The sequence below is a fragment of the Nesterenkonia aerolata genome (assembly GCF_031470965.1).
Classification (GTDB): domain Bacteria; phylum Actinomycetota; class Actinomycetes; order Actinomycetales; family Micrococcaceae; genus Nesterenkonia; species Nesterenkonia aerolata.
Map to the genome: position 1 here is coordinate 1 of NZ_JAVKGR010000016.1, position 57,444 is coordinate 57,444.

At 66.0% G+C, this 57,444-nt stretch carries 50 protein-coding genes, 1 tRNA gene and 1 pseudogene (1 of these 52 only partly in view); 24 read left to right on the plus strand and 28 right to left on the minus strand.

Annotated elements, in window-relative coordinates:
- The 6 genes and pseudogenes from RIL96_RS10960 to RIL96_RS10985 all read right to left on the minus strand — a co-directional run.
- Positions 1-1,560: pseudogene (locus RIL96_RS10960) on the minus strand (hypothetical protein); the annotation flags it as partial.
- A 1-nt stretch (position 1,561) separates the two neighbouring features.
- Entirely contained in the window at positions 1,562-3,121 is a 1,560-nt protein-coding gene (gene hpaE / locus RIL96_RS10965; protein WP_310549063.1) for a 5-carboxymethyl-2-hydroxymuconate semialdehyde dehydrogenase, read from the minus strand.
- A gap of 109 nt (positions 3,122-3,230) precedes the next feature.
- Entirely contained in the window at positions 3,231-3,899 is a 669-nt protein-coding gene (locus RIL96_RS10970) for a GntR family transcriptional regulator (RefSeq protein ID WP_310549064.1), read from the minus strand.
- Complete coding sequence (locus RIL96_RS10975; protein WP_310549065.1) at positions 3,896-5,503, minus strand: fumarylacetoacetate hydrolase family protein; 1,608 nt, start codon at positions 5,501-5,503, stop codon at positions 3,896-3,898. The genes RIL96_RS10970 and RIL96_RS10975 overlap by 4 nt, the downstream gene beginning before the upstream one ends.
- Before the next feature lie 207 nt (positions 5,504-5,710).
- On the minus strand, positions 5,711-6,445 hold the full coding sequence (locus RIL96_RS10980; RefSeq protein WP_310549066.1) for a rhomboid family intramembrane serine protease: 735 nt from the start codon (positions 6,443-6,445) through the stop codon (positions 5,711-5,713).
- A gap of 144 nt (positions 6,446-6,589) precedes the next feature.
- Positions 6,590-7,135 carry a peptidylprolyl isomerase gene (locus tag RIL96_RS10985; RefSeq protein WP_310549067.1) on the minus strand — a complete coding sequence of 182 codons (546 nt, stop codon included), beginning with the start codon at positions 7,133-7,135 and terminating at the stop codon, positions 6,590-6,592.
- A 204-nt stretch (positions 7,136-7,339) separates the two neighbouring features.
- Here RIL96_RS10985 and RIL96_RS10990 point away from each other — a divergent pair, with 204 nt between their 5' ends.
- Entirely contained in the window at positions 7,340-8,269 is a 930-nt protein-coding gene (locus RIL96_RS10990) for a hypothetical protein (RefSeq protein ID WP_310549068.1), read from the plus strand.
- 165 nt (positions 8,270-8,434) lie between these two features.
- Here RIL96_RS10990 and RIL96_RS10995 read toward each other — a convergent pair whose 3' ends face one another.
- Positions 8,435-8,743, minus strand: a complete 309-nt coding sequence (locus RIL96_RS10995) for a cell division protein CrgA (RefSeq protein ID WP_310549069.1) — start codon at positions 8,741-8,743, stop codon at positions 8,435-8,437.
- Positions 8,744-8,943: 200 nt separating this feature from the next.
- Here RIL96_RS10995 and RIL96_RS11000 point away from each other — a divergent pair, with 200 nt between their 5' ends.
- From RIL96_RS11000 to RIL96_RS11010, 3 genes are read left to right on the plus strand one after another with little or no spacing between them, the layout of a single operon-like run.
- A complete protein-coding gene (locus RIL96_RS11000; protein ID WP_310549070.1) occupies positions 8,944-9,741 on the plus strand; it encodes a class E sortase in 798 nt (265 codons plus the stop codon).
- A gap of 2 nt (positions 9,742-9,743) precedes the next feature.
- Positions 9,744-9,950: a hypothetical protein gene (locus RIL96_RS11005; protein ID WP_310549071.1), complete on the plus strand. Its 207-nt coding sequence runs from the start codon at positions 9,744-9,746 to the stop codon at positions 9,948-9,950.
- A gap of 2 nt (positions 9,951-9,952) precedes the next feature.
- Positions 9,953-10,594 (plus strand): anthranilate synthase component II, encoded by a 642-nt coding sequence (locus RIL96_RS11010; protein ID WP_310549072.1) that lies wholly within the window; start codon positions 9,953-9,955, stop codon positions 10,592-10,594.
- 132 nt (positions 10,595-10,726) lie between these two features.
- Here the strand turns inward: RIL96_RS11010 and RIL96_RS11015 are convergent, their stop codons facing one another.
- Genes RIL96_RS11015 through RIL96_RS11045 form a run of 7 tightly spaced genes read right to left on the minus strand, consistent with a single transcriptional unit; the run spans position 10,727 to position 21,408 of the window.
- Positions 10,727-13,093 carry a protein kinase domain-containing protein gene (locus RIL96_RS11015; RefSeq protein WP_310549073.1) on the minus strand — a complete coding sequence of 789 codons (2,367 nt, stop codon included), beginning with the start codon at positions 13,091-13,093 and terminating at the stop codon, positions 10,727-10,729.
- Positions 13,090-15,222, minus strand: coding sequence for a serine/threonine protein kinase (locus RIL96_RS11020; protein ID WP_310549074.1), 2,133 nt, complete (start codon positions 15,220-15,222; stop codon positions 13,090-13,092). Before RIL96_RS11020 ends, RIL96_RS11015 begins: the two co-directional genes overlap by 4 nt.
- Positions 15,219-16,664, minus strand: coding sequence for a peptidoglycan D,D-transpeptidase FtsI family protein (locus RIL96_RS11025; protein WP_310549075.1), 1,446 nt, complete (start codon positions 16,662-16,664; stop codon positions 15,219-15,221). Before RIL96_RS11025 ends, RIL96_RS11020 begins: the two co-directional genes overlap by 4 nt.
- Positions 16,661-18,172, minus strand: a complete 1,512-nt coding sequence (locus tag RIL96_RS11030; RefSeq protein WP_310549076.1) for an FtsW/RodA/SpoVE family cell cycle protein — start codon at positions 18,170-18,172, stop codon at positions 16,661-16,663. Before RIL96_RS11030 ends, RIL96_RS11025 begins: the two co-directional genes overlap by 4 nt.
- Positions 18,169-19,986, minus strand: coding sequence for a PP2C family protein-serine/threonine phosphatase (locus RIL96_RS11035; protein WP_310549077.1), 1,818 nt, complete (start codon positions 19,984-19,986; stop codon positions 18,169-18,171). The genes RIL96_RS11030 and RIL96_RS11035 overlap by 4 nt, the downstream gene beginning before the upstream one ends.
- A 4-nt stretch (positions 19,987-19,990) precedes the next feature.
- A complete protein-coding gene (locus RIL96_RS11040) occupies positions 19,991-20,578 on the minus strand; it encodes an FHA domain-containing protein FhaB/FipA (protein WP_310549078.1) in 588 nt (195 codons plus the stop codon).
- Positions 20,579-20,583: 5 nt separating this feature from the next.
- On the minus strand, positions 20,584-21,408 hold the full coding sequence (locus tag RIL96_RS11045; protein WP_310549079.1) for an FHA domain-containing protein: 825 nt from the start codon (positions 21,406-21,408) through the stop codon (positions 20,584-20,586).
- 327 nt (positions 21,409-21,735) lie between these two features.
- On the opposite strand from RIL96_RS11045, the gene RIL96_RS11050 reads away from it, so the two are divergent.
- Positions 21,736-22,275, plus strand: a complete 540-nt coding sequence (locus tag RIL96_RS11050; protein ID WP_310549080.1) for a YceI family protein — start codon at positions 21,736-21,738, stop codon at positions 22,273-22,275.
- A 118-nt stretch (positions 22,276-22,393) separates the two neighbouring features.
- Here RIL96_RS11050 and RIL96_RS11055 read toward each other — a convergent pair whose 3' ends face one another.
- Entirely contained in the window at positions 22,394-23,149 is a 756-nt protein-coding gene (locus RIL96_RS11055; RefSeq protein ID WP_310549081.1) for a TSUP family transporter, read from the minus strand.
- Positions 23,150-23,221: 72 nt separating this feature from the next.
- Entirely contained in the window at positions 23,222-24,751 is a 1,530-nt protein-coding gene (locus tag RIL96_RS11060) for an alanine/glycine:cation symporter family protein (protein ID WP_310549082.1), read from the minus strand.
- 234 nt (positions 24,752-24,985) lie between these two features.
- Between RIL96_RS11060 and RIL96_RS11065 the strand changes: the two genes are divergently transcribed.
- From RIL96_RS11065 to RIL96_RS11090, 6 genes are all read left to right on the plus strand, one after another.
- Entirely contained in the window at positions 24,986-25,672 is a 687-nt protein-coding gene (locus tag RIL96_RS11065) for a GntR family transcriptional regulator (RefSeq protein WP_310549083.1), read from the plus strand.
- A gap of 117 nt (positions 25,673-25,789) precedes the next feature.
- On the plus strand, positions 25,790-26,977 hold the full coding sequence (locus RIL96_RS11070; RefSeq protein ID WP_310549084.1) for an NAD(P)/FAD-dependent oxidoreductase: 1,188 nt from the start codon (positions 25,790-25,792) through the stop codon (positions 26,975-26,977).
- A gap of 28 nt (positions 26,978-27,005) precedes the next feature.
- The gene (gene hglS / locus RIL96_RS11075) at positions 27,006-28,403 is read left to right on the plus strand and encodes a 2-oxoadipate dioxygenase/decarboxylase (protein ID WP_310549085.1); all 1,398 of its coding nucleotides are present in this window, start codon (positions 27,006-27,008) and stop codon (positions 28,401-28,403) included.
- 66 nt (positions 28,404-28,469) lie between these two features.
- Complete coding sequence (gene amaB, locus RIL96_RS11080; RefSeq protein WP_310549086.1) at positions 28,470-29,996, plus strand: L-piperidine-6-carboxylate dehydrogenase; 1,527 nt, start codon at positions 28,470-28,472, stop codon at positions 29,994-29,996.
- Between the two features lie 110 nt (positions 29,997-30,106).
- Positions 30,107-31,237, plus strand: coding sequence for a Glu/Leu/Phe/Val family dehydrogenase (locus RIL96_RS11085; protein ID WP_310549087.1), 1,131 nt, complete (start codon positions 30,107-30,109; stop codon positions 31,235-31,237).
- 206 nt (positions 31,238-31,443) lie between these two features.
- Positions 31,444-32,208 carry a TSUP family transporter gene (locus tag RIL96_RS11090; RefSeq protein WP_310549088.1) on the plus strand — a complete coding sequence of 255 codons (765 nt, stop codon included), beginning with the start codon at positions 31,444-31,446 and terminating at the stop codon, positions 32,206-32,208.
- A 49-nt stretch (positions 32,209-32,257) separates the two neighbouring features.
- Here the strand turns inward: RIL96_RS11090 and RIL96_RS11095 are convergent, their stop codons facing one another.
- The gene (locus RIL96_RS11095; RefSeq protein ID WP_310549089.1) at positions 32,258-33,367 is read right to left on the minus strand and encodes a phosphatase PAP2 family protein; all 1,110 of its coding nucleotides are present in this window, start codon (positions 33,365-33,367) and stop codon (positions 32,258-32,260) included.
- A gap of 358 nt (positions 33,368-33,725) precedes the next feature.
- Between RIL96_RS11095 and RIL96_RS11100 the strand changes: the two genes are divergently transcribed.
- The 3 genes from RIL96_RS11100 to RIL96_RS11110 all read left to right on the plus strand — a co-directional run bounded on the left by RIL96_RS11100 (position 33,726) and on the right by RIL96_RS11110 (position 36,360).
- Complete coding sequence (locus tag RIL96_RS11100) at positions 33,726-34,424, plus strand: dienelactone hydrolase family protein (RefSeq protein ID WP_310549090.1); 699 nt, start codon at positions 33,726-33,728, stop codon at positions 34,422-34,424.
- Position 34,425: 1 nt separating this feature from the next.
- Positions 34,426-35,286, plus strand: coding sequence for a LysR family transcriptional regulator substrate-binding protein (locus RIL96_RS11105; RefSeq protein ID WP_310549091.1), 861 nt, complete (start codon positions 34,426-34,428; stop codon positions 35,284-35,286).
- A gap of 117 nt (positions 35,287-35,403) precedes the next feature.
- On the plus strand, positions 35,404-36,360 hold the full coding sequence (locus RIL96_RS11110) for a bile acid:sodium symporter family protein (protein ID WP_310549092.1): 957 nt from the start codon (positions 35,404-35,406) through the stop codon (positions 36,358-36,360).
- 371 nt (positions 36,361-36,731) lie between these two features.
- Here the strand turns inward: RIL96_RS11110 and thiE are convergent, their stop codons facing one another.
- Both thiE and RIL96_RS11120 read right to left on the minus strand, forming a co-directional pair.
- Complete coding sequence (gene thiE / locus RIL96_RS11115; RefSeq protein ID WP_310549093.1) at positions 36,732-37,451, minus strand: thiamine phosphate synthase; 720 nt, start codon at positions 37,449-37,451, stop codon at positions 36,732-36,734.
- A gap of 91 nt (positions 37,452-37,542) precedes the next feature.
- Complete coding sequence (locus tag RIL96_RS11120; protein WP_310549094.1) at positions 37,543-38,124, minus strand: sugar O-acetyltransferase; 582 nt, start codon at positions 38,122-38,124, stop codon at positions 37,543-37,545.
- A gap of 127 nt (positions 38,125-38,251) precedes the next feature.
- Between RIL96_RS11120 and RIL96_RS11125 the strand changes: the two genes are divergently transcribed.
- The 4 genes from RIL96_RS11125 (at position 38,252) to RIL96_RS11140 (ending at position 42,273) form a co-directional block, all read left to right on the plus strand.
- The gene (locus RIL96_RS11125) at positions 38,252-38,566 is read left to right on the plus strand and encodes a hypothetical protein (protein ID WP_310549095.1); all 315 of its coding nucleotides are present in this window, start codon (positions 38,252-38,254) and stop codon (positions 38,564-38,566) included.
- 156 nt (positions 38,567-38,722) lie between these two features.
- Positions 38,723-39,598, plus strand: coding sequence for a SurA N-terminal domain-containing protein (locus RIL96_RS11130; protein WP_310549096.1), 876 nt, complete (start codon positions 38,723-38,725; stop codon positions 39,596-39,598).
- Positions 39,599-39,770: 172 nt separating this feature from the next.
- Complete coding sequence (gene mmsB, locus RIL96_RS11135; RefSeq protein WP_310549097.1) at positions 39,771-40,715, plus strand: 3-hydroxyisobutyrate dehydrogenase; 945 nt, start codon at positions 39,771-39,773, stop codon at positions 40,713-40,715.
- 4 nt (positions 40,716-40,719) lie between these two features.
- On the plus strand, positions 40,720-42,273 hold the full coding sequence (locus RIL96_RS11140; RefSeq protein ID WP_310549098.1) for a GntP family permease: 1,554 nt from the start codon (positions 40,720-40,722) through the stop codon (positions 42,271-42,273).
- Between the two features lie 9 nt (positions 42,274-42,282).
- Here the strand turns inward: RIL96_RS11140 and RIL96_RS11145 are convergent, their stop codons facing one another.
- Together RIL96_RS11145 and RIL96_RS11150 are read right to left on the minus strand one after the other, a co-directional pair.
- Positions 42,283-43,542: an alpha-hydroxy acid oxidase gene (locus RIL96_RS11145; RefSeq protein WP_310549099.1), complete on the minus strand. Its 1,260-nt coding sequence runs from the start codon at positions 43,540-43,542 to the stop codon at positions 42,283-42,285.
- A gap of 58 nt (positions 43,543-43,600) precedes the next feature.
- A complete protein-coding gene (locus RIL96_RS11150; protein WP_310549100.1) occupies positions 43,601-44,986 on the minus strand; it encodes an MFS transporter in 1,386 nt (461 codons plus the stop codon).
- A gap of 37 nt (positions 44,987-45,023) precedes the next feature.
- Between RIL96_RS11150 and RIL96_RS11155 the strand changes: the two genes are divergently transcribed.
- Positions 45,024-45,704 carry a GntR family transcriptional regulator gene (locus RIL96_RS11155; protein ID WP_310549101.1) on the plus strand — a complete coding sequence of 227 codons (681 nt, stop codon included), beginning with the start codon at positions 45,024-45,026 and terminating at the stop codon, positions 45,702-45,704.
- Between the two features lie 52 nt (positions 45,705-45,756).
- Positions 45,757-45,830, plus strand: a tRNA-Gly gene (locus RIL96_RS11160).
- Positions 45,831-45,897: 67 nt separating this feature from the next.
- Here RIL96_RS11160 and RIL96_RS11165 read toward each other — a convergent pair.
- From RIL96_RS11165 to RIL96_RS11185, 5 genes are all read right to left on the minus strand, one after another.
- Positions 45,898-47,034, minus strand: coding sequence for an IS481 family transposase (locus RIL96_RS11165; protein WP_310549102.1), 1,137 nt, complete (start codon positions 47,032-47,034; stop codon positions 45,898-45,900).
- 78 nt (positions 47,035-47,112) lie between these two features.
- Positions 47,113-47,625: a gluconokinase gene (locus RIL96_RS11170; RefSeq protein WP_310549103.1), complete on the minus strand. Its 513-nt coding sequence runs from the start codon at positions 47,623-47,625 to the stop codon at positions 47,113-47,115.
- A complete protein-coding gene (locus RIL96_RS11175; RefSeq protein ID WP_310549104.1) occupies positions 47,622-49,010 on the minus strand; it encodes a GntP family permease in 1,389 nt (462 codons plus the stop codon). The genes RIL96_RS11170 and RIL96_RS11175 overlap by 4 nt, the downstream gene beginning before the upstream one ends.
- Before the next feature lie 83 nt (positions 49,011-49,093).
- Complete coding sequence (locus RIL96_RS11180; protein WP_310549105.1) at positions 49,094-49,735, minus strand: hypothetical protein; 642 nt, start codon at positions 49,733-49,735, stop codon at positions 49,094-49,096.
- Between the two features lie 222 nt (positions 49,736-49,957).
- On the minus strand, positions 49,958-50,476 hold the full coding sequence (locus tag RIL96_RS11185; RefSeq protein ID WP_310549106.1) for a hypothetical protein: 519 nt from the start codon (positions 50,474-50,476) through the stop codon (positions 49,958-49,960).
- 383 nt (positions 50,477-50,859) lie between these two features.
- On the opposite strand from RIL96_RS11185, the gene thiO reads away from it, so the two are divergent.
- Genes thiO through moeB form a run of 4 tightly spaced genes read left to right on the plus strand, consistent with a single transcriptional unit; the run spans position 50,860 to position 54,416 of the window.
- Positions 50,860-52,053 carry a glycine oxidase ThiO gene (gene thiO, locus RIL96_RS11190; RefSeq protein WP_310549107.1) on the plus strand — a complete coding sequence of 398 codons (1,194 nt, stop codon included), beginning with the start codon at positions 50,860-50,862 and terminating at the stop codon, positions 52,051-52,053.
- A gap of 23 nt (positions 52,054-52,076) precedes the next feature.
- A complete protein-coding gene (gene thiS, locus RIL96_RS11195; protein WP_310549108.1) occupies positions 52,077-52,316 on the plus strand; it encodes a sulfur carrier protein ThiS in 240 nt (79 codons plus the stop codon).
- Between the two features lie 58 nt (positions 52,317-52,374).
- Positions 52,375-53,184: a thiazole synthase gene (locus tag RIL96_RS11200; RefSeq protein WP_310549109.1), complete on the plus strand. Its 810-nt coding sequence runs from the start codon at positions 52,375-52,377 to the stop codon at positions 53,182-53,184.
- Between the two features lie 8 nt (positions 53,185-53,192).
- Positions 53,193-54,416, plus strand: a complete 1,224-nt coding sequence (gene moeB, locus RIL96_RS11205; RefSeq protein ID WP_310549110.1) for a molybdopterin-synthase adenylyltransferase MoeB — start codon at positions 53,193-53,195, stop codon at positions 54,414-54,416.
- A 99-nt stretch (positions 54,417-54,515) separates the two neighbouring features.
- On the opposite strand, the gene RIL96_RS11210 is transcribed toward moeB, so the two are convergent.
- Complete coding sequence (locus RIL96_RS11210; protein WP_310549112.1) at positions 54,516-55,922, minus strand: aldehyde dehydrogenase family protein; 1,407 nt, start codon at positions 55,920-55,922, stop codon at positions 54,516-54,518.
- A 122-nt stretch (positions 55,923-56,044) separates the two neighbouring features.
- On the minus strand, positions 56,045-57,444 hold the 3' portion of the coding sequence (locus RIL96_RS11215; RefSeq protein WP_374761885.1) for an APC family permease. The gene runs 148 nt beyond the window's last position; 1,400 of the gene's 1,548 nt are visible here — the last part of the coding sequence; its start codon lies off the right edge, out of view; it ends in the stop codon at positions 56,045-56,047.

A 57,444-nucleotide genomic window follows, 5' to 3' on the forward strand; every position in this document is an offset into this window, starting at 1 on the left:
TCCTATGTGAGGCACGGGAATCATTTCGCGGGCAACTTGACTTGAGGCACCTCGGGGCGATGACGGCGGCGTCGGCTGTGCCGGTGGTCGTGAGGCGATCAGGTGGACCGGCCAGCCCAGCAGGGCGGCGGAGGCGATGACAGCGATGCTGCCCAGCCGGATCGAAGAATCTCCGGCAGCGATGGCATCGACCCACACGGAGGCGAAGAGCAGCGAGGAGAGCAGGCTGGCTGCTATCAGCGCCCACCCCACGAGCCGGCTCACCGGGCGCGGGACCCCTGCAGCGTGGCTGCGCTGGAGGCAGAGGACTCCGGAGTGGAACCAGAGGGTGCTTCCGAGGATGAACAGCGCGGCGATCAGGAGGTCCAGCACCGGGGCGCCCAGCGGTGGCCGCCACCACATCGGGGGCAGCAGTCCCAGCCCGGCCCACAGCGGAGCAGTGAGCAGCAGGATTGCCACGCCCACGCCCAGTGAGGCCCACAGCGCCCGAGGCAGCCGTCGATGCCCCAGCCACAGCCCGATGCCGGGACGGTGCAGCGCGAACAGGCTCAGCGGACCGATGACGACCACGCTGATCACGACGACGGCGGCCGCCCCGGACTCTCCGGCGAGCCACAGCACCACGGTCACCAGGGCCCAGAGCACCGCCCAGATCAGCAGTGCGCCCCCTATCAGTGAGGCCCAGGGCGCCGGTCCGAAGGTGGTGGGCACAGGCCCCGGCGGTGTCAGTGACGGTGTCAGCGGTGGTGTCAGAGGCGGCGTCAGGTACTGCGGACGTGACGGGTGTGCCGCGGGTGGTTCCGGTGTTGGTGTCGGTGCTGGTGTCGCCGCGGCACGGAACGGGCCGTCATCTGCCGGCGGCGGCCCGAGCGGCTCCCGCGCCACGGAGGCGCGGTACCAGAGCAGCAGGATCAGATAGACCGCTGCGCCGCTGAGACCCAAGGCCCCGAAGAGCAGCAGCAGTGCACCGATATCCGCGCTCGGCGTCAGCATCCGGAAGACAGCCAGGAGCAGCCCGCCGATCAGCGACACCAGGAACATCGGCCCACCGATGGCCACGCCGATGAGCAGCGTGTTCCACCGCGCCGTCATCCGCAGCATGAACAGCCCCGAGGCCACCGGCCAGGCCAGCATGGCCAGCGCGTACCCGTAGAACGCCAGCCACGCCGTCGCGTCCTCGGGGATCTCGGCCACCAGTGATCCGGCCGGATGACGATGAGCCTGGAGACCAGCCAGAGGGGTCAGCAGCACGGCCAGGAGCACCAGTCCGGTGGCCTGAGACATCAGCAGCAGCCGCAGAAAGCGCGGACTCTGCGGGCGATAGTCGTTGTTCGAGGGGTTGGCGCGCAGGAACACCGGGTAGAAACCCTGCAGACCCACCCAGGCGATCAGCAGATAGCCGGGGTCCATCGGCGTGGAGTCCGGCCGGCGCCCCGGAATCAGCTCGGCCCCGGCCGCCAGCATCAGCAGCGCCAACAGCGCGTAACTCAGGGACCACAGCCCCAGCGTCCGCGCCCAGGCCCTCACCCAGGAGAACTCGTCCTCCTGGGTGAATGTCACCTCACGCATCGTCCTTGCCGAAGACCGGGTTGTGGACCTCACCGAGGTTGATGTGCACAGCCTGCTGATCGGTGTAGAAATCGATCGAGCGGTACCCGCCCTCGTGACCCAGTCCCGAGGCCTTGACCCCGCCGAACGGGGTGCGCAGATCCCGGACGTTGTTCGAGTTCAGCCACACCATCCCGGCCTCGACGTTCTGCGAGAAGTTGTGGGCGCGCTTGAGATCATTGGTCCAGATATAGGCCGCCAGCCCGTAGCGGGTGTTGTTCGCCAGCTCGAGCGCCTCCTCCTCCGTGTCGAAGGGCGTGATGGCGACGACGGGACCGAAGATCTCCTCCTGGAAGATCCGCGCCTCGGGGGAGACATCGGCGAAGACGGTCGGCCGGACGAAGTTACCCTCTGGGAACTGTTCAGGACGTCCGCCGCCGGCCACCAGCTTCGCCTCCTGCGTGCCCAGTTCCACATAGCTCATGACCTTCTCGAAGTGCTCCGGGTGCACCAGGGCACCGACTTCGGTCTTCTCATCCTGGGGCAGCCCGACCTTCACCCGGTCTGCCTGAGCGGCGTAGCGAGAGACGAACTCGTCGTAGATGCTGCGCTGGACCAGGATGCGGGAACCGGCGGTGCAGCGCTCGCCGTTGAGGGAGAACACCCCGAAGATCGTGGCGTCGATCGCGGTCTCCAGGTCGGCGTCCTCGAAGATCACCGCCGGGGACTTCCCGCCCAGCTCCATGGACAGGCCCTTGAGCTGCGGGGCCGCGTTGGCGAAGATGATCTGCCCGGTAGTGGACTCCCCGGTGAAGGAGATCAGCGGCACATCCGGGTGCTTGACCAGCGAATCTCCCGCGTAGCCCTCCTCACCGTAGCCGTTGACCAGGTTGAAGACCCCTGCCGGCAGCCCGGCCTCCTCGAAGATGCCCGGCCACAGCGAGGCCGAGAGCGGGGTGAACTCCGCGGGCTTGAGCACCACCGTGTTTCCGGTGGCGATGGCCGGGGCCAGCTTCCAGGACTCCAGCATGAACGGGGTGTTCCACGGGGTGATGAGCCCGGCCACGCCGATGGGCTTGCGGTTGACGTAGTTCGCCTGACGGCCGGGGACCTTGAAGGCGTCATCGTGCTGGGCGACGATCAGATCGGCGAAGAACCGGAAGTTCTCTGCGGCGCGCTTGGCCTGACCCAGGGCCTGGGTGATCGGCAGCCCGGTGTCGAAGCACTCCATCTGCGCCAGGTCCTGACCACGGGACTCGACGATGTCAGCGATGCGGTGCAGCACCTTCGCGCGCTCGCGGGGCAGCATCAAGGGCCACGGACCGTTCTCGAAGGCGTCCTTCGCCGCGGCGACGGCGGCGTCGATGTCGGCCGGCTTGCCCGAGGCCGCGCGGATGTAGGGGCGGTTGGTCACCGGGTCGAGGACCTCGAAGGTCTCGCCGTCGAGCGAGTCGACGAACTGCCCGCCGATGTAGTGGCGCAGCACCTCGGGCAGGTCCGCTGGGGGCGTCTGGCTGGTCTGTTCGGTGGTCTGTTCGCCGGTCTGTTGGGTGGTCTGCTGGGTCTCGGTCATCGTGTTCTTCCTCCTGCAGTAGGGGCGTCCGGAAGGTCTGGGGTGGTTCAGGGTTCAGCGAGAGGGTCTGGCTCAGGGCGTCGGGCTCAGCCGGGCCCAGGCGCTGGGCTCACGGTGTGCTCTGTGAGGTGGCGCGGTAGGCGGCTACGGTCTTCCACCGGTGCTGGCGTACCGCCAGCTCCACCTCCAGGGCATCGGCACCGGTGCGGATGAGGGTGAGGATCTGTTCGTGCTCGGCCACTGACTCACCGGCGCGGTCGGGCACGAAGCTGAACGTGGAGCGGCGCAGCCCGGCCAGCCGGTGCCATCCGCGGCCGACCAGCTCATGGATATGCGGGTTGGGGCAGCGGCTGAACAGGACGCGGTGGAACTGTTCGTTCAGGGAGGTGAATCGCATCGGGTCGAAGTTCTCGAGCAGGTGGCGCATCTGAGTGTTCAGCGCTTCAGCGCGTTCGAGGTCCTGTGCGGTGAGCTCTGGCAGGGCCAGCGAGGTGGCCACCCCTTCCAGGGCACCCAGGGCCTCCATCGTGTCGTGGTACGCCTCTTCGTCGATCGTGGCGACGCGGGCACCGACGTTCTTCTCGAACTCGACGAGTCCCTCGGCCTCCAACCGGCGCACCGCTTCGCGCACCGGGACCACGGAGACCTCCAGCTCGGCAGCGATCGGACCGAGCACCAGCCGGTACCCGGGACTGAACTCGCGGGAGAGGATCCGCTCGCGCAGCCAGTCGTAGGTCCGCTGCGATTTGCTCGTCGCGGGGGCGGTCTCCGTGGTCACCCGCGGTGTTCCTGCGCCTCATACGCCGCCCGCCACTGCGCATTCATCGGGAACAGCCCGTCCACCGGATGCCCGGCGGCGACCTGCTCCGCCACCCAAGCGTCCTCGGCCTCCTTGGCCAGCGCGGCGTCAGCGGCCTCCTCGGCGATGTCCGGGGGCAGCACCAGCACACCGTCGTCATCGCCGACGATGATGTCACCGGGCATCACGGTCGCCCCGCCGCAGGCCACGGCGACGTCGACGTCCCAGGGCACATGCTTGCGGCCCAGCACCGCGGGATGGGCGCCGAGGGAGAACACCGGCAGGCCGATCTCGGCGACGGCCGCGTAGTCGCGGACTCCGCCGTCGGTGACCACACCGGCGGCGCCACGGGCTTTGGCGCGCAGGGCGAGGATGTCACCGAGCGTGCCGGAACCGGTCTCTCCGCGGGCCTCGATGATCAGGACCTCGCCCTCGCCGACGGTGTCGAAGGCGCGTTTCTGGGCGTTGTAGCCGCCGCCGTGGGACGTGAACAGGTCCTCCCGGTTGGGGACGAAGCGCAGAGTCTTCGCCGTACCGACCAGTGTGGTGCCGGGACGCTGGGAGCGCACGCCGTCGATGGCGACGTTGTTCAGCCCGCGCTTGCGCAGCTCCTGGGCGAGCCCGGCCACCGGGACGCGCTCGAGCTTCTCACGCAGGGCGGCGGTGAGAGCGGAGCCGGATGTTGCGGATGGTTCGGTGGGTTTGGCCGTCGGGCTAGTGGCGGTCTCAGTGACGGTTCCAGTGGTGTGATCGGTGAGGCCGTCGTCATCAGGAGTCTCTTCCCGCGCAGGCAGGCCCGCGGCCGCACGCGAACCCCAGGCTTCCTCACGCTGGTGGTCATCCACGCTCGGGCCGGAGCCCAGGGCCGGATCGAAGGAGCCCTCACCCTCGACGATGTGGGTGATCAGCCGACCTGTGGACGGTGCACCCGGAGTCTCAGGGGCGTCCACCTCGACTTCGACGACGTCGCCGGGGACTGCGACGGTGGCACCGGCCGGGGTGCCGGTGAGGATCAGGTCACCGGGCTGCAGCGTCAGGTGCTGGGAGAGATCGGCAACCAGCTGGGCCAGCGGGAAGATCATGCCTGCAGTGGTGTCCTGCTGGACCAGCTCGCCGTTGCGCCAGGTGCGCAGCCGCAGGGCGGAGGGATCCACGCTGCGGGCATCGATCAGCTGCGGGCCGACGGGGGTATAGCCGTCGCGGCCCTTGTTACGGACGTTGGAGCCCTTGTCATTGCTGCGCAGATCGTAGAGGCCGAGGTCATTGGAGGCGGTGATCCATCCGACGTGTCCCCACGCCTGCTCCAGCGGTACGGTGCGCGCCGGGGTGCCGATGATCAGCGCGACTTCCCCCTCGAAGCCCAGCAGTTCAGTGCCGACGGGGCGTGCCGCCTGCCCCCCGGAGGAGGCCAGGGAGCTTGTGGGCTTGAAGAAATAGGAGGGTGCGTCGGGACGCCGTCCGCGTTCTGCGGCGCGTGACTCATAGCTGATGTGGACGGCGATGATCTTTCCAGGCGCCGGAGGACCGGCTTGAGCTGCTTGGTGCGGGCCTGCGGGAGTCTCAGGTGCAGCGGATCCGGTCACAGGGCGCCCTCCAGAAATGTGGTCCAGCTCATATGTATATACGAAGATATACGATCTGCTCCAGAGCGACAAGAGCCGCTGCTGAGAGGTGTCAATACCGCCTCAGCACCCTGTGGAGACTGTGAATCACACATGTGTAGTTTCTTCCACACTGTGGAAAACAGCTGTGGAAAACCCGGAGCACCGCGGACTCAGGCACCAACCACCTCAGGCACCGACCAGATCCGCATAGCTGGGCATCCCCAGCCACGCCAGCACGCCCAACAGCATTCCAACACCCAGCAGACCGAGCGCCTGGTACATCCCGCGACGTCGGCCCTTCGGCGCGTAGGCGATCACCAGAGCGCACAGGACGCCGGTGACCAGACCACCCAGATGCCCCTGCCAGGAGATGTTCGGCACCGCAAAGCTGAAGACCAGGTTCACCGCCAGCAGCACCGCGATCCCGCCGACCTGCCCGCCGGCCGAACGCATCAGCACGAACAGTGCGCCGAAGAGACCGAAGACGATGCCCGAAGCCCCCAGAGTCGGGGTCTGCAGCGCGCTGAGCCACAGCACCGCCGTCGATCCGCCGATCGAACTGAGCAGCAGCAGCGCCCCGTAGCGCCACCATCCCAGCGCAGGCTCCAGCACACGGCCGATGAACCAGAGGGCAAGCATATTGAACGCCAGATGCATGATGTTGCCCGGTGAATGCACCAGCGAGGAGCTGAGCATCCGCCAGGGTTCAAACCACACTTCAGAGAAGGCCACCGGTGCGAAGGCCATGGCGTCGGTGACGGTGCCCGAGATCAGCTGCAGCACGTACATCACCGCACACAGTGCGATCAGCCCATAGGTCAGCAGGGGACGGCCGCTGCCCGAGGTGGCGCCGAACCGGGTGCGCGGCGCCGGACGCTGCCGTGCCGCCTGGTGCACACAGTCCACACAGTGGAACCCCACCGGAGCCTGGACCAGGCACTCAGGGCAGGCCGGGCGCTCGCAGCGCTGACAGCGCAGCCCCGTGGCACGGTCAGGGTGACGGACACACGACGGGGCCGCCCCCGGTGGGACGGCCCCGTCGTCGTGATGCGCAGTGATGATGGATCAGAGCTCGGTGATCTCGATGGTCTCGATGACCACGTCCTCCTTGGGACGGTCGCGCATGTCCGTGCGCACCTTGTTGAGCTCGTCGACGACCTTGCGGGACTCCTCATCGGTGACCGCGCCGAAGATCGTGTGCTTGCCCTGCAACCAGGTGGTCGGCACTGTGGTGATGAAGAACTGTGAACCGTTGGTGCCCCGGCCGTTGCGCACACCGGCGTTCGCCATCGCCAGCTTGTACGGCTCGGTGAAGTCCAGCTCCGGGTGGATCTCGTCGTCGAACTGGTACCCCGGGCCGCCGACGCCCATGCCCAGTGGGTCACCGCCCTGGATCATGAAGTCGGCGATGATCCGGTGGAACACGGTGCCGTCATACAGCGGCGTGCTGACCTTCTCCTCCCCGGACTCCGGGTGGGTCCAGGTGATCTCACCGGTGGCCAGACCGACGAAGTTCTTCACCGTCTTCGGGGCGTGGTGGCCGAAGAGCTCCAGGGTGATGTCCCCGGCGGAGGTGCGGATAGTGGCCTGATGGGTTGCTACAGCAGTCATGGCACCCATCATCTCATCACCGGAGGCCGCATGTGTGCCACGTCCGCGCCGTCGGCAGACCCTCGCGGGGTGGCCGGCGGCGCCGGTGCAGGTCAGGATGCAGGTCAGGCGGTGCCCGGGCCGGTTCGGGCGCGTCATGGCGGGGGACCCCCGCAAAGTCGTAGGCTGGGGAGAGCGCACACGATCCTGAATCGGAGGACATGCATGTTCGGCAAGAAGAAGAAGGCATCCCACACCTGGCGGCACAACGTGCTCGCCGGCGTCGACTCCGCCCGCGACTGGACGGCTCCGAAGCTGGCCCAGGCCGCCGACTGGGCCGAGGACGCCTACCGGAAGGGTGCTCCGAAGGTGCAGGACGCCTCGCAGCGGGTGCTGCACCAGGCCAGCACTGGTGCATCTGCCGCCGGTGAGAAGATCCGCGGCTACTCCTCGCGTGCGGCCTCGGCCGTCGGCGACCAGGCGGATAAGCAGTACCGTCGCCTCTCCCCGCAGACCAAGGCGCAGATCGACCAGGCCCGCGCGAAGTACGACGACGCCAAGCACCAGGTCACCCACCGGTACGTGCCGGAGGCCTCGGCCCGCCTCGGTGACTACGCCGACCGCACCGCCAAGCTCATCCACAAGGCTGAGGTGGACCCGCGTGTGGAGAAGGCCCTGATCAAGGCCACCGGTGATAAGAAGATTGTCAAGAAGCTGCGGAAGAGCTCTGAGAAGTACGCCAAGGACGCGGCGAAGTCGCTGAAGAAGCAGCAGCGTAAGCAGTCCCGCCGCAAGGGCCTGCTGGTCTTCGGACTGGTGGCCGCCGGTGTGACCGCCGCCGTCGCCGCTTGGCGTGCCTCACAGCCGGTGGAGGACCCGTGGAAGAAGCCGCAGCCGGTCTCCGCGAAGTCCACTGACTCCACCCCGATCAAGCCGGTGGAGACCCGGACCCCGGCCGAGCAGGCGCCGACGTCGGCGGCTCCGGCTGCCCCGGCGGCACCCAAGCCCGCCGCTGGGCAGGCTGAGACGAAGCCGGAGGAGAAGCCCGCTGAGAAGTCGGCCGCGCCGAAGGCCGATGAGTCCGGCCAGAAGAATGAGGGCAAGGAAGGCAAGGACGAGGGCACGGCCACGCCGAAGCCCAAGCCCGCCACCTGATCCTCATCGCTCATCACGTGGGGCCCGCACCGTCACCGGTGCGGGCCCCACGTGCATCTTCAGCTCCCACCCACCACCCACCCAGACACAAAAATCCGAACTCTCTGCGTAATCCGTGCCTTATAGAGTCCGGATTACGCAGAGAGTTCGGATAAACGTGGGTGGTTACTGCCAGCGCATCATCATCAGGAAGCCGGTCATCGAGATGCCGAAGCCGATGACGATGTTCCAGTTCCCCGCTGCTCCCCAGGGCAGCAGCCCGTCGGTGATGTACCACACCACCATCCACAACAGGCCCAGGATCAGCAGCCCGATCATGGTCACCCGGTACCAGGTGGGCAGCCCCTCGTCCTCGAACTCCAGCTGCTCGACCTCCGGTTCGGCGCGGAACGTGCTCGACGCCGTCCGCTCGGCCTCGCCCTGCGGCGAGGACTGCGCGCCACGACGGTTCTTCCGCTTCTTCGACTCTGGCACGGTAGGGTGATCCTCCCGGTCGGTGGGACATCGGCTGCCCAAGACCACTGCGGTTCATACCCCGAACGGGTCCTGAGGCCGACGTCGACTTCGTCTATCCTGACAGTGTCCCCGAGTCTACCGGCTAGGATCTGTCCGGCTCAGAGACAGCACCGCCTCTGGCACACCCCTCTGGCCCCACCGGATCTGGAGCACCACTGATGACCCCACCGACCGGCCCGCGGAAACGCCCGGGTCCGCTCACCCGGGCCGTCGGCGTCCTCGGCGAGCTGCTGCTCACCCTCGGTGCGCTCGGGCTGCTCTTCGTCCTCTGGGAGGTCTGGTGGACCGGCCTCGGCGCTGACGCCGAACGTGACCAGGCCGCCGGTGACCTCTTCGCCCATCTGGAGACCCTGGACGACGACGAAGACTCCGCAGGCTCCGATCAGGGATCGGCGACGCCGGGCGCCGAGCGGATCTACGAGCTGGCCGACGACACCGAAGTCATCGGAATGCTCTACATCCCCCGGCTGGAGGAGGACGGCACTCTGCCCATCCGTGAAGGAGTGGGGCCCGAATCCATCGACCGGATCGCCGTCGGACACTATCCGACCACCCAGATGCCCGGTGAACCGGGGAACTTCGCGTTGGCCGGGCACCGGGACATCTACGGCCGCATCCTCTTCGACCAGGACCAGCTCACCGCCGGTGACCGCATCTACGTCCAGAGCCCGGACGGCTATTTCACCTACGAGGTCACTGAGAGCTATGTCGTCCCACCGGATCGCGTTGAAGTGCTCGAACCCCTCCCCGGTGAGCCGGGCGAGGACCCCGGCGAGGACGCCGTACTGACCCTGACCACCTGTGATCCGCCCTATGTGGCCTCGGACCGGCTGATCACCCACGCCGAGCTGGTGGACTCCGTGCCGCTTTCGGACGGTCCGCCGGAGGCGATCAGCCAGCGGGTCGAAGCCGCCGCGGCATCCGGTCAGGGTCCCAGCCTCGAGAGGGAGGACTGAGCATGTACGCTTGGCTGTTCCGAAGCCTCCCGGGCCCGCTGTGGGTGCGCATCGGGATCACCCTGGTTCTGCTGGCCGCGGTGTTCCTGCTGCTCATGGAAGTCGTCTTCCCCTGGGCCAACCAATTCAACCCGCTGAACGAATCAACGATGGACCTGGAGGCGGCTGCCGTCGGCACGGAGCCGACAGGTCCGGGGCAGGAGCAGTGACGATGGCGCGCACATCCATCCTGGTGATCGACAACTACGACAGCTTCGTCTACACCCTGGTCGGCTATCTGCGTGAGCTCGGGGCCGAGGCCACTGTGCTGCGCAATGATGCCGTCTCACTGCCGCAGGCCTGCCAGATGGCCGACGAGCATGACGGAGTGCTGATCTCCCCCGGACCAGGCGCCCCCCACGAGGCGGGCGTCACCGTCGGGCTGACCCGCCACTGCGCGGAGGCTGAGATCCCGCTGCTCGGCGTCTGCCTGGGCCACCAGGGGCTGGGTGAGGCCTTCGGCGCCGTGGTCACCCACGCTGAACAGCTCATGCACGGCAAGACCAGTACGGTCACTCACACCGGGCACCGCTCCTTCGCCGGACTCCCGGAGCGCTTCGTGGCCACCCGGTACCACTCACTGGTGGTGGCACCGGACTCAGTGCCCGAGGAGCTGGAGGTCACCGCCACCACCGATGACGGCGTCATCATGGGCCTGGCCCACCGCAGCGCGCCGGTGTGGGGGATGCAGTACCACCCGGAGTCCGTGCTCACCGAGGGCGGATACCGGATGCTGGGGAACTGGCTGGAGGAGCTGGGGCTCACCGGTGCGGCCGCACATGCTGCGCGCCTGAACCCCATCCGGCACAGCTGAGCCGCCGCGCTCCGGGCGGCTCTCCGGGTCAGAGTGTGCCGGGCAAGAGCGTGCGAGGGAAGAGTGTGCTCAGGCAGAGGGCGTCAGGCGGACGGAGTCTCCGGGTGAGGGGAGGCTCAGGCCCGTGCGGCCTCAGTCATCGTCCCCGTCTCCGTTGTCGCTGTTGTCGCCGTTGCCATCGTCGCCTGAGTTGCCGTTGTCACCGTTACCGGAGTCGCCACCGTCGTTGTTGCCGTTGCCGTTGTCACCGCCGTTGTCCGAGGTGTCCTCATCCGTCGGTGAGGAGTCCTCAGTGGTCTCCTCCTCGTCCGGCTCCTCAGTGGTCTCCTCGTCCTCGGGTTCCTCGGTCTCGTCCTCGTCGGTCTCTTCGTCGTCCGGCTCTTCGGTGGTCTCCTCCTCGTCCGGCTCCTCAGTCTCATCATCGTCACCCTCGTCCTCCGGAGTGGGGTCCGGACGGGGAGGCGTGGAGATCGCCAGCGAGATGGTGGAGCCCTGCGGCACCTGAGAGCCGCCGGTGACATCTGTGCCGCCGGACTGCATAGACAGCACCTGCCCGGCGGGGACGTCACCGATCTCCCAGGTGTAGGTCGAGGCCTGCAGCCCGTAGTCGTTCTGCAGCAGCGCCACCGCCTCAGACTCGCTCATCCCGGTGACATCGGGCAGCTCCACCAGACCGTTGGAGAGCACCAGGTCGACCTCAGTGCCCCGGCTGACCATCGTGCCGGCCTCCGGGTCGAAATCGACGAGCATCCCCTCCTCCACTGTGGGGTGAGGCCCGTCGGTGACCTCGCCGACCTCCAGACCGACGTCCTCCAGCGCCTCGCGGGCCTCCTCCTCGGTGCTGCCCTGCAGCCCCTCCGGGACGGCGACCTGATCGGGGCCGGCAGAGATCAACAGCGTGACGTCATCCTCCGGGCCGACCCGCGTGCCGGCCTCCGGGTCGGTGCCGACGGCATGGTCCTCTTCGACGTCGTCGTCAGCGACGGTCTCGCTCTCCGGGTCGATGTCGGCGTCTTCGAGCTCCTCGACCGCCTCAGCCCGCGGCATCCCTGCCACATCCGGGATCTCCGTGTTCTGCGCATCGAGCATGCGCGTCAGCGCCCAGGCACCGACGGCGATCAGCAGCACCATCAGCACGATCCACAACCAGATCAGCCCGCGACGGCGCGAGGAGCCGCCGCGGGCCGCAGCCTCATGGACCGCCGGATCCTCCGGTGTGCGGGCCGAAGGCGCAGCAGCTGCTCCTGCACCGCCAGCCGCCGCTGCCCCCACTGCTGCCGGGACTGCGGCCACCGCCTGGGTGGGGTTCTCCTCCTGGTAGGCCGCCTCATGGGCCGAGGCCACATGGATGCCGCGCAGCGCATCTGAAAGCGCCTGATCGAACTCGGCCGCTGATTGGAAACGCAGCTCAGGGTCCTTCGCCAGCGCCTTGGCCACCACGGATTCCACCGCCGGAGAGACCGCAGCATTGAACCGAGACACCCGCGGCGGCTCCTCACGCACATGCTGGTACGCCACGGAGACCGGGGACTCACCCTGGAAGGGCGGCCGGTTGGTCAGCAGCTCGAAGAGCACACAGCCGGCGGAGTAGAGGTCCGAGCGGTGGTCGACGATCTCACCGCGGGCCTGCTCCGGAGACAGATACTGGGCAGTGCCGACCACAGTGGAGGTCTGGGTCATGGTGGAGGAGGTATCCGCCATCGCCCGGGCGATGCCGAAGTCCATGACCTTCACATCACCGGATTGGGTGACCATCACATTGGAGGGTTTGATGTCCCGGTGGACGATACCCCGCGAGTGGCTGTACCCCAGGGCCCCGAGGATTCCGGAGAGGTAGTCCACCGCTTCCTGATCTGAGACCGGCTTATTTAGGGCTTCATCGATCCGGGCCTGCAGCGGCGAGCCGACCTCTGCGGCCGGGCGGGGCTCCTCGGCGGACTCCGGTGCGGAATCGGCCAGATCAAGCACATCCGGGCCCTCCGGCACAGCATCCTCATCGCCCGGTACGGCGTCTGCATCGAAGGGAGAGCCGGCCTGAGTCTGCTCAGGATCCTCCTGCGGCGAGGAGCCGTGAGGCGCTGCGCCCACCGGCTCGGAGGAGCCGGCGGCCTGGTCCCGCCGACCCGTCTCCTGGGTGTCCTCACCCTCAGGCCGAGGAGTCCCGTGCATGATGTGGCGCAGCGTGACACCGTCCACGTATTCCATGACGATGAACGGGGTCTGCACGGCGTGTTCGTGGGAGTCCTCGACGTCGGTGCGCCCGGTGTCATAGACGCCGACGATATTCGGGTGGTTCAGTGAGGCCGAGGACTGCGCCTCCCGGCGGAAGCGCCCCTGAAACTGCGGATCCCGCGCGAGATCCGGACGCAGCATCTTGATCGCGACCTCACGGTCCAGGGAGAGATCATGGGCCAGGTACACATCGGCCATCCCGCCGCGCCCGATCAGTGAGGCGATGCGATAACGCTCATTGAGGATACGGTCGTCAGTTCCGTTCATCGTGAGCCTTCTGATTCGCCGGAGGCGGGAGCCTGATCGGCCGCGGTGACGGGGGCCTCCGCCGCGGCATCGGCGGAGGTGTTCGCGGCAGTCTCCGCGGTGTTCCCCACGGCGTTCCCCGTATTGCTCTGCGTGCTGTTCTGAGCGGTGCCCTGTGTACTGTCCTGTGCACTGTCGCCGCCGGGAGCACCGGTCCCGTCTCCACCGGGTGCGGTCTGCGTGCCCTGCTCCTGCGGGGCGGCGTCCTGCTGCGGGGACTCCTCGCCGTCGGGTGAGGGTGAGGCCTGCTCCGTGGGACTCGGTGTGGACTCGGCGGTCTCGCCCCCATCCGTCCCGCCCGTCGGGCTGGAGGTGGCGTCCTGATCGCCGTCGTCGTTCTGCTCCCCGGGGACGGCGGTGTCCTGCTGGGTGGGGGTGCTGCGTGATTCCTCTCCGCCCGAATAGTGCAGGGTGACTGTACTGCCCACCGAGACCTCACCGGTGGGTGAGACGTCGACGACGATGCCTGCCTGCTGCGCAGACTCCACCTCTTCCGTCTCGACCTCGAGACCCTCGCCCTCTAGGATCTCCGTGGCCTCCTCCACGCTCAGGCCGATCAGCTCGGCGGAGTCGACCTCCACGAGCTCCGCGTCTGCGGTGAAGGTCTCGGTGACCGTGGGCTGGGGCTCGGGCTCCTCATCGCCTAAGGCCGGCAGCACCAGCGCACCGAAGACCGCGAGCAGCAGCAGCCCGATCAGCGCGACCAGCGGCCATCGCCACGTCCCCCGGCGCGAGGACTTGGTCTCCGCGCCGGAGCGCTGCGTGCCCTCAGCGGCCGAAGCGCCCGCCGCCGCACCAGAGGCGTCCGATGTGCGCGCACCTGAGGTGCCGAGCCCGGCGGCAGGGAGCACACCGGTGTCCCGTGCGCCCTCACCCGTGCCCGGTAGCGGGCGGGCCGGATCCACCGGCTCCGAGGAGGTGCGAGCAGGTTCGGCGGAGAACTCGTCGCTGGCCTGGGCCGAGCCCTGAGCAGGTGTGTCGGGAGCTGCCTCAGCCTGTGATGCGGCAGAGGAATACGGTGCCGCCGCGGAGAACTGCTCCTCAGGAGGCTGCTCAGGCGTCCCCGCCGAGGGTGCACCCGCTGATGTTGCCGCAGCGCCCGCCGCAGCACCGGCCCCGGCAGCCCCGGCGGCTGCAGCGCCACCGGCACGCGGCACCACCTGAGTCGGCTGTGTGGCCTGCTGGGTGGGGATCAGCTGAGTAGAATCGTCGGCATTGTCCGCCGTCAGGTGCTGGGACATCGTGGGCACTGCGGCCAGAGCGGCATCGAGGTCATGACGCAGCAGCGCATCAGAGGCCTCGGCCAGCTTCGTCGCATTGGCCGGACGGTCAGCCGGGTCCTTCGCCAGGGTGGCCATGATCAGTGCCCGCACCGGCTCCGGCACCGAATCCGGCAGCGGCGGCGGAGTGTCGTTGACCTGCTTCAGCGCGATCGCGATCTGAGCCTCACCGGTGAACGGCCGCTTCCCCGCCAACGCCTCATAGGCGATGATCCCCAGGGCATAGATGTCCGACGAGCCGGTGGCATGCTGCCCGGTGGCCTGCTCCGGGGAGAGGTACTGCACTGTGCCCATGACCTGCCCGGTGGCAGTCAGCGGCACCTGATCAGCCAGCCGTGCAATCCCGAAATCGGTGATCTTCACCCGACGGGTCGGGGTGATCAGCAGGTTCCCCGGCTTCACGTCCCGGTGGACCAGCCCCTGATCGTGGGCGACCTGCAGGGCTCGCGCCGTCTGGGCGATGATCGACAGCGTCTTCTCCCAGGCCAGCGTCCGATCCTTCTCCAGGATCACCGACAGTGGACGGCCGGGCACCAGCTCCATCACCAGGTACCCGGAACCGGCCTGCTCGCCGTAGTCATAGATATCGGCGATCCCCGGGTGGTTCAGCAGCGCGGTGTGCCGAGCCTCGGCGCGGAATCGGCGGAGGAACGCCTCATCGCCGGTGTACTCCTCTTTGAGGATCTTGATCGCCACCGTACGCCCGAGGACCTCATCGGAGGCTTTCCACACCTCGCCCATACCGCCGACGGCGATGCGCTCGGTGAGCTTATAACGGTCACCCATGAGGATGCCGACAGTCGGCCTCATTCCTCGATCACCGCCTCGAACATGGTCAGCATATTGGGCGCCGTGAGGCCCGTGCCGGTCTCGAACACGATCCTCTCATAGGCCACCGTGACGGCGTACTGCGGGTCGTCAGCCGGCGCGAATCCGGTGACCCACGAGTTCACCAGATCCGTGCCCCCGATCTGCCCGGTGCCGGTCTTCGCCGCGATGTCGATCGAGGAGTTCTGCGCCCGGTAGGCGGTGCCGTCCTCCACCGCGGCGATCATCAGCTCCGTCATCTCATCGGCGACCTCAGAGCTGATCGGCTGTCCCATCTCCTCCGGTTCGTGCTGCTCGATGACCTGCAGGTCCGAACCGCGCACCGACTCGATGAGGCTGGGCTGCATCATCGTGCCGCCGTTGGCGATCGCCATCGTCATCATGTTGATCTGCATCGGCGTGGCGGTGACGTCGTACTGACCGATCGAGGACTGGGCCAGCGCGGCGTCGGTGAGGTCCTCGGGGAAGTGCGAGGCGGTGACGGTCAGCGGGATCTGTGTCTCAGAGTTCCAGCCGAAGCTCTCGGCGGCCTCGCGGATCGGGTCCTCACCCATCTCCATCGCCGCCTCGGCGAAGGGAGTGTTGCAGGACTGGGCCGTGATGAACCGCAGGTCAGCCCGGGAACTGGTGTGACAGTTCCCGCCGAAGAAGTTCCCCAGCTGGGTCTGCGACTGCGGCAGGGTGATCTGGTCGGGGTTGTCCATCATGGTGTCCGGCGAATAGTCCCCGGAATCGAGCATGGCGGCCAGATCCACCAGTTTGAACGTCGAACCCGGGGCGATGGTCGAGTTGATCGGCCGGAAATAGTAAGGGCTCAGGCCCTCCACTGACTCGATCTCAGCCTTGTTCTCCGTGAACTGGCTGGTCGAATGCACCGCCAGCTCATTGGTGTCGAAGCTCGGCTTCGTGGCCATGGCCCTGATCTCACCGGTCTCGATATCGGTGACGATGATCGAGCCGCGCTCGCCGTCGGGCAGCGTGTCATAGGCCAGCTGCTGCAGCTCCGGGTCCAGAGTCAGCTCCACCTGGGCCCCCTCATTGGCCGAGCCGGTGAACAGGGAGGCCATCCGGTCGAAGAACTGGGAATCCGATTGCCCGGTCAGGTACTCGTTCATCGCCGACTCCAGACCGGTGGGCGGTTCGGCGATCGAGTAGAACCCGGTGATTCCGGCGTAGAGCTGGGGCTCGTGGTAGACCCGCTGATAGTCGAAGGCCGTCTCCGAGGGCACGGATTCGGCGATGGGTTCGCCGTCGACGGTGATGGTGCCGCGGTCAGCCCCGCGGTCCTGGTACATCTGCCGTACGTTGTTCGGATGCGCGTTGAGCTCATCGGTCATCGGCACCTGGATCACGCTCAGCGCGATGAACAGGGCCATGAACAGGCCGACGGAGACCACCCAGGTGTGACGGATCGCGTTGTTCACCGGCCACCTCCTGTCCCGGGCCGCAGCGGGGCCTCGTCCTGTTCCTCGAAGGTGGCGGCCTCCGCCTCAGCACGCGCCTGCGCATCGGCGCCCTCACCGGTGGACAGCCCGGTCTCAGCGGCCTCGGCGGTGGGGTTCTCGATGCCCGAGGCGGCATCTCCGGAGGCGTTGACCATCGGCCCGACGACGATCGGCCGCCGCGCAGAGTGCGAGATCAGCAGCACGATCGCCACGATCAACCAGTTGCCCAGCAGCGAGGAGCCCCCGGCGGCGAGGAACGGCGCGGTCAGCCCCGTCATCGGGATGACCCGGGTGATGCCGCCGAGGACGACGAAGATCTGCAGCACCAGCATCACCGCGAAGCCGACGGCCAACAGTTTGCCGAAGGCATCCCGGGTACCCAGGCCGGCGCGCATGAACCGGCTGAACAGCAGCAGGTAGAGCAGCAGCATGGCGGTCAGCCCGATGAGCCCGAGCTCCTCACCGAAAGCGGCGAGGATCATGTCCGAATTGGCCAGCGGCACCCGGTTCGGCATGCCTGAGCCCAGCCCGGTGCCGGTGAGACCGCCGTTGGCCAGGCCGAACATGCCCTGGACCACCTGCTCGGAGCCGCCGAACTCGCGCGAGTAGATGTCCTCGTCGAAGGCGTTGAGCCAGATGTCCACACGGGCGGCCACATGCGGGACGAACATCCAGGCCAACAGAGCTCCGGCGGCCACCAGCAGCATGCCGATGACGATCCAGGACAGCCGGGAGGTGGCCACGTAGATCATGGCCATGAACAGGCCGAAGAACATGATCGAGTTACCCAGGTCCGTCTGCACCACCAGCACGCCGATGGCGACCAGCCAGCCGATCATCAGCGGCGCGAGGTCCTGGATGCGGGGGAACTGCAGCGGACCGATCTTCCGGCCGGCCAACAGGATCAGATCACGGTTGTTCGCCAGGAACCCGGCGAAGAAGACGCCCAGAGCGATCTTCGCCAGCTCGGAGGGCTGGAAGGAGGCGAAACCGAGGTTCACCCAGATGCGGGCGCCGTTGATCTCCATCCCGATGCCCGGCAGCATCGGCAGGAACAGCAGCACCGTGCCGACCAGCAGCGAGAGGTAGGTCAGCTGCCGCAGCCGCCGGTGGTCCTGCAGGAACCACAGCAGCACCATGGCGATCGCCATCGACACCGCGGACCACAGCAGTTGCCGGTCGGCGACGACGCCGTCGCCTGCGGAGAGGTCCAACCGGTGGATCATCGCGATGCCCAGGCCGTTGAGGGTGACCACGATCGGCAGGATGAACGGGTCAGCGTATTTCGCGCGGACCCGCAGCACCACGTGGAAGGCGAGCACCAGGGCTGAGTAGATGGCCCCGTTGAGGTAGTAGCTCTCCTCGATGGGAGCGTCCATCGCCGCGGCGGTGACGATCTGCGAACCCACCGCGATGGTCAGCGCGATCAGCAGCAGGAACAGCTCCAGGTTCCGGCGTGTGGGAGGGCGGACGTCGGTCTGGCTCATCCGTTCTGACCTCCGTCCTCACCGGGGGACTCGGTCTGATCCTCATCGGGGGACTCGGAAGGCTCACCGTTGGAGGACTCGTCATCGGAGGACTCCTCGGTGTCCTCGTCGGCCTCGATGCCGGCCGACTGGCGAAGCTGTTCCACGATGCGATCGGCGTGGGCGCGGGAATCCGCGGGGATGCCGCCGGTGACCCGTTCACGCTGATACGAGGTCAGGTCATCGACGCTGATACCGGTCAGCTCATCGGACTCGGAGAGATCCCACGGACCCAGGGACTGGGCGACCCCGTTGAACACGGCGACCTCGCCGTCCTCTTCACCGACGTAGTACTGGGTCTGGGTCCAGATATAACCCAGGAACAGCACCGCGGCCAGCAGCACCGTGACCAGCCCCACCACAGTGGGCAGCAGCCACCCGATGCGCCGGGGGCGGCCGGATGCGGAGCGGGCGATGATCTCGTCCTCGAGATCGATCTCGTCGTCGACCTCCGCGGTGACGTCACTGGTCGTGTCAATGGTGGTGTCGCCGCTGGTGAACTCGCCTGAGGCGGTGTGCGGCGTCCCGGCTGTCTGTGCGCCGCCGGATTCAGTCCTCGGCGTGGACTGATCAGCAGAGGCCGTGGCGCTCGCCGTCGCAGTCTCCGAAGGATCTGTCTGCGCGGCGGTGACCGCGGCCGCCGGGGCTCCGGCCTGGGCGAGCATCTCGTCGTGCTCGTGACGGACCTGACGCAGCGGCTGACCGGTCAGCCGCGCGGCCAGCACCGGTTCGTCCACACTGCGGCGGACCAGCGGGATCATCCCGGTCTCAGTGGCCTGGGCGGCGGCGCCCACCAGACGGTGAGGCCGGGCCTCGAGGTCCTGGCCGAGCATCGAGGCCGCCAGCGGGGAGAGCTCGTCGTGGTCCTCCGGAGGGTGCTCGGAGAGGGCGTCCAGATTGACCACCGGCACCATCTCCATGGGGTGCTCGGCCTCTGTGGTGTCCTCCTCCGGGACGGGCAGCTCTTCCTGAGGCGGCTCGTAGACCTCGGAGGCCGAGGCGACGGCGGCCGGGGAGAGCGGTGTGGGCCGGTTGGCGGTCAGGTCCTCCTCGTCGGCCTCGACCACCTCCAGACACACCACGGTGACATTGTCCGGAGCGCCGCCGCCGATGGTCAGGTCCACCAGGTCATCGACGATGGACTCCAAGGTCTGGGTGGAACGCAGCTTCTGCTCGATCAGCCGATCCGAGACCACCGCGTTGAGCCCGTCGGAGCACAGCAGCCAGCGTTCCCCGGCCTCGACCGGGAAGGAGGTGATGTCGAGCTCGGGGGAGGCGTCGACGTCACCGAGCACGCGCATCAGGACGTTCTTATGCGGATGGTGCTCCGCTTGGGCGGGATCCAGGCGGCCTTCGTCGACGAGTCGCTGGACGAAGGTATGGTCCTTGCTGACCTGGCGGAACCGGCCCTTCTTCAGCCTGTAGGCCCGGGAGTCACCGATATGGGCGAACTGCATCCGGTCCCCGGTGATCAGCACGGAGGTGATGGTGGTCCCCATCCCGGCGAGCTTCGGATTCGCCTGGACCAGCCGGTTGAGGAAGGCGTTGGCGGTCTGAATCTCATCGGGCAGCACCGTTTCCGGGGCGGTGAAGCCCCGGGTATCCAGGTGAGCGAGGTCCAACACGGTGGAGGCGGAGGCCACATTGCCCCCGGCGTGGCCGCCCATGCCGTCGGCGACGACGCCGAAGTAGCGCCCGGCATAGCCGGAGTCGTCGTTCTTGGAGCGGACGACTCCGGTGTCGGAGCGGGCGGCGAAGCGGAAGACCAGTGACACGGGTTCAGGCCCTCAGTTCCAGGACGGTCTTGCCGATGCGGATCCGCTCACCCGGTTCCACGGTGGCGGCGCGGGTCAGCTGCTCCTCGCCCAGCCAGGTGCCGTTGGTGGAGCCGAGGTCCTCGATGAACCACCGCGACCCCTGGGGGAACAGCCGCGCGTGCTTGCCCGAGGCGTAGTCATCGATCAGCACCAGGGTGGACTCCTGCGCGCGGCCGAGCATCACCGGCGCCGAGCCCAGCTCCACTTCGGTGCCGGCGGCGGGACCTTCGACCACGACGAGGGCGCGCGGCCGGGGCCGCTGGGCCGAGGGCGCGGGTTCCTGCGTCGGTGCCGGGTCCTGGCTCTGACCGGAGGGGTGGGCCGGGGGATGGGTGGTCGCCGTCGTGGCCGGTGCCCCAGCCGGACCCGCCGCGACGGCGGTCTCGCGGCGACGGCGACGGTCCTTGCCGCGGCCGGCGTCGTCACGTGGGGTGCGCGAGCGTTTGGAGATCATCAGGTCACGGCTCTGCGCTGCGACGATGGAGAGGATCATGATCCACAGCAGCAGCAGCAGCCCGAACTGCAGAACGGTGACGGCGAGTTCGCTCATCCGGTTCAGCTCTCGGTGACCGTGCGGAAGCGCAGGCGCGCTCCGCCCAGCGAGATCAGGGCGCTGTCGAAGAGTTCCGTACCGGGGGCCTGGGGGTCGAGGCGCTCGCCGTCGACGTAGGTGCCGTTGGTGGAGCCGAGATCCCGGGCATAGAAGTGATCGCCCTGGCGGTAGATCTCCATGTGACGGCGGGAGATCCCGGAGTCGGCGATGGAGATGCCCGCCTGGGAGGAGCGGCCGACGACGGTGTGCGCCTCGAGCTCGTGGCGGGTGCCGTCGTGCTCGACGACGGCAAGGACACGGGGGGCCCGGGTGACGGCGGGGTTCACTGTGGTGGCGTCGAGATCGTAGGAGGACGGTGCTGACGGCGCGGCGGGGGCCGCAGGCTGGCCTGCGCTGAGCCCGGTGTGCGATCCGGCGGCCGGGGCGGCGGCAGCGACGGGGTGTGCTGAGGGGACGGCGCCCTTCTCAGTGCTGGATTCGATGTGCAGCTGTCCGCGGCGCAGATCAGTGTTCTTCACGAAGGTGGCGCGCACCGGTCCGCGCAGCGTGTAGCCCTGGGAGTCGGCGTGTCGGATGATCTCCTCACACAGCTCCTCGGCCAACGCCACCCCGTACTTCTTCGCCTCGGCGAAGTCATCCGGGGACAGGCGGATCCGGTAGACATTGGGAACGAATGAACGTCCCTGCGACATCGTGAAGGACTCACGGTCCATGTGGCGTCGTACGGCGGTGGCGATCTCCACGGGGCCGAGGCTCCCTCCGCGTCCGGAGAAGGCTCCGCGCACGGCTTTCTCGATCCCTCGTTCCAGGTTGTCCAGAAGCCCCACGGTGCCTCCTCTCATTCGGTCATTGGCCCCGGTTCCCGAGGTGTCTCGGGCAGGGGGCATCGGTCAGTCCAGCCTCGATTCTAGCGGTCACAACTGTGCGGGCGGCATCAGCGGGCACTTCGCCGCGATGACAGGCATCGAAAAGTGTGTGGCATGTCACTCATGCAGATTTGAAATAAAATCTGGGTGACAGGGGTTGCCCCGGATGCACGCCTCGCAGGACTGTGGAGAACGCTGGGCCGCATACCTAGCGGCCCAGCGTTGAGCACACCGCGAGGCATCACAGCAGAACATCTCTGACACTCGTTTTCGAAAGGACGAACCATCATGGCCGCACTGACTCAGGGCACCTGGAACTTCGACCCGGCACACTCCGAGATCGGGCTCACCGTCCGCCACGCCGGCATCTCCAAGACCCGCGCGGTCTTCGAAGAGGCCCAGGCTGTGCTGCAGGTCGCCGAGAACGGCACCGCCACTGTGGAGGCCCAGGTCCAGGCCTCCTCCTTCTCCTCCGGCAACGAGGACCGTGACGGGCACGTCCGCGGTGAGGACTTCCTCGACGCCGCGCAGCACCCCACGCTGACCTTCCGCGCCGAGGGTGTGGCCGTCTCCGACGAAGAGTTCGAGATGCCCGGTGAGCTCACCATCCGCGGTGTGACCCACCCGGTGACCTTCGAGGCCGAGTTCGGCGGCCAGGCCGTGGACCCCTTCGGCGCCACCCGCGCCGGCTTCTCCGCGACCACCACGATCTCCCGCAAGGAGTTCGGCCTGACCTGGAACGCTGCGCTGGAGGCCGGCGGTGTGCTGGTCGGCGACAAGGTGAAGATCGAGCTGGAGGTCGCCTTCGTCCTCGACCAGGGCGAGTGAGGCCTGCAGGCGAGAGCTGTTGAATGCTGAGGCTGTGACCCACCGGATATTCCGGTGGGTCACAGCCTCAGCTGTCTCAACGTCAGGGGAGCTTCTCGATACTCGGGAGCACGTTGACTCAAGAAGCGATGATCATGATGCCGGACCCTAGTGCCATCGCTGCACCGACGAATGCGAGAGCAATGACGAATCGCCGCACCTTGTGATCAGCCACTCTGTTCTGAATTCGTTCGCCGAGGAGGATCCCTCCGAGGATCGCGAGGGCGCAGAAGAACCATGTCTGCCATGGAAGGTCTGGGACGTGTCCTTGATCCATGACGGATTTGGTGAGGAAGGCCATGGCCGAGAGCAACAGCCAGAGTGGCTGAAGGGTAGCGACCATCGCACGGGTGGCCCAACCTGAGAGAACGGCATAGATCGTCGTGGCAGGGGCGCCCACACCAGCGACCGCTGTGCCGATACCCGCGCCGATGCCTGTCAGAGTGACAGTAACCGCTCCGTCGACCTGTCGGGTCGTCGACGCGATGTGAACAGTGCAGATCAGACCAACGATGATCATCAGTGCCACGATGATGTCGAGGAATCCCGGGGGAGTGAGGGTGCTGAACCAGGCAGCGATGGGTATGACCAGAAGGGCGGGCAGTGCCAACATCCTGAAGCGACGCCAGTCGATGTCCCGCCATACGCGGGGCATGATGAAAAGTGGGGCAATGATGCTGAGGAAGTTGGCGAGCATGACTCCCTGATGTGAGCCCAGCAGTACGACGAGAGGCGGTGCCAGTACTAGTCCGAACCCGAAGCCCGATACCCGTTGAACGACAGCCGAGACGAGCACGGCGCTGATCACGCCGAGGCTGAGAATCGGCTCAGGCATCTGCTCTCCCGGTGTGCGCTCCCGCTGGGCGCGGCGAGACCCTACTCCGTGCCGTCACGGCTTCCAAGTGACTTAATTCTGACGTTCCGACTGGGGTTTGCCCAGGAGCGTGGAGCGTTCGGACTTCGGAACGACGGGGATCGTTCCCGTGTGCATACCTCTGCGGAGATCGAAGATCTCGTTCCGAAGCACCTTGGCCAGGAAATAGATGCCCAAGAGATTGGGGACTGTGACCACAAAGAACATCACATCGGAGAATCGCACGACGGTGTCCAGAGAGACACTTGCGCCGATGACGATCATCACGACGTAGACGCAGTCGTAGATGCGTTCTGCGATGTAGCTCTGTCCGAACACGAATCCGGCCGTCTTGCGCCCGTAGTAGGAGAAGGCCAGGATCGTCGAGAAACCGAACAGGATGATGCAGACCGTGAGAATGATGGTGAAGAGGTCATGCACCGTGGCGAAGGCTTCAGTAGTCAGAGCCACACCATCTGACTCTGAACCGATGTAGCTCTCGGTGACGATGATGGCCAGAGCAGTCATCGTGCAGATCACGACTGAATCGATGAAGGGCTCCCAGGCTGCGACGAATCCCTCTTCGGCCGGTCGTCTGTTCTTGGAGGCGGAATGAGCCAAACCTGCGGTACCGACACCGGCGGCGTTGGAGAACAGGGCGCGCTGGATACCGATGATGGCGACACCGATGACTCCGCCGCTGACGCCTTCTCCGGTGAACGCAGAGGTGAACATGATTCCGAATGAGCTGGGAATCGCAGTGTAGTTCGCGGCCAGAATCACCAGGACGCAACCGACGTAGATGATAGCCATGAAGGGGACCATTCGGCTGGTGAGGCGAGCGATGGATGTGATGCCACCGATGATGACGATGCCCACACAGACGGCGATGATGAGCCCGATGATCCATCCGTTGCCCGCAAGCGGACTGTCAGCCCCACCGGTCGTGTTGATGACCTGAGCAGTCAGCTGGTTCGCTTGGAAGATGTTCCCGGCCCCCATGACGGCGATCATCATGCATGCAGCAAAGGTGTACCCCAGGATGCGGCCCAGTGTGGGGCGGCCGATCGATGCGAGGCCGTCCCGCAGATAGTACATGGGGCCGCCCGAGACTGTGCCGTCCTGGTGGATGCGCCTGTACTTCTGAGCCAGAGTGGCCTCTGACATTTTGACGGCCATACCGAGGATGCCTGCGATGATGATCCATACCGTTGCGCCCGGTCCGCCGATGGAAATGGCGACGGCGACACCTGCGATATTTCCCAGCCCGACGGTTCCGGAGAGTTCAGTCGCGAGTGCTTGGAAGCTGGTCACCTGACCAGGGTCCGAATAGCGGCTGTAGTGACCGCGGACGACGCCGATGCTGAGCTTCAGATCCTTGAACGGGCGGATCCGGAGCCAGAACGTCAGAAACAGGCCAGCGGTGATGAGCCAGACGACCAGGATGGGTAGATCCGCGCCGCCGATCGGTACGGCGAAGAAGACGATTTCCTCGAGGAACTCCACAATCGGCCCGAAGGTGTTTTCCATCCTGTCATCGATCGTGGTTGCCAGCGGGGGAGCCGAAGCGGATATCGGTGTCATGTCTGCCTCTCCGTGGTCGATGCGACACGACGGACTCGCCCGCCTCGCAGTGTGTCGTACATCACTTGCCGGTTATCGATAACCAATAAACGGGAGATGATGATGCTTGTCAATAGTTCTGAGCCCACCGTGGTGACATGGAGTGGTGACATGGAGTGGGAGTGGTTCTCTGGGGAGACTGTTGGGGCGGCGTTTGTAGAATCGCTCCGGGCCTAGGAGAAGGAGGAGTGTCGTATGAACTCGGTTCCGGCACTGTGGGATGGTGTGGGTAGTGCGGACGGAGCACGCCTATTGACTCCGGCGACGCTCAAGGAGTCCACGGAGCAGATGATTCGTCGTGCTCTGCTCAACGGAGATATGCGCGCCGGGGAGATCTATTCTGCCAACGCTCTGGCCAGACAGTTGGGGATATCGAACAGTCCCGCTCGGGAAGCCATGATGACTCTTGTCAATAAGGGGCTCCTGGAACTCGTGCGGAACAGGGGTTTCCGTGTCGTGGAGCTGAGCGACACGGATAAGCGTGAGATTTACGAACTCCGCCTGCAGATCGAGGTCGAAGCGGTTCGGCGTGTGGCCGCGGCCGGTGTCAGCACCTCCGAGACGGAGTTCCTGCGTGCTGCCGCGCAGCGAACGGTCGATCTCGCCCAGCGTGATGACATGGGGGACTATCTTGAGGCTGACCAGTCCTTCCACGCAGGTCTGGTGGGTATGAACGGTAACCGACGGTGGACAGACATCGTCGAGAACCTCAGGGATCTCTCCCGCGTCAATGGCTTCTATCGTTTCCTCGCCACGGATCACTATCTCGCCGAAAGCGCGGATGAGCACCTGAGAATCGCTGCGGCCGTGATAGCAGGCGACGCCGAGCGGGCCGCTGAGCTGATGGTCCACCATCTTGAATATGCACGGCCTCGAGGCTGACCGGAGACCCTGAAGAGACTTATGTGACGCTTGACACTCCTGGACAGCTGTCGAATGATGGTTATCGATAACCGGTAACCAAGAGGTTGTCGTCAGATCATGCGTCGGGAGGTCTTCATGGCGGACACGGTGTCCCTCGAATTGACGACGGCTTCCCATCAACCGAGGGCTGCCGACGTCGTGATCGTCGGAGGTGGGGTCATTGGTGTCAGCATCGCCTGGCACCTGATGGAGTCCGGGGTACGGAATATCGTCGTCGTCGAACGATCTGACCTCGGCAGTGGCTCCTCCGCGAAGCCGTTAGGTGGAGTCCGAGCCAATTTCTCGGATCCTTCGAACATCGCCCTGGGACAGAGGTCGCTGCAGAAGTTCTCCGTGTTCCCCGAGAAGTTCGGCGTAGATATCGGCTTCCGACGTGTTGGATATCTTTTCCTCGGACGAACGGAGGAGGCCTGCGAAAGCATGGCTGAGGCTGTTCAACTGCAGAATGATATGGGTGTACGGAGCAGCATGGTCACGCCGGAGGAAGCTGGACAGCTCAATCCTCTGGTCCATGTGCAGGCACTGCTGGGTGCTTCCTACTCACCGGATGACGGTTATGCGCGCCCTTCGCAGGTCGTCCATGGCTATTCAAAGTCTGCAGCCCAGGGCGGAGTGACGTTCCTCGACAGGACCCAGGTCCTGAGCATCGATACCACTGCCGGTGCTGTCAGTGCCGTCACGACCAGCAGGGGTGAGATTCGCACCCCAACGGTCATCTGCTGTGCGGGCGCCTGGAGCGCGGGGATTGGGGAGATGGCCGGTGTCGAGCTTCCGGTCACACCGGTCCGTCGGCTCATCGGGTTCAGTGCCGAAGGTCCGACACCGCTTCCCACGATCCCCTTCACACTGGATCTCCAGACGACCCTCTACTTTCATAACTCCAGGGACGGTCTTCTCCTCGGTATCTCACATGATCAGGAGCCCTGCTTCTGCCGTGAGTTCTCCTACGAATGGATGGAAGAGTTCAGGGCCGCTGCCCGCATCTGCGCACCAACGCTGAGCAAGACAGAGATCCTCGGCGGGTGGGCAGGCCTCTACGAGAACACTCCCGACAGGAACGCACTCATCGGTGAGGCAGCCGACGTCTCGGGATTCTTCTACGCGACCGGCTTCTCCGGCCACGGGTTTCTGCAGGCGCCGGCTGTCGGAGAGCTTGTGACTGATATGTACCACGGGCGACAGTCCTTCATGGATCCGTCCCCCTTCTCCATCGATCGGTTTACTCAGAACAGCTCCGTCCGGCGCGAGACAAACATCATCTGACGTTACTTTCTACTGAAAGGTCACAGTCATGGAATTTCTGAAGTCCTGGCAGCTTCGTGCAGAGTTCGCTCTACGCCTGTCCGAGATGTATGGAGAAGAGGTTCCCGCCTACACCACACTGGTCGATGTCTCAACGGAGGTGAACGAAGACGTCCTCAGAGAAATGGGTGAGGCGGCGGAACGGTTGGGAACCATCTCACGTGTGACCGCTGAGCGTCACGGTGCCATACGAGTGGGAAGTCCCGAAGAGATGGCGCAGGTCGCACGAGTGTTCGCCGCGTTCGGCATGCATCCGGTGGGCTTCTACGATCTGCGGGACGCTTCGAAATCCTCCGTACCCGTGGTGTCGACCGCTTTCCGTCCGATCGAGGCAGAAGAACTGGCCCTCAACCCTTTCCGGGTCTTCACGTCCATGCTCGCCGCAGATGATCCTCGCTTCTTCGATACAGACCTGCAGTCCCGGCTCAGAGATTTCCTGGGGGAACGGACCCTCTTCCCTTCGGAGCTCTTAGAACTCGCAGATCGCGCCGCGGCTCAGGACGGCCTTGCGCTGGAAGAGGCCGAGAAGCTCCTGGATCTGGCCACCGGCGCATTTCGGCTGTCAGAGGAGCCGGTCGAGCACAGCTGGTATCAGGAGCTCGAAGCTGTATCGGCCGTTGCTGCGGATATCGGCGGGGTGTCGACCACTCATATCAATCACCTGACGCCGCGAGTCCTCGACATCGATGAGCTATACCGGAGGATGGAAGCTCGAGGCATCACGATGATCGATGAAGTGCAGGGTCCCCCAGCCTGGGATGGTCCGGATGTCCTGCTGCGGCAAACGTCTTTCCGGGCGCTCGCGGAAGAGCGTGTCTTCCGCTATGAGGATGGACGTGTCGGTCCGGGCGAGTTGAAAGTCAGATTCGGCGAAGTCGAGCAGAGAGGCATCGCTCTGACGCCCCAGGGGCGTCAAGTCTATGACGAGATGGTCGCAGAAGTAGACCGTCGGCTCCAGAATCGAGGTGGGACTCGTGCAGATGTTGCCAGGGAAGTCTGGGCAGAGCGGCTTCCACGAACGGAGATCGAACTGGCTCTCTCTGGGCTCGCCTTCTTCACCTATCGTGTGTTGTCTCAACCGAGGGGTGACAGCGGTCAGTACGGGGACACGGTGACCCTCCGCGAACTATTGGAGAGTGGTCGCGTCGTCGCCGACCCCATCGTCTACGAGGACTTCCTTCCGCGGTCAGCGGCAGGGATCTTCCAGTCGAATCTCTCCGAGGACGGTTCCCGCGACGACGCGATGCAGGGCACGGACTATGACATCGAGGTGATGTCTTCCATCATCGGTCGGCGTGTGGTGGACCCCCATGATCTATATCGCGCACAAGAAGATGCATCGCTGACCGAGATCTCAGAACAACTAGAGGTACAAGTTGTTCGATAAATCGCGAAAGTAAATAGAGGGTAAAGTAGACATATTCTCTCTGGAAAATATTGATTGGAGATAAGAATGACACCTGCACGAGATGATCGCGACCTCACTCTAGAGGTCTCCAGGGCTCTCGAAGCTTGTGGCGTGTCTCAGGAGGCACTCAGCGGCTCACGAGGGGTGACGACCCCGGTGACAGGAGAACAGATTCTCTCCGTCGAACCACATACGGTTGATGAAGTCCGCGATGTGATCGATAGGGCGGAGCACGCCTTCCGAGTGTGGCGTGAGGTGCCTGGCCCGGCGCGCGGCGCGGTGGTGAAGCGCTGGGGGGAACTTCTGAGCGAACACAAGTCAGATCTGGCGACGATCGTACGCGCTGAAGCAGGAAAGATCGTCTCGGAGGCTGAAGGTGAAGTCCAGGAGATGATCGATATCTGCGACTTCGCACTGGGGCAGTCCCGCATGCTCTATGGCAAGACGATGCCCTCAGAACGTGCTGGTCACCGACTCATGGAGACCTGGCACCCACTCGGCGTCGTCGGCGTCATCACAGCATTCAACTTTCCGGTTGCACCGTACGCATGGAACACCGCCTTGGCGATCGTGGCCGGTGATCCGGTGATCTGGAAGCCCTCAGAGGTGGGGGTGCTGTGTGCTCTGGCGACTGACGCGCTGCTGGGACGAGCCGCAGCAGAGTGCGGAGCACCAGAGGGCCTGCACCACGTGGTGATCGGAGACCGTGAGGCGGCACAGCCGTTGCTGGAGGATCAGCGTGTGGCCCTGGTCTCGGCGACGGGTTCAACACGGATGGGTCGTGACGTCGCCCCGAAGGTCGCTGCCCGTTTCGGCAGGTACCTCTTGGAGCTCGGCGGCAATAATGCTGCGGTGGTGACGCCCAGCGCAGACCTGGATCTGGCGTTGAAGGGGATCGCTTTCGCTGCTGCAGGGACTGCAGGGCAGAGGTGCACCACCATGAGGCGTTTGATCGTGCACGAGTCGGTCGCCGACGACCTGGTGGAGAGGCTGCGCCGGGCGTACGAAACCCTGGCGATCGGTGACCCCGGTGATGAAGGTGTCCTGGTCGGTCCACTCATCAATCGGCAGAGCTACGAATCGATGCAGGCGGCATTGGAGCGTTCGCGCATGGACGGAGGAACCATTGTGACCGGGGGGCAGAGGGTGCTCGCCGACGAATTCCCTGACGCCTATTACGTCGAACCAGCCATCGTGCGTATGCCACAGCAGACCGAAGTGGTGAGAGAAGAGACCTTCGCACCTATCTTGTATGTGATGACGTACCAGGATCTCGATGAGGCGATCTCTCTCCACAACGAGGTACCGCAGGGGCTGTCATCAGCGATCTTCACATCGGATCAGGCTGAAGCGGAAATATTCTTGTCGGCTCGTGGGTCGGACTGCGGAATCGCGAATGTCAACATCGGGACATCTGGGGCGGAGATCGGTGGCGCCTTCGGAGGTGAGAAAGATACTGGAGGTGGTCGTGAATCCGGTTCAGACGCATGGAAGATCTATATGCGTCGTGCGACGAATACAATTAACTACTCAGGTAAATTGCCTCTAGCACAGGGCGTTGAATTTATTTGATTACAAAGAATCTGTGTGTGGCTGGAGCATTCCTTGCCAGCTGACCACGACCGCGTAGGGGCTCCTTTCGCCCTGACATGCAGAGATGCCCGCTGAGACGAGAGATGATGATGTTCTTCGACCTGACTGACGACTGGGGGCCTGAGAAGGTCGTGACGATCCACGACAGACGCTTGGGCTACCAGGGTGCACTCGTCCTCGACAACACGGCTCGAGGGATGGGCAAGGGCGGCACCAGGATGAGTCCTACAGTGCAGGTAGAAGATGTCATGCGTCTTGCACGGGTCATGACCTGGAAATGGGCGGCCGTTGATCTCTTCTACGGCGGGGCCAAGGCGGGCATCCGAGCTGACCCGACGCGGCCGGATAAGGAAGCGGTGGTTCGTTCTTTTGCCCGTCGCTTATCGGATCATGTACCTCACGAGTATGTCTTTGGGCTGGATATGGGGCTGACTGAGAACGATGCGGCCGTGATCAACGACGAGCTGGGAACCAGAGGTGCGGCCGTCGGGACTCCCTATGAGCTGGGTGGTGTTCCATACGATCAGCTCGGGATCACTGGGTTTGGGGTGGCAGAGGCTGCGGACGAGGCGGCACGACGATTGGGGCTGCAAGGAACCCGTGTGGCGATCCAAGGATTCGGAGCTGTGGGGCAGGCCGCGGCTCAACGTATGGATGCTTTGGGATACTCCGTGGTGGCCGTCTCGACTGCTGAAGGGTCATTAGCCGATGTGAAGGGTATGGACGTCGCGACTTTGGTGGAGCATAGGAGAAGAGTCGGGGACGGGTTCATCTCAGATTTCCCGGAATATCTGGTGCCTCACGGCAGTGAGCTGTTCACTGAAGCAGAGATCCTCATACCTGCTGCCGTGGAGAATGTCCTCGACAGCAGCAACGTAGATCGCATACGTGCCGTGCTCGTCGTCGAGGCAGCCAATCTTCCCGTGGAGACGCACGCACAGCAGATGCTCTTCGAGCAGGGCGTCACCGTTGTGCCGGACTTCCTGGCGAATGCTGGTGGGGTCATCGGTGCGGCCTACGCCATGGATGCGAGACATTCTCCGTTTCGACTGGACCCGGAGGCGATCTTTGAAAAGGTCAGAGAGAAGCTGCGAACCAATGTTGCCGCATGTCTGGATATGTCCCAGGAGTCCGGTATCACGCCCCATGAGGCAGGTCGGACGGCAGCTCGGGGCAGAATTCTATCCGCCATGCGAATTCGTGATGGGAAAAGTGAGTAATTCCTTCAGCGGATGGAATGGATAAAGGGATCGTCCTGCTTCTCACCGGCTGAACGCGCAGGTCAGGTTAGTTCCTCCGCGGCTTGACCGCAGCTTCCTGGGTATCGGCAGAGTAATGTCTACTAGAACGATGCTGTCGATGCTGCGCGACTGTCCCTGACGTATTGAGGGGACGGGAGTCATGCGCACCAGGATGTGAGGCCCCGATGTCGCTGCTGCCCCTGCTCGCGGTGATCGCTGCCGCTGTGCTGGTCGGCACGGTGCTTCAGCGGCTTTCCGGTTCAGGGGTGGGGCTCGTCGTCGCGCCCGTGCTCACCATCATCATCGGGCCGGGACTCGGAGTGCTCATCACCAATATGACCACCACGGTCTCCGGCTTCCTCATCATGCTCGCAGTGCTGCCGCGCATCGATTGGCGGCGCTACCGGATGGTGGGGCTCTTCGCGGTGGTCGGTGCCGTACCGGGGGCGTGGCTCGTCGGTCAGCTCTCCTCCGGCTGGCTGGCCATCATCCTGGCCGCACTGGTGCTCTGCGCGCTCGGGCTGACCATCGGCCTGCCGCGGCTTCCCCGCTGGGATGGGCGGATCTCCGGGGTCATCGCCGGCACTCTCGGCGGGTTCTTCAATACCACCTCAGGCGTGGCGGCGCCGGTGATGGTGATCTACTCGCGGGTCTCCGACTGGAGCCCCACCAGCTTCGCGGCGACGATGCAGCCGATCTTCCTCACCATGGGTGCGGCCTCCGTCATCACCAAGCTCAGCTTCGGCAGCGTGGACCTCGACGGTGATCTTCCGGTCGATCTCTGGGTACTCTTTCCGCTGGTCATCGGCAGCGTGCTGATCGGCATCGCCGTCGGAGGGCTGCTCTCGAAGCTGGTCACCCCCCACGGTGCCCGGCGCATGGCGATGACGCTCGCCACCCTCGGGGCACTCGGTGCCTTGATCCGCGGCGTGATTGAAGTGACCGCCTGACCAGAACTGCGAGGGGAATCCCGTGCGACGGTGAGGACTCCCGTGAGCCTCAGGCGTTGCGGGCGGAGCTCTCCGAGGCCAGCGCCGGAGCCGAGACGAGGTCATCGGCCTCGATGTCGATGCCGACCTCCTCCTCACGCATCCCCTGCTCGCGGGCCACCAGACGGCGGGCGCCCTGGTGGTTCGTCGCCCACGCACCCAGTGACACAGCCGCCCAACCGATCGCCACACCGGCGATGTTGTCGATCATGTAGTGCCAGCCGAAGTACAGGGTGGCGACGAAGGTCATCCCGAAGAATGCCCAGGCCACCCAGCGGACCAGGCGGTGCTGGTTGGTGCGGTGCATGAACAGCGCGGCCGCGAAGGTCACCGACACGTGCAGTGAGGCGAAGGCCGCCACACCGTGGATCACGTCACTGGTGGCCGGATCCGCCAGAAACTCCAAGCGGTTGTTCATCAACGCCGACTGCAGACTGCTCACGCTGGTGTCAGGCAACTGCGCGTAGAGATCCGGACGGGCGTAGATGGGGCCCAGTGCGGGCATGATGTAGTAGCTGATGGTCCCAAGGACCCAGTTCAGGCTCAACGTCGTCGCGTACCAGGCACCGACGGTCAGGTCCCGGCTGAGCACCAGGAAGACACCCAGAGTGATGGGGATCAGCGGCAGGTAGGCCACATAGATGAAGGACAGGACCTCCGCGGTGAGGTCCATGCCGAAGATGTTGTGCAGGATGATGGCCGGATCTGTGCCGCCGAACATCCAGCGGTCGAGCTCGAGCAGTTCGTGGTCGTAGAGAGTGCCTTCGCGGTAGACCGGCAGCACGCTCTTCAAGTTGCGGTAGCCGACGTAGCAGACGTAGAAAGTCGCCAGACCGGTGGCGATGTAGAGGACCCGGCGCAGGTTCCATTCATGGCGGACCACTTCCACCACACCCTGCGGGATCTGCTTCCATCCGCAGCGGCGCACGGCCGCGGGCAGGATACCCAGGGCGAACATCAGCAGGGCAAGCAGAGGCAGCCGAATGTAGGCCGGGCCGAGGAACCCTTCCGGGTCCCGCAGCGGCACTTCGAGGGCAAGGGAGCCTACGGCTGCGACCATGCCGATGAGGAGGGAGACGCCGACGATGAACGTGTACGGCCACTGCCGAGCAAACTTCATCTGTCAAGTATATGACGATCAGGTGTCAGATGAGTGAATCATCTGGCGAAATCCTGCCCGTGGCGGGTTCTGCACTCCTTGGGCGATCTTCTTGAGCACCCCTCTTGTGAACCGCTGACCTGGGATTTCTTGTGTTTAGGGGCGATCGAGAAGAGGTCCGGCATCGTCGATATGGAATCGATCACAGGTGAACAGAAAGTGTCCAACCCTGACCCCTGGGAGGTGACGCAGACGGCCGATAGGGTGGTGACCAGGGCCGATAGCCCGCTGTCTGCAGGTGATGCGTCATGCATGTCATGGATGCGCAGCCGGACCACGAGGCAGCCACCCCTAGGCAGGATCACGATGGAGGACCACGATGGCCGAGAAGACTCCGCACCAGAACCTCACCTTCCCCGTTGCCGACGGTGAGGCCCACGGCTACCTGGCCGTCCCCGACTCCGGTTCCGGGCCCGGCGTCATCGTCATCCAGGAGTGGTGGGGACTCACCGACCACATCAAGGACGTGGCAGACCGGCTGGCCGCCGAAGGGTTCGTCGCCCTGGCACCAGACCTCTACGGCGGGTGGATCACCCACGACGGCGAGGAAGCCGGTGAGATGATGAGCAACCTGCCCGCCGCAGAAGGCGCCCAGAAACTGGCCGGCGCCGTGGACCACCTGCTGGCCCGCGAGGAGGTCACCTCCTCCACGCTCGGGGCCATCGGCTTCTGCATGGGCGGTGGGTTCGTCCTCGCCCTGGCCGCCCAGCAGGGCGAGAAGATCTCTGCGGCCGTGCCGTTCTACGGCGTCGGACAGGCTGTGCCGCAGACCTACACCGGTGTGCGCGCCGCCGTGCAGGGTCACTACGCCGAGCAGGACGAGATGTACCCGGTGGAGCAGGCCGCAGCCCAGGAGCAGCAGATCCGCGAAGAATCCGGGGCACCGGTGGAGTTCTTCTACTACGACGCTGGCCACGCCTTCCACAACGACGAGAACCTGATCGGCACCTACGACCCCGAGCTGGCTCAGCTGGCCTGGGGCCGTGCCGTGGACTTCCTCAGGTCGAAGGTCTCCTGAGATGAGCCCGGGCGACTCCGCGCCGTCGACCGGTGCGGAGGGTGCCCCGTCCCTGCTGCGCCTCGGTGCCCTGCTCGGGGCCGTCCCCGACCGCTGGGTGGCCCGCTGGCATCAGCGCCACCCGGATATCCGGTTGCAGCTCGACTACTTCGAGGAGACCGGGCAGCTGGAGCGCATCCGGAGCGGCGCCGTCGACATCGGATATCTGCGTGTTCGCGCCGACGAGGGTCCTGTGGTGAACACCGAGGTGTTCCACCGCGTGTGGCTCTACCGGGAGGACGCTGTGGTCTGCGCGGCGGCCGAGCACTGGATCGCCGCCGCGGAAGACGCGGTGACCTGGGAGGACGTGGCGGAGGAGACCTTCTTAGACCCGGCCGAGGTGGCTGCCTGGTCCCCGCCCAGCGATACACGAGCCACGGAACGGCAGAGTATGGAGGTGGTGGCCTCCGGCGCAGGGCTGCTGGTGCTGCCGCGGTCCGTGGCGCGGGCACTGGCCCGCAAGGATGTCGTCATCCGAGGCCTGGAGGACCACCCGGGCTTCGACGTCGGGCTCTGTTGGTTGCGGGAACGCGACGACGAGGTGATCCAGGAGTTCATCGGCGTGACCCGAGGCCGCCGGGCCGAATCCACCCGCAGCACGATGGACAACGCCGGAGACCGGCCCCGTGGCCAGGGTCGAGGTGCAACTGCAGGGGCACGGCGAAGGCGGGAAAGCCCGCGGGACAGCGGGCTCCGCGCGGCCACCGGGGACGTCCGGGCCGAGGCGGGCCGTCGTCGAGATCCCGGCCGACGGGGAAATCCCGGCCGACGGGGAAATCCCGACGTCGGCGCTGAACTCATGCCGTGGGACCGGTGCCGTTGAACCGGTGCCGTTGGACCGTCGCCGCACCCGTGGGGCGACACCCGTGCGGCCTGCGGGTCATCAGCATGGAACTGGGCATTTTGACCTCGCCTGCGGGAACGCGCGAAGCTTCTGAGCATGGTCTCCTCGCCCAGAACCCGTGCCGCCGCTGACGCCTCTCCCCGCAGTGCAACGCTCGCCGTCACCATCTTCCCGCTACTGATCCTCGGCGGCGCGGTCGCCGCGCTGCTCGCTCCCGCCGCCTTCGCCCCGCTCGGTGCCGGAGTGACCTACGCGCTCATGGTCATCATGTTCGGCATGGGGCTGACCCTGACCCTGCCGGACTTCGCGCTGGTGCTGAAGCGCCCGCTCCCCGTGCTCGTCGGGATCCTGTTCCAGTACACCGCGATGCCGCTGCTGGCTCTGGGGATCGCGACACTGCTGCAGCTGCCTCCGAGGCTCGCGGCAGGCCTCGTCCTGGTGGGATGCGTGCCCGGAGGGACCTCGTCGAATGTGGTCACGTATCTGGCTCGCGGCGATGTGGCGCTCTCGGTCACGATGACCTCGATCTCCACACTGCTCTCTCCCCTGCTCACACCGGTGCTCACCCTGTGGCTGGCCGGACAGTTTCTCCCGGTGGAGGCCGGGGATATGGCGTGGAGCATCGTGCAGATCGTGCTGATCCCAGTCGTGGCAGGGCTGGTGTTGCGTCTGTTGCTGCCGCGGCTGATCGCCGCGATCCAACCCGTGCTGCCCTGGGTGTCAGTGTTCGGGATCACCTATGTGGTGCTCGCCGTCGTCGCCGGCTCCACGGATGTGCTTGCCTCGGCGGGCTGGCTGCTGATCCTCGGCGTAGTGCTGCACAACTGCCTGGGGTACGGGGTCGGCTACCTCGCTGGTCGGCTCACCGGCGCTGATGTCCCGGCGCGCCGTGCGATCTCTGTGGAGGTCGGGATGCAGAACTCGGGGCTTGCGGCCGGGCTCGGCGCGCAGTACATGACCCCGGAGTCGGCGTTGCCGGGAGCGATCTTCTCGGTGTGGCACAACATCTCGGGAGGACTGCTGGCCTCCTTCTGGGGCCGTCGTCGCACCTGAGCGGGCTCGGCTGAACTGAGCAGGCTTGTGGTGACCTGAGTGGGCGCGTGTGGTGATCTGAGTGGGTTTGGCTGACCTGCCCAGCCTCTGGTCCGGGTCCCGGAGCCGCGCACTCCTCGAGGGAGCAAAAATCCCCGCGACACGCCGATTTCTGGGACCAGGTTTTCTCCCTCGACGCGGGTTCCCGGACCACCCCTGATCGAGGGAGAGAAAATTGCCGTGACACGCCGGGCGGTGGTGCGAGATTTGCTCCATCGGTGGGGGTGTCGGGGGGTTCGGTTCGAACTGGCTGGTAGATCGGACTGGCAGATCAGGCTGACAGTTCAATCGGGCAGCTCAGGCCGGTAGATCAGACTGATAGATCAGGCAGTTCAGGCCGGGAGCTGGGAACGCAGGGCCTCGGCCGCTGCGCGCGTATCCGCGGCCTGAGTCACCGCACGCACCACCACGGCCCGCCACGCACCGGTGCCGGTGACCTGGCCGATATTGTCCGCGTCGATCCCGCCGATGGCGAAGAAGGGCTTTGACGGCTCGACGTCGACGGCTGCCCGCGGCAGCTCCAGGCCCACCGCCGCCCGGCCGGGCTTCGTGGGGGTCTCCCACACTGGACCGGTGCAGTAGTAGCTGATATCCGGATCCTCGGCGGCCGTCTGCACCTGCTCCAGCGTCCGGCAGGAGCGGCCGATCAGCACGTCACCACCAAGGATTCGCCGCGCCTGATCAGGGGAAAGATCCTCCTGGCCGATGTGGAAGACGTCTACCTCAGAGATCAGCGCGACGTCGGCGCGGTCATTGGCCGCAGAGAGCCCGCCATATTCATCGGCGACCTGCTTGAGCAGCCACAGCGCGGAGATCTCCGTCTGCACCGCGACCTGCTTATCCCGGACTTGGACGATATCCACGCCGCCGGTGTAGCAGTCCTCGAAGAACCGGCGCAGCCCGTCGAAATCCAACTCATCCACGGGCCCGGCCTCCGGGGCAGTGATGAACCGCTGCAGATCCGTGCACACATACAACCGGGAGGACATGAGCCGCTCCCGGCGCAGCTGACCGATGTGGGTGTGGTGCTCCGCGTGATCGCCTGTGCTCATGACGCCAGTGTAGTCAGCAAGTCCAGCGCGGAACTCATCATCCCAGGTCAACGGCCTGATCCGGGGTCGAACGGGTCTGCTCGGGAACCGCTCAGAGCCGTTTGACGATCTTCGCCGGATTTCCCACGGCGACGACGTCGGAAGGCAGATCCTTGGTCACCACGGCACCGGCTCCGACCACAGTCCGTGCTCCGATGCTGACCCCGGGCAGCACGATGACCCCGCCGCCGAGCCACACATCGTCGTCGATCGTGATCGGCTCAGCGCCTTCGACCCCTGACCTGCGTTCGGCGGCATCGAGCGGGTGCGTCGGCGTCAGCAGCTGGATGTTCGGACCCAGCTGGCAGCGTGCGCCGATCCGGATCGGCGCACAGTCCAACGCCGTGAGCCCGTTGTTGATGAACGTGCCGGAGCCGATGCTGATATTCCACCCATAGTCCACGGACAGTCCCGGCCGGACCTCGACGTCGTCGCCGACGTCACCGAAGAGCCGGGGCAGAAGCTGCCGGGCCGCCTGCTCATCAGTCACATAGGTGTGTGAATACTGCGCAGTCAGTGCCAGTGCGCTGCGATACTCCGCGTGGAGCTCGGCATCCGGAGTGTAGGGCTCTCCGGCGAGCATCCGCTGCTTAGCGGTCCTGGTGTCCTCTGGCCGGGCGTCATCGGTATACATCTCGGCAGTCCTCACGTTCCTCGGGCATCTCAGAGCATTTCAGCGGACGACTCAGCATGTCCAGGTCAGTCCGGTGCCCGTCCGTGATTCCTGGGTTGGGACCGGGTGCGCCGTCCATACTAGGAGGATGAGTGACGAATCAGTGATCAGTCCCGACCTCGCCCGCGCCGGCCGCGCCTTGGCCCAGGTCTCCGCGGCGGTGATCGCGGAGGCGGCGGGCCTTGAGCGCGACCAGGTCCGGGAGTTCGAGAAGCGGCGTCGGCCCCTCCACGACGAGCAGATCCGACGCCTGCAGGCCGCCCTGGAGCGGTTCGGTGTCGTCTTCGTGCCGGAGGATGAGGACCGCGGATACGGAGTGCGCCAGAAGTTCAACTCCAGGAAAGTGCGTCAGATCGAACGGTGGGAAGGCGAGGGCGGGCCCGTCGCCGAAGACGACATCTGAGCATGACCACGGTTCCCGGCTGACGGTCAGCCTCGGCTCCCCACCTGGACAGGCCCTGAGATTCTGCGGATCTCCCTGGATCTGCTGTTCTGCCCCGTGTGTTAGCGTTCCGGCGCGCCGCGAATCCCATGCGCAAGACCACAGGGAGGACCCCACGTGTCGAAGAAGCTGATCACATCGCTGGCACTCACCGCCGCCATGGTGGGCCTGGCCGCCTGTTCCGAGGCCCCGGAGGACGAGGCCGCCGACGCCCAGGACCAAGGTACAGAAGAAGGTGAGATGCCCGAGCAGGAGATGCCCGAACCTGATCTCGAGGACATCCCCGACGTCGTCGCTGAGGTCGAAGGTGAGGAGATCACCGGTGACCAGTTCCGCATGATGTACGAGTCGCAGTTCCAGCAGGCGGCGATGCAGTCCCAGATGGCCGGTGAGGAGATCGACCAGGACGCGCTGAAGGACGAGACGCTGGAGTCGATGGTCGGTGCCCAGCTGCTGGTCGCCTATGCGCAGGAGGAGGGCTACGAGGCCTCCGATGAGGAGATCGACGAGCTGCTGGAGCAGACCGCCGAGAGCTCCGGGGCGGAATCCGTCGACGAGATGCTCGAATCCATCGGTGAGGACGGGCCCTCCGAGGAGGAGATGCGCGCCGACGCCGCTGACCAGGTGCTGATCAATCAGGTGGTCGAGGAGATCGACGTCGAGGATCCCTCCGACGAGGAGATCCAGGAGCTCTACGACCAGCAGTACGGCCAGATGCAGCAGGAGGCTGAAGCCTCGGAAGAGGACTCTGATGAGGAGTCCGGTGACTCCGGCGGCACCGAGATCGGTGAGGGTCCGGTGGCTCCTGAGGAGGACTCCGAGGAGGAGTCAGGCGCTGAAGATCAGGCCGAGGCTGAGCAGCCCGAGGTGCCCGAGCTGGAGGAGGTCCGCGACGACCTCGAACAGAGCCTGATCCAGCAGAAGCAGTCTGAGGCCGTGATGGAGAAGGTCGAGGAGCTGCGCGAGGACGCCGACGTCGAGACCCACCTCTGAGGAGGCTGCGCTAGCGCCCTGACATGGCACGCCGACCGGCGGCGAATGCCTGATCCGCGAGGACGGAACTGTGGACGAACAGCGTGGGACTTTGCGCCGCTGCCCGATACTCCCTACTGTGAGCTGTGGCACACAGTAGACAGCACACAGTAGGCAGCAGGGAGGCGGACCGATGGCGACGTACGGGTGGATCGGACTGGGCAACATGGGCGCGCCGATGACGGCGAACCTCACCGCGGCGGGGCACACCGTGCGGGGTTTCGATCTCGACGCCGCAGCGATGGCCGAGGCGGAAGCGGGCGGTGTGACGCCGGTGGGCAGTGTGGCGGAGGCCGTGCAGGGCGCCGACGTCGTCTTCACCATGTTGCCCAAGGGTGACCATGTGCGGGCCGTCTTCGGCGGAGACGAGGGCATCTGGGCCCACGCGGACACCGGGACTCTGCTGATCGACAGCTCCACCGTCGACGTCGAGACCTCCCAGTTCTGCCACGACGAGTCAGCCCGCCGTGGGTTCCGGTTCGTCGACGCGCCGGTCTCCGGAGGGATCTCCGGTGCGGCGGCCGCGACGCTGGCGTTCATGGTCGGTGGGGAGTCCGAGGCCGTGGAGGCGGCCGCCGCTTTCATCGAGCCGATGTCGGGCAAGACCATTGCGGCCGGGGGAGCGACCACCGGTATCTCCGCGAAGATCTGCAACAACATGATGCTCTTCATCGATCTGATGGCAGCTGCCGAAGGGTCCCAGCTGGCTGACCGGCTGGGCTTGGACCCGAAGGTGTTCTGGGAGATCGCCTCGGTCTCCTCCGGCCGTTCCTGGGCGCAGCAGACCTGGTATCCGGTGCCCGGGATCATCGATTCGGCAGCGGCGAACAACAACTACGACGCCACATTCCGTGCTGACCTCGCCTTGAAAGATGTGACGCTTGCCCTCGACGCCGGGGAGCTCACCGGGGTGACCCTGGAGGCCGCGCAGCTGGCCCAGGGCCGGTTCCGCCGCCTCGTCGACGACGGACTGGCGGACAGGGACTGCTCCCTGATCTCGAAGTACGTCTCCCCGGACGGGACGGCTCCCGGATATGAGGGCGTCGGGACCGTCACTCCTATGCGCGACGCGGGGTGATGGCGTGGCGCTCGGCCTCGTCGGGATCCTCGTCTCACTGATCCTGCTCATCACCCTGGCGTATCGGGGTGTGACCATCGTCCTCGCAGCGCCCATTTCTGCGCTGGTCGCTCTTCTGTTCTCCGGTGCTCCGATCCTGGCGAACTACACCGAAGTGTTCATGCCGGCCTTGGCGAACTTCATCGGGCAGTATTTCCCGATGTTCCTCACCGGGGCGATCTTCGGGCGTCTGATGACGATGGCGGGATACGCCCGGGACATCGCCCAGACCATCACTCGCTGGCTAGGGCCGAAGCGAGCCATCCTCGCCACGGTGCTGACCACGGCACTGCTGACCTACGGCGGGATCAGTGTCTTCGTCGTCGTCTTCGTGATGTTTCCCCTGGCGCGCGAGTTGTTCCGTCAGGCGGATATTCCACGGCGGCTCATTCCCGGCGCCATCGCGTTGGGGGCGCTGACATTCACCATGACAGCGATACCGGGTTCGCCTCAGGTGCAGAACATCATTCCCGGGCAGGCTTTCCAGACGAACACCTTCGCGGCACCAGGGTTGGGCATTCTCGGAGGCACACTCATCTTCCTTCTCGGGATGGTGTGGTTGGAGTTCCGGAAGCGGCAACTGGCCCGCCGCGGGGAGAGCTTTTCTGATCCGACAGTGGCTGAGCGCCGATCGGGAAGCCTGGTGAGTGTGGGGTCGGCGTCCGGTGGCTCGGATTCTGGTACGACGGCATCCTCGGAGCCTGCCGCCACGTCCTCGGAGACCGTCAAGACATCGGAAGCCGTCAACACACCGGAGACCGTCAACACACCGGAGCCTGCGCACACTGACCCAGAGGCTGCGGAGCGGACCTTGGTGCCGCCCAACCACGTGGTCCCGTTCATCCCGGTGCTGCTCGTCTTCGTGGTGAACTTCGGCTGCATCATGTGGCTCTTCCCCTCGATGGACTGGGGTCACCTGCAGGATGAGCAATACGGTGGGATCACCCTCGACGACAGGCAGGGTATCTGGGCCGTGCTGTGTGCCCTGCTCACCGCGATCCTCAGCATCCTGGCGCTGAACAGCTCCCGGATACGCACCCTGATCCGTGGGCTGGCGGATGGCGCGAAGAATGCGATGATGCCGATCTTCAACACCGCCTCAGAAGTCGGCTACGGAGCGGTGATCGCTTCGCTCGCGGCCTTCGTCATCATCCGTGACGGGATCTTCGCCGTCTCGGATAACGCTCTGGTGGCTTCGGCGTTGTCCACGTCTGTGATCGCTGGTGTGACCGGCTCTGCCTCGGGCGGTATGACCATCGCGCTGAACGCGCTGGGCGAGGATCTGCGGGCACTCGCCGCTGATCAGGGGATCAGCATGGAGGTGATGCACCGCATCACCGCGATGGCTTCCGGTGGTCTGGATTCCCTGCCGCATAACGGTGCAGTGATCACGCTGATCATCGTCTGCGGAATGACTCACCGTGAGGCGTATAAGGACGTCGGAGTGATCTCACTCGTGATCCCGGTGGCCGTCACCATTGTGCTCATCGCCGTGGCGCTGACGTTTGGTGTCTTCTGAGGTCGGCGTTCAGAGTTCCTGAGCGGTCTCCTGGAGATCTGCCTGCTCAGACTCCCACGGGGTGTGGATGGAGTCAGTGGTGAGATCGGCTACTGAAGCGGCTCCCATGAGCATCATCGAGACCCGGATCTCCTGTGCCAGCAGCTCGATGACGCGCTCCACCCCTTCGCGCCCGCCGGCCATGAGGCCGTACAGGTACGCTCGTCCGACCATTGTGAAGTCGGCCCCCAGTGCCAGTGCCGTGATGATGTCGTTTCCTGACATGAGTCCGGAATCGTAGATCAGCGGCACTTCGGGTCCCAGGGTGGAGCGGATCTGCGCCAAGGCGTGCAGCGGCACCGGCGCGCGGTCCAGCTGACGGCCACCGTGACTGGAGATCACCAGCCCGTCGGCCCCGGACTGGAGAGAACGACGGGCGTCCTCCACGGTGAGTACTCCCTTGACGAACAGCTGCCCGGGCCACACGCTGCGGATCCATTGCAGATCCTCCAGATTCAGCGTCGGATCGAACATCGCATTGATCAGGCTCGGCAGGTCCTGTGCCGTATCCGAGAGCGAGGCGAAGGTCAGCGGATCAGTGGTCAGGAAGTTGAACCACCACTCGGGACGGTAGGAGGCGTCAAGCAGGGTCTTAGCACTCAGCCGCGGCGGAATGGTCATCCCGTTACGGGCATCTCGCAGGCGCTGGCCGGCAACCGGGGTGTCCACAGTGACCAGCAGCGTGTCGAACCCGTTCTCCCACGCGCGCTGCAGCAGATCCTCCGAGGCGGCCCGATCCCGCCAGAGGTAAAGCTGGAACCACCGGCGGCCCGCGCCGGATGTATCGGCGACCTCCTCGACTGAGCGGGTGCCCATCGTCGACAGCGAGAAGGGGATGCCGTGCGCGGTGGCCGCTGCGGCCCCGGCGTCTTCCCCTTCGGCGTGCATGAATCGGGTGAACCCCGTCGGGGCGATGCCGAAGGGCAGCGCAGAGCGGCCGCCGGCGATCTCCACGGAGGTGTCCACCTCGTCGACCCCGCTGAGCATCCGCGGCAGCAGCTGACACCCCTGCAGCGCCTTGCGGGTGCGCCGAGCAGTCAGCTCATCGACAGCGGCTCCGTCCACATAGTCGAAAGCCGGCTGCGGAGTTCTGCGCTGGGCGATACGGCGTAGGTCATGGACATCAGCAGCCCGGCCCAGGCGTGCGGCACGGCGGTTGAGGGTGATGCGCTGGAACTGCAGGAGCGAGCGGAGCTCAGCGGGCTGAGGCAGACGACGTGTCAAGGGCATATGCCGGAATGCATCCTTTCGAAGGGTCGGTCTCGATCCAGTCTCGATACAGCGAGTGTCACTGGTGACGGGGGAGGGCGCGGCCCCAGAAGATGGCGACCGCGGAGACCAGGCAAGCGGCGGAGACCACGACGGCAGCGGCGATGACCGCACCGTCGAAGAGTTCGATGATCCACGCCAGAGTCAACGGGGTCAACCCGGCGATGATGGCCCCGTTCATCTCACGGGTCAGCGCGATGCCGCTGTACCGCTCCCGTGCCGGGAACAGGCTCGCGAGGAAGGCGCCCTGCCCGCCGGCGGTCATGGCGATGACCACGCCGTAGCCGAAGGCGATGGTGGCACCGGCGAGCAGCGCGTCACCGCCGGAGAGTGCGGCGAAGAGCGGGAACGCGAAGACCACGCCTAACGCTGAGCCGATGCCGAAGACCCGCCCGGCGCCGATTCGGTCAGAGGCCCAGCCGCCCAGCGGGGTGCCGATGACGCCGAAGAGGGTACCGATGGTGACCGCTGCCAGCGCAGTGCTCCGTTCCAGGCCGACGGCCTCCGAAGTCATCAGTGATAGCGCGAAGACTGCCATCGCATAGTTCAATGCGTTGTGCCCGGTCATGGAGAGGAAGCCCAGAGCCAGCGGGGTCTTCTGGGTGCGGAACAGCTCGGCGGCGGGGACTTTCTGCCGGTCGCCGCGCTGCCGGGCGCGTTCCAGCGCCTCGACGTATTCCGGGGTCTCCTCCAAATGCCGACGGATGAACACCGCCAGCAGGAAGAGCACCACAGAGGCTAGGAACGGCAGGCGCCAGGCCCAGTCCAGCAGGATCTCATCACCGAGGGAGGAGACCAGGAGGAAGGCTCCGGTCGCTAAGGCCATACCTGCCGGGGGAGTGGCCAGTACGAAAGAGGTGAGCAGCCCGCGCTGCCGAGCCGGGGCGAACTCGGCGACGATCGTCATGGCTCCGGCGAGCTCGGCACCGGCGCCCATGCCCTGGATGAGCCGGAAGAGCACCAGCAGGATGGGTGCCGCCAGCCCGATGGTCGCCGTGGTGGGCAGCAGCCCGATGGCGACGGTGGCGATACCCATCAGCAGGATGGTCAGCATCATCGCCGGACGTCTGCCGTAGCGGTCTCCCAGGTGCCCGATGAGCACGCCACCGAGTGGACGGGCGATGAAGCCGACGGCGAAGGTGGCGAAGGCCGCGAGGGTGGCTCCGGCGCCGACGTCGGCGAAGAACAGCGGGGCGATGACCAGCCCCGCGGCGGCACCGTAGAGGGCGTAGTCGTACCACTCGATGAGGGTGCCGGTGACGGCGGCGAAGAGGGCGCGGCGTCCTTCGGGGGACATCTTCTCCGGGGGTGGCGTGCGTGATTCCGCCACCGGTGGTGTGGGCGTGGCGGCACTGAGGTGTCCGGCGTGCCGGTCGGGAGAGGTTCCCTCCGATGAAGTACTCATGAAATATCTTTCTAGCATACTGTGATACACTTCACAAGTGTCATCTGTGCGCCGCGCCCCTTCCCTGACGGATCGTCATACCGCAGAGCTGCGCAGAATGATCCTCACCGGTGAACTGAGCCCCGGTGAAGTCGTGGTGGAACCTCGGCTGGCGGAACATTTCGCCTCATCCAAGACGCCGGTGCGTGAAGCGCTGAAGCGACTCGCAGATGAGGGACTGATTTCAGTGCTGCCCAAGAAAGGGTACTTGGTCCGGCCGATGACTCCGCATGATCTGGCCGAAGTACTCGACATGCGCATGCTGCTGGAACCGCATGCCGCAGCAGAGGCGGCACGACGGGCTGAGGGGGCCGCCGTCGAGCGTCTGCGTGATCATCTGCAGCGCCAGGATGACGTGGGTGAGGACGACGGGCCGCTGGGCCGGACTCAGCAGGCCCGCCACTTCCATGCTGAGATTGCGCGTGCTTCACGGAACAGCCGGTTGGAGGCCAGCCTGCAGCGCTGCTTCGAGGAGATGGTCCGAGCCCATCATGTGCTGCCGGAGTTGCGCGAACATCTGGAGCTGCCCGATGAGATGCGCGAGCACGAGGAGATCCTGACGGCGATCGCTCAAGGGCGTCCGGGGCAGGCGGAGACGGCGATGCGCGAGCACCTGCGCACGATCCACGGCTCGATCAGCGCTCGGATGGCAGAATCATCGTCCCTGTGGCGGCAGTGAACGGCCCCAGAGCCTGGTATCCTCGTACAGCGGCCGGTCATGAGGCCGCAATGCGGATGTAGCTTAATGGTAAAGCTTCGGCTTCCCAAGCCGACGACGCGGGTTCGATTCCCGTCATCCGCTCCATTGTCCTGTCTCAGGACATGTGAACGCCCCCGAACCCACGGTTCGGGGGCGTTCTTCGTTTCTGGGGTCATTGGGGTTGGTAGGTCCTGGTGGGGTCGATGGTGAGGCGTCGGAGGATCTCGCCGGTGGTGATGGCGATGATGGTGACCTCGTAGTCCTGGACGAGCATTCTCACGCGGGTTCGGGCGTGGGTTCGGCCCACGCCGATCTTGAACATGTGGGAGTCGATTCGCAGGGTGACCTTGCCTGATGAGTCGATGCGGTCTTCGCGTATGCGGTGCTGGGAGCGGGGATCGCCGCCGGGGGTGGCCTTGGCCAGGCTGGCGTAGGCGGTTGCTGGGGTCTGGCGGCCCAGGGCGCTGTGGGGTCGGTGGTTGTTGTAGTGGTCTCGGAAGGTGTCTAGCTGGGTCTGGAGTTCCTCGATGTTGCGTGCTCGGGGCCGTGTGGCCAGGTGCTTCTTCAATGTCTGTTGGAAGCGTTCGACTTTGCCCTGGGTCTGGGGATGGTTGCCGCGACCGTTCTTCTGCTCGATGCCCAGGCGGGCGAGTTCGCGTTCGAATAGGTTGCGGCCGCCGCGGAAGCGGGCGGTGTAGACCATGCCGTTGTCGGTCAGCGTGGAGGCCGGGGTGCCGTGACGGCGGCGTGCTGCAGCGAACTGTTCGGTGATGGTGACCACGCTGATCCTGCGGTGGGCGGTGATGGCGAGGGCGTAGCGGGAGTAGTCGTCCAGGAAGGTCAGGACTTCAACGGTCGCGCCGCGGGTGCGGACGTGGGTGATGTCGGACTGCCAGGTCTGGTTGGGCAGGTCAGCGGCGAATCTGGTGTAGCTGGAGCGGGGGCGTTTCTTCGGTGTGGGGATGGTCAGGCCCTGTCGGGACAGAGTCCGCCAGATGGTGGAGACCGAGACGTCGATTCCTTGTGTGAGCAGCAGGGTGTGCAGGGTCTGGGGGCCGGCGTCGTGGCCCTTGGCGGTGAGGTCTCGGCGCAGCTCGCTGATCGCTTCGATGGTGGCAGGGTCTATTGCGCCGGGGCTGTTGTGGGGTCGGCGGGAGCGGGGTGTGAATGCGGGTTCACCTTCGCGGACCCACCGGCAGTACCAGCGGGAGGCTGTGGAACGCGAGATGCCGTAACGGCGTGCCGCCTCTGCTGCCGTCAGGTCTTCCTGCACCATCGCCGTGGTCACTACACGTCGTCGCTCGTCCATCCACAAGCGTAGGCGTGCAGATGTCCTGAGACACCCCCGTGCAGATGTCCTGAGACTTCACACCGTCATCCGCTCCATTCACTCCGGCTGCAACCACGCCGCTGCCGTCGCGACGATCTGCTCCGGGGTACCGGCGACGTCGAAGACCTTCCCTTCACCCGGTTCCAGCGGTTCCAATGCGGCGAACTGGCTCTCCAGCAGACTTGACGGCATAAAGTGCCCGCTGCGCACCGCCAGCCTCGCCGAGAGCACCTCCATCGAACCGTGCAGGTGGACGAACACCGCCCCCGGTGCACCGTCACGGATCAGATCGCGGTAGGAGCGCTTCAGCGCGCTGCAGGCGACGACCAACGGTGCCTCCTGGGATCCGAGACGCAGCTGCTCGGCGATCTCACGCAGCCACGGCAGCCGGTCGTCATCGTCGAGAGGTTGACCGGCAGACATCTTCTCGATGTTCGCCGGCGGATGCAGGGTGTCCCCATCGAGGAAGTCACCGCCCAGCTCCTCAGCCAGCAGCTCTCCGACGGTGCTCTTTCCACAGCCGGAGACACCCATCACCACCACACGCAGCGGGCCCATGCCTGAGCTCATACCAGCGACTCCGCCCCGTAGAGGACGAGCACCATGGCGAAACCGACCACTGACTGCAGCGTCTGCTGCATGGTCCACACCTTCAACGTGGTCTTCACGTCCATATCCATGAGCCGCCCCACCAGCCAGAATCCGGAGTCGTTGACGTGGGAGGCGATCACCGATCCGGCGGCAGTGGCCAGCACGATGCAGGCCACCTGCACGTCATTGAAGTCACCGTTGATCACTGCCGGGGCGGCCAGCCCGGAGGCAGTGACGAGGGCGACCGTCGCCGAACCCTGAGCCAGGCGGAGTGCCGCGGCGATCAGGTATGCGGCGAAGATGACCGGCATACCGGTGTCGGCGAGCGAATCGGCGATCGCCTCACCGATGCCGGAGGCGCGCAGCACACCGCCGAACATGCCGCCGGCGCCGGTGATCAGGATGACCGAGGCCACCGGCCCCAGCGAGGAGTCGACCAGCTTCTCCAGGGCGGTACCCTGCTCGCCGCGGCGATAACCCAGCACCACCATGGCGAGCAGGAGCGTGATCAGCAGAGCAATGGGCGTGTTGCCCAAGAACATCAGTGCCTGGATCCAGAGGTCCCCGTCGTCGACCACACCGGCGGCGGCCAGAGTGTTGAACCCGGTGTTCAGTAGGATCAGGAACATCGGGGTCAGCAGCAGGGCGACGATGGTCAGGACCCGGGGCGGGTTCTTCGGCTGGTCCTCATCGGCGTCACCGAAGAGCGCGGGTACCGGAATCGGGAAACGACCTCCGACGAACAGTCCCCACATGTACCCAGCGATGTACCACAGGGGGTAGGCGATGATCAGCCCGACCAGCAGGACCAGGCCGATATGCGCCTCATAGAACTCCGAGGCGGCCACCGGACCCGGGTGCGGGGGCAGGAAGACGTGCATGACCGAGAACGCCGCGGCGGCGGGAATCCCAAACCGCAGCACCGAGCCTTCGGAGACCCGCCGGGCGACGGCGAAGACGATCGGCAGCATCATCACCAGACCGGCGTCGAAGAACATCGGTAGACCCAGCAGCAACGAGGCGATGCCCAACGCGTAGGGAGCCTTCTTCTCACCGAAAGTGCTGATCAAGCGGTCAGCCAGGGCTTTGGCGCCCCCGGAGTGCTCGACGAGACGGCCCAGCATGGCGCCGAGTGCGACGAGCAGGGCGACCCCAGCCAACGTGGAGCCGAAGCCGTCGGTGAGCACGTCGATGACTTGGTCGGTCGGCACCCCGGCGACGACGGCGGTGAGCACCGATATCAGGATGAGCGCGATGAAGGCGTGCACCCGGAAGACGATGATCAGCACCAGCAGCAGGGCCACTGACCCGACGGCGATACCCAGCAGCGGCGCCGTCCCCAGCGTCTGTGTCCAATCCTCCATAGAGTCCCCTCTGTGATTGGTGATGTGTGCTGACACACATTCGGCACGCAGATTGTCGCACAATCCGCGGTACAGGTGACTGGTCAGTAGCTTGCGTGTCGCACAGGGACCCGCACCGTCGTCGTCACCGCGGTCACGCTGGGAATGCGCGGGGTGGAACTGAAGCCGAAGCGCGTGGGCGGAAAGACATCGCTGAGCCCTCCCATCTCGGCTCCCGCCCACCGCGCCTCGGAGATCACCAGGTGGTGCAGGTCCGTGGCGGTGTACCACTCGAGACGGTCATTGCCGGCCGAACCCAGGGTACGGACACCGGGCATCAGGTGCCGGGCGATCCTGTCAGTGAGCCGCGCCGTCGTCAGCGACCTGGCCAGGGGGCCGGGGATCGCGCGGAAAAGATGCCCCAGGGACGCCCGCCCTCCGACGGTGAACCGCCAGCTCAACGGCCCGGCCAGGAGCTCCCACGTGGAGCCGCGGCCGGTACCGGTGCGGGTCAGGGCGACGTCGACGAGACGCACCTCGTCGAACCGATACGTGGTGGAGACGAACTCAGCCACCCAGCTGTCCGGGGCCAGCAGCGTGCGGTGGCCATCAGCGGACTCCACCATGACGTCGGCGAAAGGGCCGTGCGGGGTCCGCGACCAGCAGCCCAGCACCAGACGGGTGCCCGAGGCGGTGCCTGCGCCGACGATATGACCATCGAAGCGCAGGTCGGTGCGGGGGCTCATGGACGGATCCTACCGAGTAGGCCCGGGATCGTGGGCGACAAGTCCCACGTTGTCCTGCCATGCGGTGTCACCGAATACGGTGCCTCGGATCCCCGTTCGGTGCATGCAGACCCTGGGAGACGTACTCCGAGATCGCCACCAGCGAGAGGTCAGCTGGTCGATGACCACGCGGGCGAAGCGCCGTCATACGCCGACATCTGTATGTCATTGGCAGAGGATGGGTCACGAACAGCCGCATGAAAGGTCGGCAGGTGCCACTGCGACGGCTCCGATGATGTGTGCCGTGTGTGGTTTTGCCCACTGACATTCGGTGATCAGTCCAAACTCAGGGTCCACGTGGGAGGGCATGCGGGAGAAACCCGTCGGATCGAGGATGTAGACAACACCGGGGGACAGGCGCGGCCGTCCGTCGAGGTCACGGTCGAAGTCGAGCATGATCCGTCGCTGTGCCGGTGTTCCTGCCGTCGCGCCGGGGTAGAAGCAGGCGCTACGAAAGTGCCGAGACGACTCATCGCGCACGGCGTAAGCGATCGCCCAGGTTGGATCCTCCGTCGCGAACACTGCAGTCTGCTTCGAGTAGTCGTCTGCGCTGAGGTCGAACGGCGTTCGCGGCTCCAACTGGTTAAGTCCGGCTGTGCGCGAGCCGTGCAGCAGCGCGCCGTCGGATGCGGCGTCCGCGAGGCGGTGCCACCGGTCGGTACCGGATGTGGGCGCCGGCGTCGGGGGACACTTCCAGGACATGGGACGAGACTACTGAATTGGGCCGCCGCCGTCCGGATGTCAGTGCCGTGGGGGCTTCTCTCCGGTTTCACTGACTTCGTCGCCCTGTGACCGAATCCGCTCGATATCCCCGACGAACGACTGAGCGAGGTGCCTCGTATTCGGTACCGTCGGCGGCGGTACCCACCACCGGGTGGCAGAGAGGACCCCTCAGAGTTGGCTGCGTCCGCATGGTCCTGCTCGGCACTGTCAGGCTCTGCGGTGCCTTGACCGACACCACTAGACTGGAGGGCGGACAGATTTCCGTGGGAGCCCGGGGCGGCCGGGCTGAGAGGGCGAATCCGCCGACCACTCGGACTCGATGCGGCTAGGGCGCGGACCTGAACCGTCGTGAGGAGGAAGCCATGCACGTCGCAGTCGTCGGCGCCGGCATCATCGGTCTCCTCACCGCCTGGCAGCTCACCCGCCAGGACCATCACGTCACTGTCATCGCCCCCGAGATCGGGCGTGAGGCCTCCTATGCCGCCGCCGGGATGCTCGCCCCGATCAGCGAGGTCCAGTATGGTCAGGACCGGCTCTGGCCGCTGATGACCGCGTCCCGCGCTGAATACCCGGACCTCCTTGCGGCTCTCGCCGAGACCACTGATGCCCCCACCGGGTACCGGGAGAACGGGACTCTGCTGGTGGCTGCTGACCGCTCCGACCGTGATGCCGTCGCGGAGCTCGCCTCCGTCCAGCAGCACCACGGCATGGAGGTCACTGCGCTGACCAGCTCCACGTGGCGCCGTCGTGAGCCCAGCTTGGCCCCCGGCCTCGCCAAGGCCTGGGATGTGCCCTCCGACCACCAGGTTGACCCGCGGCTGCTGATGCGCGCCACTGTCGCCGCACTCACCGATGCCGGAGCCGAGTTCCTCACGGCCCATGTCAACGAGGTGACGGCAGGCGGCGATGGTGTTCAGCTCAGGCTGAGTCCGGCGACTCCGGCCGGCTCTGACGCCGCCGCTGACCACTCCGCACCGGAGACGCACACCGCGGAGAAGGTCCTGCTCGCCCCCGGCCTCGGCTACAGCGAGATCGCCGGACTCCCGGAGAGCACCCCGCTTGACTTGCGTCCGGTCCACGGGGAGGTGCTGCGGCTGCGGGTCACTGAGACCCAGCGTGCCACTGGCGATGACCACATCCTCCAGGCCACAGTGCGGGCGGTGGTCGCCGGGCGGTCGGTGTACCTGGTGCCGCGCGCCGACGGCGGGCTCGTCGTCGGGGCCTCGTCGCGGGAGGACAGCCTCACCGGCACCCGCACCGGGGCAGTGCAGGAGCTGCTTGACGACGCCGTCCGCGTCCTGCCCGGGATCAAGGAGACCGCCCTGGAGGAGATCACCACCCGCGCCCGGCCCGGCACCCCCGATGACATCCCCTACCTCGGTCGGCTGGCTGACCACGACGACGTCGTCGTCTCCACCGGCTACTCCCGGCATGGCATCCTGCTCGCCCCGCTGGCCGCCCGGCTGGGTGCCGCCCTGCTCACCGGAACCGAGCTGAGCGAGGATGACCGCCGCATGCTGGACCACATGAGCCCCACCCGACGTCCCCGCGGCTGAGAGCCGCAGACCAGGAGCGCACAATGCCCACCATCACCCTCAATGATGAGACCGTCGAGCTCCCCGCCGAGGCCACTGTGGCCGATGCGGTGACTCACACCACCGGCCGCGAGCTCCGACCCGACGGCAGCCCGACCGACGGGCGACGCCTAGGAGTGGCGGTGGCTCTCGATGCCGCCGTCGTCCCGCGCAGCAGCTGGGCCGTCACCACTATCCAGGACGGCCAGAGTCTTGAGATCGTCACCGCCGTGCAGGGCGGCTGAGGCACTGCGCTCCAGAACCCAGTACCTCACCCCTGCCGCCAATCAGGAGATCCCATCAATGACTGATATGACCCCGCCGCCGGTGCAGATCGGCGGCTACACCCTCCAGAACCGCCTCATCATGGGCACCGGCGGCATCACCGATCTCGACGCGCTCGAGGCCGCGCTCATCGCTTCCGGCACCACTCTGACCACAGTGGCCATGCGTCGCTACAGCCCTGAGACTAAGACCTCGGTCTTCGCGATGCTGGACCGTCTCGACATCGACGTGCTGCCCAACACCGCGGGCTGCTTCACCGTGAAGGACACGGTGCTCACCGCCGAGCTGGCCCGCGAGGCGCTGGAGACCGACCTCATCAAGGTCGAGGTCATCGCCGACGAGCACACCCTGCTGCCGGATGTGATCGAGACCCTCGAGGCCACCGAACAGCTGGCCGACCGTGGCTTCACCCCGCTGGTCTACACCATCGATGACCCGGCCACCGCACTGCGCCTGGAACAGGCCGGCGCGGCCGCGGTCATGCCCCTGGGCTCCCCGATCGGCACCGGGCTGGGCATCCTCAACCCGCACAACATCGAGCTCATCGCCTCCCGCGCGTCAGTGCCCGTGGTCCTCGACGCCGGCATCGGTGCGGCCTCCGAGGCGGCCGAAGCCATCGAACTCGGCTGCGACGCTGTGCTCGTCGCCTCCGCCGTCACCCGCGCGAAGAGGCCCACTGCCATGGCCCATGCCGTGCGCCTCGCCGTCGAAGCCGGGTACCACTCCGCAGCTGCCGGACGGATCCCGCGGCGTACCCACGCCGTGGCCTCCTCGGCCATGGAGGGCCGCATCGACACCGTCGAGGATCTCCCCGAGGACAGGACCTGAAGGACCCCATGAGCACCCACCCACGACTCGTCACCCCCGCCCGGAGCGTCGACGATCTCAGCCAATCCCAGCTCGAGCGCTTCCAGCGGCACCTCTCACTGCACGGCTTCGGGGTCGAGGCACAGCTGAGCCTGCTCGACGCCCGGGTGCTCGTCATCGGTGCCGGTGGACTCGGCGCCCCCATCCTCACCTATCTGGCCGCCGCCGGGGTCGGCACCATCGACGTGGTGGATCACGACGTCGTCGACCGCTCCAACCTGCACCGGCAGGTCATCCACTCCGAGCAGGTCATCGGAGAGTCCAAAGCCTCGAACGCCGCCGCAGTGATGCGCGGACTCCACCCCGAGATCGTCATCCACGAACACCACGAGCCGATCACCGCCGAGAATGCGCTTGAGCTGGTGCGCAACTGCGACGTCGTCGTCGACGGCTCTGACAACTTCGCCACCCGGTATGTGGTCTCCGACGCCTGCGAGATCGCAGAGAAACCCCTGATCAGCGGATCGATCCTCCGTTTCGCCGGGCAGGTCAGCCTGTTCTGGTCACGTCCGCAGCTGCCCGGTTGGGACGGCGAGCTCGGCCCCACCTACCGCGATCTCTACCCGGAGGCCCCCGACCCCGGAGAAGTTCCCACCTGTGCGGAGGCCGGAGTACTCGGCGTGCTGCCCGGCGTCGTGGGCACCCTGATGGCCACTGAGACCATCAAACTCATCGCCGGTATCGGCAAGACCCTGCTCGGCCGGGTGCTGGTCTATGACGCCCTGACTGCGACCTTCCGAGAGATGGCGCTGGCCCGAGACCCTCAGCGGGAGCCGGTCACCACCATCGGCGCCGACGTCGCCTCCTCCTCTGATGCAGAGCCCCCGAGGGAGGAGGCTCTGCGGATCAACCCCTTCACCGGCGCTCCCTTCGCCGAGGATGAGGTGACCCCTCGTGAGGCGGCATCTGCCCTGCGCGAGGGGCGTGCCGCCGGGGTGCTCGACGTCCGCGAGGGCTGGGAGCACTCGATGGGGCACCTCGACGGCGCGCAGAACCTGCCGCTCAGCGTGATCCGTCAGGGTCTGGCCGAGGTTCCGGGGCTCGCCGAGGCCACCGAGGAGCGCCCACTCTACGTGCACTGCAAGGCCGGAGTGCGCTCACGGGAGGCCGTGGATACTATCCTCCGCGCCCACCCCGAAGCTCCGATCCGAAGCATCATCGGCCCCTACACCGAGGTCCGCGACGCCCTGTAGCCCCACCCCCTGCATCGAGTCCCCGATTCCTGCAGCTTCTGAGGCCGTTTTCGGCCCGACACGCCGCGGGAATCGGGGACTCGATGGGGCGGAGAAGCCTCACCAGGAGATCGCGCGCGGCTGGGCCACCGCCTTCAGCCCCTCCACACCGAACTCCAGACCGAAGCCTGATGCCTTCGCGCCGCCGAAGGGTACCCGCGGGTCGATCGCCCCGTGCTTATTGATCCACACCGTACCGGCCTGCAGCCGCGAGGCCACCTCCCGGGCCCGGTCGATGTTCGGGCTCCACACCGAGGCCCCCAGGCCCACCTCCACACCGTTGGCCCGGGCCACGGCGTCGTCGAGGTCCGAGTACCGCAGGATCGGCAACGCCGGGCCGAACTGCTCCTCGGCCACCAGCGGATTCTTATCGTCCACATCGGCGACCAGCGTCGTCGGGTAGAAGTTGCCCACCTGCGATTCGTCCGGATCACCGCCGAGCAGGATGCGTGCCCCGGACTCCCGGGCAGCCTCCACCAGCCGAGCGACGATCTCATACTGCCCCCGGTTCTGCAGCGGGCCGAGCACGTTCTGCTCCTCCAGCCCGATGCCCATCGGCATCTGCCGGGCGATCTCCACCAGGGACTCACAGACCTGGTCGTAGATCGAATCCGGCACGTAGAGCCGCTTCATCGCCGCGCAGGTCTGCCCGGTGTTGATGAACGCACCCCAGAACAGCCCCTCGGCGATGGCGGCCGGATCGGCGTCGTCGAGCACGATGCCGGCGTCGTTGCCGCCCAGCTCCAGAGTCAGGCGCGTGAGGTTGTCTGCGGCCGCACGCATGATGGCCTGCCCTGTGGACACTGAGCCGGTGAAGGTGATCTTGTCGAATCCTTCGTGCGAGGTCAGCGCGGCACCCAGCTCGCCGTCGCCGGCCAGCACCTGCAGCACGCCGGAGGGCAGCACCTGGTTCATCACCGCCGCCAGGGCGAGCACGGAGAGCGGAGTGTGCTCTGAGGGCTTGAGCACCACGGTGTTGCCCATCCGCAGCGAGGGGGCGATCTGCCAGATCGAGATCAGCATCGGCCAGTTCCACGGTCCGACGGCCCCGACGACGCCCAGCGGCACCCACTCCAGCTGCGCGGTGCCGGAGTCGTCGTCGACCAGTGTCTCGGGCTCGATCGGGAAGGCGGCGTTGGCGCGGGTCCAGGCCGCGCAGCCGCCGACCTCGAAGCGGGCGTTGGGCCCGTTCAGCGGTTTGCCCTGCTCCCGGGAGAGTAGCTCGGCCAGTGCTTCGGCGGAGGCTTCGATCGCATCGGCAGCGGCATTCAGCGCGGCACTGCGCTGCTCATGGGTCTTCGCCGCCCACGCTGGCTGAGCCTCACGGGCCCGGGCGATCGCTGCCTCGAGGTCGCTGACGGAGCGCTGCGGCACACCGCCGATCACCTCAGCGGTGGCGGGATCCTTCGACTCCCACTCGCTCTGCGGATCGGTCACGGCCTGCAGCAGGCCCTGGTAAGTGGTCAGGTCGGGGGTCTGAGCGTTCATGATGGTCCTTACGTTGTCGGGGTGGAGGAGGGGTTCGACGGCTGAGGGTGAGTCCGCGGAGCTGAATCTGTGGAGCTGAATCTGTGGAGCTGAGTGTGCGCTCAGCCGAGTTCGCCGCCGGCGCCGATGCCGGCGTAGGTCGCGGGCCGACGTTCCCGAAGCCACAGGGCCCACAGGGTGCCGATCAGCCCGGGGATCAGCACAGTGCACGGCAGCAGCCAGGTCAGCACTGTGGCCTGGTCCAGGCCGATCAGCACCTGGAAGTTCCAGGCGATCAGGCCGAACAGCGTGATCAGCCCGACCGCAGCGATTCCGGGAGCGATGAGCCGTGTCCACACTGAATACTCTGCCCTGTGCCGGCGCAGATAGCCCAGCACCGCCAGCGAGGTCAGCGCCATCAGCAGCACCAGCCCGAAGGCCCCGGTGTTGGTGAACCAGGTGAACAGTGTGACCACGGGGAACAGCGGGTCCTCCGAGCCGATCCCGGCCACAGCGAATACGGCGATGACGATCAGCGCCAGCGCCGATTGGGTCAGGGATCCCACGACAGGAGCGCCGGTGCGCGGCGAGGTCCCGGCCAGCACATGCGGCAGCACACGCTCACGGCCCAGGGCGAAGAAGTACCGCGCGACGATGTGGTGGAAGGCCAGCAGTGCCGCCAGCAGCGAGGTGATGAAGAGGATGTTCGCGAGATCGACGAACCACACCGGTGAGTTCTCGGCGAGGAAGACGAACATCAGGTCAGGGCCGAACTCCTGAGCTCGGCCGATCACATTGCTCGTCCCCTCACCGACGACGAGCGCCCAGGCGGAGAAGGCGTAGAACACCGCGATCACCGAGACTGCGATGAGCGTGGCCCGTCCGGCAGTGCGGCGGGGGTCCTTGACCTCTTCGTTGTAGATGGCCCCGGATTCGAATCCCATGAACGCGGCGATCGAGAACGCCAAGGCCGCGCCCACACCGGGGACGAAGAGCTGATCGAAGGCGAAGCCGTCGCCGGAGATCCCTTCGGGGGAGGTGCGCAGGGCGAGGGCGTCGTAGACGATGACCACCAGGAACTCCGCGGCAACGATGATGCCGAGCATCTTGGCCGAGAAGTCCACCCGGTTGACACCGAGGATTCCGACGATCAGCCAGGCAGCCAGTGCGCACAGCCACCACGGGAGGCTGAGACCGAACACTGAGGCGAGGAATGAGGAGAGGGCGAATCCGAAGAGCCCGGCGATGCCGATCTGCATCGTGTTGTAGGCGACGAGCGCGACCAGTGAGGCGCCGACGCCGACCGGCTTGCCCAGCCCCTTGGCGATATAGGCGAAGAACGCGCCCGCGTTGTGCACGTGCCGGCTCATCGCCGCATAGCCGATGGAGAACAGCAGCAGCACCGCGCCGAGGACGAGGAAGGACAGCGGGATGCCGGTCAGCCCGGTGACGGCGAAGTTGCTGGGCACACCGCCGGCGACGACGGTCAGCGGCGCGGAGGCAGCGATGATCATGCACACCA

Excerpts from the sequence above, each read along its gene's own strand:
- RIL96_RS11085 (WP_310549087.1), top strand. The coding sequence starts at position 30,107 with ATGTTCTTCGACCTGACTGACGACTGGGGGCCTGAGAAGGTCGTGACG.
- RIL96_RS11065 (WP_310549083.1), top strand. The coding sequence starts at position 24,986 with ATGAACTCGGTTCCGGCACTGTGGGATGGTGTGGGTAGTGCGGACGGA.
- RIL96_RS11170 (WP_310549103.1), bottom strand. The coding sequence starts at position 47,625 with ATGAGCTCAGGCATGGGCCCGCTGCGTGTGGTGGTGATGGGTGTCTCC.
- RIL96_RS11180 (WP_310549105.1), bottom strand. The coding sequence starts at position 49,735 with ATGAGCCCCCGCACCGACCTGCGCTTCGATGGTCATATCGTCGGCGCA.
- mmsB (WP_310549097.1), top strand. The coding sequence starts at position 39,771 with ATGGCGACGTACGGGTGGATCGGACTGGGCAACATGGGCGCGCCGATG.
- RIL96_RS11050 (WP_310549080.1), top strand. The coding sequence starts at position 21,736 with ATGGCCGCACTGACTCAGGGCACCTGGAACTTCGACCCGGCACACTCC.
- RIL96_RS11185 (WP_310549106.1), bottom strand. The coding sequence starts at position 50,476 with ATGTCCTGGAAGTGTCCCCCGACGCCGGCGCCCACATCCGGTACCGAC.
- RIL96_RS11150 (WP_310549100.1), bottom strand. The coding sequence starts at position 44,986 with ATGAGTACTTCATCGGAGGGAACCTCTCCCGACCGGCACGCCGGACAC.
- RIL96_RS11040 (WP_310549078.1), bottom strand. The coding sequence starts at position 20,578 with ATGAGCGAACTCGCCGTCACCGTTCTGCAGTTCGGGCTGCTGCTGCTG.
- RIL96_RS11030 (WP_310549076.1), bottom strand. The coding sequence starts at position 18,172 with ATGAGCCAGACCGACGTCCGCCCTCCCACACGCCGGAACCTGGAGCTG.
- RIL96_RS11000 (WP_310549070.1), top strand. The coding sequence starts at position 8,944 with ATGACCCCACCGACCGGCCCGCGGAAACGCCCGGGTCCGCTCACCCGG.
- RIL96_RS11055 (WP_310549081.1), bottom strand. The coding sequence starts at position 23,149 with ATGCCTGAGCCGATTCTCAGCCTCGGCGTGATCAGCGCCGTGCTCGTC.
- RIL96_RS11110 (WP_310549092.1), top strand. The coding sequence starts at position 35,404 with ATGGTCTCCTCGCCCAGAACCCGTGCCGCCGCTGACGCCTCTCCCCGC.
- RIL96_RS11010 (WP_310549072.1), top strand. The coding sequence starts at position 9,953 with ATGGCGCGCACATCCATCCTGGTGATCGACAACTACGACAGCTTCGTC.
- RIL96_RS11005 (WP_310549071.1), top strand. The coding sequence starts at position 9,744 with ATGTACGCTTGGCTGTTCCGAAGCCTCCCGGGCCCGCTGTGGGTGCGC.
- RIL96_RS10990 (WP_310549068.1), top strand. The coding sequence starts at position 7,340 with ATGTTCGGCAAGAAGAAGAAGGCATCCCACACCTGGCGGCACAACGTG.
- RIL96_RS11145 (WP_310549099.1), bottom strand. The coding sequence starts at position 43,542 with ATGCCCTTGACACGTCGTCTGCCTCAGCCCGCTGAGCTCCGCTCGCTC.
- RIL96_RS11090 (WP_310549088.1), top strand. The coding sequence starts at position 31,444 with ATGTCGCTGCTGCCCCTGCTCGCGGTGATCGCTGCCGCTGTGCTGGTC.
- RIL96_RS11095 (WP_310549089.1), bottom strand. The coding sequence starts at position 33,367 with ATGAAGTTTGCTCGGCAGTGGCCGTACACGTTCATCGTCGGCGTCTCC.
- RIL96_RS11165 (WP_310549102.1), bottom strand. The coding sequence starts at position 47,034 with ATGGACGAGCGACGACGTGTAGTGACCACGGCGATGGTGCAGGAAGAC.
- RIL96_RS11070 (WP_310549084.1), top strand. The coding sequence starts at position 25,790 with ATGGCGGACACGGTGTCCCTCGAATTGACGACGGCTTCCCATCAACCG.
- RIL96_RS11200 (WP_310549109.1), top strand. The coding sequence starts at position 52,375 with ATGACTGATATGACCCCGCCGCCGGTGCAGATCGGCGGCTACACCCTC.
- RIL96_RS11015 (WP_310549073.1), bottom strand. The coding sequence starts at position 13,093 with ATGAACGGAACTGACGACCGTATCCTCAATGAGCGTTATCGCATCGCC.
- RIL96_RS11120 (WP_310549094.1), bottom strand. The coding sequence starts at position 38,124 with ATGTATACCGATGACGCCCGGCCAGAGGACACCAGGACCGCTAAGCAG.
- RIL96_RS11175 (WP_310549104.1), bottom strand. The coding sequence starts at position 49,010 with ATGGAGGATTGGACACAGACGCTGGGGACGGCGCCGCTGCTGGGTATC.
- moeB (WP_310549110.1), top strand. The coding sequence starts at position 53,193 with ATGAGCACCCACCCACGACTCGTCACCCCCGCCCGGAGCGTCGACGAT.
- thiO (WP_310549107.1), top strand. The coding sequence starts at position 50,860 with ATGCACGTCGCAGTCGTCGGCGCCGGCATCATCGGTCTCCTCACCGCC.
- RIL96_RS11020 (WP_310549074.1), bottom strand. The coding sequence starts at position 15,222 with ATGAGGCCGACTGTCGGCATCCTCATGGGTGACCGTTATAAGCTCACC.
- RIL96_RS11105 (WP_310549091.1), top strand. The coding sequence starts at position 34,426 with ATGAGCCCGGGCGACTCCGCGCCGTCGACCGGTGCGGAGGGTGCCCCG.
- RIL96_RS10985 (WP_310549067.1), bottom strand. The coding sequence starts at position 7,135 with ATGACTGCTGTAGCAACCCATCAGGCCACTATCCGCACCTCCGCCGGG.
- amaB (WP_310549086.1), top strand. The coding sequence starts at position 28,470 with ATGACACCTGCACGAGATGATCGCGACCTCACTCTAGAGGTCTCCAGG.
- RIL96_RS11100 (WP_310549090.1), top strand. The coding sequence starts at position 33,726 with ATGGCCGAGAAGACTCCGCACCAGAACCTCACCTTCCCCGTTGCCGAC.
- thiE (WP_310549093.1), bottom strand. The coding sequence starts at position 37,451 with ATGAGCACAGGCGATCACGCGGAGCACCACACCCACATCGGTCAGCTG.
- hglS (WP_310549085.1), top strand. The coding sequence starts at position 27,006 with ATGGAATTTCTGAAGTCCTGGCAGCTTCGTGCAGAGTTCGCTCTACGC.
- thiS (WP_310549108.1), top strand. The coding sequence starts at position 52,077 with ATGCCCACCATCACCCTCAATGATGAGACCGTCGAGCTCCCCGCCGAG.
- RIL96_RS11060 (WP_310549082.1), bottom strand. The coding sequence starts at position 24,751 with ATGACACCGATATCCGCTTCGGCTCCCCCGCTGGCAACCACGATCGAT.
- RIL96_RS11125 (WP_310549095.1), top strand. The coding sequence starts at position 38,252 with ATGAGTGACGAATCAGTGATCAGTCCCGACCTCGCCCGCGCCGGCCGC.
- hpaE (WP_310549063.1), bottom strand. The coding sequence starts at position 3,121 with ATGACCGAGACCCAGCAGACCACCCAACAGACCGGCGAACAGACCACC.